Raw genomic sequence first — 45,550 nt, 5'->3', positions numbered from 1 at the left:
CTGAAGCGCCGCATGGTTCTGGCCGCCTGATCCACGCAAGGTGAGCAAGAACCACAGAAACCGGGCAATCCCAATCCCAGTCCGAGACGATCATCAGCGGCTTGCCGCGGCCGGCGATGATCCGGTCGAGTTCACATGCGACGCGATGGCCGGACAGCGACGTGTCGACCACCAGCGCCAGGCATTCCCGCGTGCAGTCGTCGACCATGAAGAGGATGCGGAAGCGCCGCCCGTCGTCGAGCGTGTCGGAGACGAAGTCGAGGCTCCAGCGCTGGTTCGGCTCCTGGGGCACGGCGGCCGGTGCCCGCGTGCCAAGGGCTCGTTTGCGCCCACCGCGCCTGCGAACCGACAGCCGCTCCTCCCGGTAGAGACGGAAGAGCTTCTTGTGGTTCAGGGTGAGGCCATCCCGCCGCAGCAGGATCAGCAGACGTCGGTAGCCGAACCGGCGGCGCTCGTCGGCCAGGCTGCGCAGGCGTACCCGCACGGCCGCATCGTCACCTCGCGTCGAGGCATAGCGGTACGTCTTCGGCTCAAGGCCGATCAGCCCGCAGGCGCGACGCTGCGAATAGCCCTTCTCCTCGATGGCCCAGCTCACTGCCGTTCTCCGTGCATCGGGCATCAGAAGTTTTTTCCCAGCGCCTCACGCAGCGTCGCCACGTCGAGCATCGCCTCGGCCAGGAGCTTCTTGAGCTTGCGGTTCTCCTCGTCGAGCGCCTTTAGGTGACACGCGTCGGAGATCTCTATGCCGCCGAAACGCGAGCGCCACGTGTACAACGTCATGTCGCTGATGCCGTGGCGACGGCAGATCTCAGCGACCGGTAGCCCGGCCTGCTGCTCCTTCATGATGCCGATGATCTGCTCTTCGCTTAACCGGCTCTTCTTCATCGTCCGTCTCCTCTTCGACGGACCCTAGCTTCAGATCGAGGGCAAACCAGGGGGCAAGGTCATCGGGATTGAGATTGGCGAGCTTTCTGCGAGCCTTGAGGCTGTGGCGATCGTGGGGTGCGCGCACGAGGTTGATGGTCATATAGCGCACCGCCGCCATGTTCTGCGGGCCTGATCCAGTCCGCAGCCGCACGAGATCGTCATGGAAGACGACGTCGAGCACCCAGTGCAGGCGGTTTTCGATCTGCCAGTGCGCCCGCACGGCGGCCGCGAAGGTCTTGGCGTCGAGCCTCGTTGAAGAGAGATAGTAGCGGCGCTCCTGTTCGATCCGACCGGCGCGTTCGACCTGCGTCTGGATCATGCCGATCATCGCCAGATGAGGCATGCGCGGCTCATTGGGATAGCGGCGATCCGAGGTCAGCCAACTCACGTCGTGGCACACGCTGGCGCGGCGGCGCTCGAGGCGACCATCATCGTTGTCGAGCGTCTCGTGGGTGTTCACGATCACGTCGCCGGGATCGGCAAAGACGCGCACGACGTCGTGGTGGGTGGCAGGGCGGTTGGCCTTGAGCGCGAGCAGATAGTCGCCGCCTCGGGCCACGATGGTCTCGGCGATGGTAGTCTGGGTGCCCATCGCATCGATGGTGACGAGAGCGCCCCGGAGTTCGAGCCGGTCCAGAAGGCACGGGATGGCGGTGATCTCGTTGCTCTTGTCGGCCACCGCCTCCTGGCCGAGCACGAGGCGCTGATGGGCGGCCCAGGCCGAGACGGTGTGCAGGGCGGCCCGGCCCTTGGTCTTGGCGTGGCAGCGCCGGAAGGTCTTGCCGTCGACGGCGATGAGGTCGGGCTCGGCCTCGCGCAGGCTCTCGACCCAGGTGGTGAAGCAGGTCTTGAAGAGGTCGGCGTCGAGCGCGTTGATGACGTCGTTGAGGGTATCGTGGGCGGGCAGGCCCCGTCCGTAGGGGAGAAAACGACGCAGGAAGCTCAGGCGCTGGTCACCCCACAGCCGGATCTCGACGAAATCGTCCATGCCGTAGAGCGTCGCGCACAACACCAGCAGCAGGATCTCGGGCAGCGGGTAGATCACCCGCCAATGCTGGCGCGGGTCTTCCAAGGCTGAGAAATGATCCAGGATCGACAGCGATGATGGCATGGGGGTCTCTCAGAGCGACAAGCCCCTCCTCAACCACGATCCTCATCCCCGCGCAGCTCAAACCCGCTCAAGGGCTGAAGCGATTGCCCTGGATGCCGACGCCCTGCCCGTTGACGATGGCGGTGCCGCTGAACACCATGTTGCGCCGGTTGCCCAGGCTCGCCTCGCCGGCAAGAAGGGCGGCATCCTTCGGGACCGGAACGCTCTCGCCCGTCAGGGTGGCCTCGCCGGCCCGCAGGGCGCTCGCCTCGATCAGCCGCTCATCGGCGGGGATCGCGTCGCCCTCCTCGATGCGGGTCACGTCTCCCGGCACCAACTCCGTCGCCGGAATCTCCCGGCGGATGCCGTCCCGGACGACCCGCGCCCGCGCGGCCGACATCCGCCGAAGGGCCGCGACGGCCCGCTCGGCCCACGCCTCCTGGATGAAGCCCATTGCGACATTGAGAACCACGATGGCCAGAATGGCGAGGGTTTCGAAGGGCGGGCCGGCCCTCCCGTCCGCCACCGCCTCCCGGAGCTACAACCTGACCGAGATGGCCGCCGCGGCGACGAGCAGCAGGACCAGCGGACCGGCGAACCGCGCCAGCAGCCGGCGCCAGGCCGGGACGGGCGGCCGGACGCGCAGCGTGTTCGGGCCTCAGAGCCCGGCCCAGGCGCGCGCCTCGCCTCGCCTCAAGCCGGAGAACGCATCGACGCCGAGGGCCGCCGCCACCGCATCAGGTGGCAGGCTCGATCTCGCGACAAGGCTCGCGCTCCGCCGCGTCCGCACCGTCGGCGGGCGCCAGCTGGACCGACGGTGTCCGGACCATCATCGTCGGCTCGCCCACCGGCCCCTCCCTCGTCCGGCCGCGATCGGTCTCGCCCGATCAAACCCAACGACCGATCGGCCGGAGCGTCGTTGATCCAGCGCAACGTGCCCGTGCGCACCGCTGCCAGAGTCCGCCCGTGTCGGACATGAGCGGGGCGGCCATGATCGAGAACCTGCGTACCATCCTGATCGCCCTGACCGAGCGCCTGGGCGACGAGACCCCGTCGAGCGCGCTCGCCTACGGCCTGTCACTGGCGGAGCGCGCGCAGGCCCGGGTCACCGTCCAGGCGGCCTCGGTCCGGTTGGTCCTGCCGCATGCCTGGATCAGCCGCTTCGTCGGCATGGTCGTCACCGCCGAGAATCGGCGGCTGCGGGACCTTGCCGAAGCCGCGGCCGAACGGGCGCGGAATGATGCGTCCGCCGCCGGCATCCTGTGCACGGCGCAGGCCGAGCACCTGTCCTACGACCGCCTGCTCGCGTGCTTCTCCGCCCAAGCCCGGCTGCACGACCTCGCGGTGATCGACGCCGAGCCGCGGATGCTGACGGGGGACCGCGGCCTGATCGAGACCCAGCTGTTCGAGAGCGGCCGCCCGCTGATCGTCGTCCCGCCGGGTTGCGGGACGGTCGCGACGCGACGCATCTACGTCGCCTGGGATGGTAGCGCCCAGGCGGCCCGCGCCCTGCGCGACGCCCTGCCGTTCCTGCGCCAAGCTGAGAGCGTCGAGGTCGTCGTGGTAACCGGCGAGAAGGATCTCTCGCACGCGGTCCCGGGGGCCGAGGTGGCGCCGGGCCTCGCGCATCACGGCGTCACCGTCACCGTCACCGACCTGCCGACCCAGGATGGAGACGTCGCCGGTGCCCTGCGCCGCCACGCGGCGGAGATGGAGACCGTCATGATCGTGATGGGCGCCTTCGTCCACTCGCTCCTGCGCGAGACGGTGCTCGGCGGGGTCACGCAGGAGATGCTACGCGCTTGCCTGGTCCCGCTGCTGATGGAGCATTGACCCCGCAGGACCCGTCCCACCTTGAGGCGGATCAAAGCGCGGCGCCGGGACCTCTGTACTCTACCCGCGCCGGCCACGGAGGGCCGGGGGGAGCCGGCGATGTCGGACGATCTGCAATCACCACGACGAGAGCAGAAGACTGCGCCGGTCATATCCGAGTGTCGTTCCCACGCAGCGTACTGCCCCTCTTCTTTACGTGAGCACGGGCCGGTGTTCTGGACCATTGCGCCGGAGGTGCTGCGCGCGCGCCTCGCCTGCGGGCCGGACGGCCTGACCGCCTCGGAGGCGGAGCGTCGCCTAGCGCGCCACGGGCCGAACCGCGACGCGAAGACCCGGGTCGACGGCGCCGCGCGGGCGGTCCTGCGCCGGTCGTGCGAGCCCCTATCCCTCATCCTGATCGCGGCCGGCCTCATCACGATCCTCACCGGGGACTGGGCCGGCGGGGCAGTCATCATCGCGATTCTGACGCTCTCGATCGGCCTCGATACAATTCAGGAAGGCCAGGCCCTGCGCGCGGCGGAAGTCCTGCGGCAGAGCGTGGCGCTCAAGGCGGAGGTCCGGCGCGACGGTGCCTTCCGGGTCGTTCCCGTCGAGGATCTCGTCCCCGGCGACGTGATCCGGGTGCGGGCGGGCGACATCGTGCCGGCGGACGCCCTGATTCTCGCGAGCGTCGGCTTTGCTGCGGCAGAGGCCGCGCTCACTGGAGAGCCCTACCCGGTCGAGAAGCGCCCCGGTCTCGTCGCGTCGGCGAGCCCGGCCGAGGCGACGAACGCCCTGTTTCGCGGTGCCGTGGCGCAGAGCGGCGAGGCGATCGCCCTCGTGGCCGCCACTGGCCGCGACACGGTTTTCGGCGTGGCGGCCGCGTCGCTGGCGGAGGAGGCAAGCCCGTCGCCATTCCAGCGCGATTTGCGCGACCTCGGCCTCCTGATCGCCCGCCTGACCTTCGTCCTGGTCCTTGGTGTCCTCGTCGTGCGGGTGGCGTTCGGGCGCCCGGTCGTCGAGTCCCTGCTCTTCGCGGTGGCGCTGGCGGTCGGTCTCACCCCCGAGTTGCTGCCGATGATCACCACCGTGACCCTCGCCCGGGGGGGGCTCAGGATGGCGCGCCGCAAGGTCATCGTGAAGCGCCTCGCCGCCATCCACGATCTCGGGGAGATGACGGTCTTGTGCACCGACAAGACCGGCACCCTGACCTCGGCGGAGATCACCCTCGCGTGGAGCCTCGACCCGGCGGGCGTCGCTACGCCGCGGCCGGCCCGCCTCGGCGCCGTGGCGGCGGCGCTCGGCGGCGACAGAGGACCGCTCGATGCGGCCTTGGCGGAGGCGAGCCCCGAGGCGGCGACGGGCTGGCGGCTCGTCTGGCAGCGCCCCTTCGACTATGCGCAGCGCACCGGCTCGGTCCTGGCGGACGGGCCGGAGGGGCTAACGTTGATCGTCAAGGGCGCGCCCGAGGCTGTCTTGGCCCACTGTACCGCCTTTCGGAACGGGACGGGGGCCTCCAGCCTGGGTGCCTCGAAGCGCGAGGCGGCCCTGGCGCATGTCCGGTCTCTCGCCGGGGAGGGCTTTCGCTGCATCGCGGTTGCGTCGCGGCCAGCCTTGGGACCGGCCGAGGCCGGCGAGGCGAATCTCGTCTTCGAGGGACTCTGCGCCTTCGCCGACCCACCTAAGCCTGGCGCGGCGGCGGCGCTCGCTGCGCTCACGGATGCAGGCGTACGGGTCAAGATCCTGTCGGGCGACGATCCGGTCGTGGTGCGGCGCCTCGCCGGGCTCGTCGGGCTCGACCTCGGCGAGGTCCTAACGGGGCCGCAGGTCGCCGCCATGGACGACGAAGCGCTGGCCGCGCAGGTTCGGCGGGTCGACGCCTATGGGCGGCTCAGCCCCAACCAGAAGGTCCGCGTCGTGAAGGCGCTCCAGGCGGGCGGCGAGGTGGTCGGGTTCCTGGGCGACGGGATCAACGACGCCCCCGGCCTCCGGCACGCCGACGTGAGCTGGTCGGTGGCCGGCGCGAGCGGCGTCGCGCAGGCGGCCGCCGACTTGATCCTGCTCGCCCCGGACCTCGCGGTCGCGGCAGCCGGCGTGTCCGAGGGGCGGCGGACCTCCGCCAACATTCTCAAGTACATCCGCATGGGGGCGAGCTCAAATTTCGGCAACATGCTTTCAATGGCGCTCGCGGCCGCGGTGCTGCCGTTCCTGACGATGCTGCCGATGCAGATCCTGCTCAACAACCTGCTCTACGATCTCTCGGAACTCGGGATCCCGTTCGACCGCGTGCGGCCGGAGGCGATCGCGCATCCTCAGGCCTGGGACCGGCAGGCCCTCCTGCGCTTCGCGGCCGTGATGGGACCGCTCTCCTCGGTGTTCGATCTCCTCACTTTCGGCGTGCTGCTCCTCGGGTTCGGGGCGGGGCCGGAGGTCTTCCGCACCGCCTGGTTCCTGGAATCGATGGCGACGCAGATCCTGGTGATCGTCGTCATTCGCACGGCGGCGCGGCCGTGGCGCGACTGGCCAGGCCCCGCCCTCGCAATCTCCTCGCTGGCGGCCCTGGCGGTGGCGCTGGCGCTGCCGTTCACGCCCCTCGGTGGCTGGCTCGGCTTCGCGGCGCCGGCGCCCGCGATCCTGATCGCCGTCGCAGGGATCACGGTTCTCTACCTCGCGGCGGCCGAAGCGGTGAAGCCTTGGGCCATGAAGACTGGGGCCATGAAGACTGGGGCCATGAAGACTGGGGCTATGGCGTCCCGAGAAGCGGGCGAACGGGACCGGCCGCTCGCGACGCCGCAGGGCCGCCCATTCCGAGCGGATACGGAGGGATGGCGGCGGTGAGCACGCAGACCTGCAACGCGATCGAGCCTCCCGGCGAGGCCAATTCCGAGACCCGTGCCTTCCTGGCGCACCTCCTGGCCGGGGAGGGGCCTATCGAGCAGATCGATACCCATGTCTCCACGATCCTGATGAGCGGCGACCGGGTGCTGAAGCTCAAGCGGGCGGTGCGACTGCCCTATCTCGACTTCTCGACCCCCGAGGGCCGGCTCGCCGCCTGCGCGGCCGAACTCGCCGTCAACCGCCGCACGGCGCCTGGCCTCTATCGCGGGGTGCACCGGATCACCCGCACGCCGGAGGGCGGCCTCGTCCTCGACGGGAACGGTCCCCTCGTCGATGCCGTGGTGGCGATGCGGCGCTTCCCCGCCGAGAACCTGTTCGACTACATGGTCCGCGACGGGCGCCTCACACCAGCGCAGGTGACTGATCTAGCCCGGCGTCTCGCGGCATTCCACGCCAGGGCGCCGGTGAGCCGCCGGGAGGGCGGAGCGGCGGCGATGGCCGACCTCGTCGCCCTTAACGACCGCAGCCTGCGGGTATGCGGTCTCGTTCGCAACCAGGAGGTGGACGCGCTGACGGCCACGTTCCGGGCGCGGCTCGCACGCCACGCCGAGCGGCTCGACGCGCGGCGCCGGGAAGGCAGGGTCCGGCGCTGCCACGGCGATCTGACGCTTCGCAACATCTGCCTGTTCGGGGGTGTGCCGACGCCGTTCGACGCCCTCGAATTCGACGAGCGCTTGGCGACGATCGACGTTCTCTACGACCTTGCCTTCGTGCTGATGGATTTGTGGCACCGCGGCCGACCCGATCTCGCGAACTTGCTGTTCAACCGCTACCTCGACGAGACCGGCGAGGCGCCCGATGCATGGCTTATGCCGTTCGTGATGGCTCTGCGGGCCGTGATCCGCGCCCATGTGACGGCCAGCCAATCGACGGCGTGCCGGTCCACCGGCAAGGCCGGGCCTGCTTTCCGCACCGAGGCACAGGCCTACCTCGCCCTCGCGGGCGACCTGCTCGTCGAGCGGCCTGCCTGCCTGGTGGCGATCGGCGGCCTGAGCGGGTCCGGCAAGTCGACGCTGGCAGCCGCCCTGGCGCACCGGATCGGCGCGAGCCCGGGCGCCCGGATCGTCGGCAGCGACCGCACCCGCAAGCGCCTGCACGGGGTTTTTCCCCTGACGCGCCTGCCGCCGGGCGCCTACGCGGCCGCAATCTCGGAACAGGTCTATGCGGCGATGCGGGACGAGGCCGCTCAGGTCCTGGCGGGCGGGGCGTCGGTAGTGCTCGACGCGGTGTTCGCCCGCCCGGCCGAGCGGGAGGCCGTCGAGCGCCTCGCGGCCGCGTGCGGCGCGACCTTCGAGGGATTCTGGCTGGAGGCACCGCTCGCCACCCTGACCGAGCGCGTGGTCGCCCGGCGGGGCGACCCGTCCGACGCCACGCCCGCCATCCTAGCCGCCCAGGCGCGGCGGGATTGTGGGGTGATCACGTGGCACCGGCTTGATGCGGGGCTCGTTCCCAAGACTTTGGCCGATGCGGCGTATCGGATCGTGCTCTCAGCCATGGATGGTGAAGGAGCACTCGCCGTGGGCGTCGTCCGCGAGCACGTATCAGCGTAATGCGGCGGCGCCATCGCGATGGCGCCCGGGGTCCCGGGGACGATCGAGGCGGGGCCGGGTGCTCCAGCTACCCCCGGCTGGCGGCTTCGGCGAGGCAACGCACCACGGCTCGGGCGATTGGAAGCTCCTCGTTCGCCGGTACGACGTAGACCGCGACCTGCGATCCGGCCCTGCCGATGCACCGCTCGCCGCCCGCGTTGCGGACCGGATCGAGCGCAACGCCGAACGCCGCGAGACCGGACGCGATCGCCGCCCGCATCCGTGGCGCATGCTCGCCGATGCCCGCCGTGAACACCAGGGCGTCGAGCCCGCCGAGCGCCGCCACGAGGGAGCCGGCCTCCCGGACCGCCCGGTAGGCGAAGAGGTCGAGGGCCTCCGCCGCCCGCGGATCGTCGGAATCCTGCAGCACCCGCACGTCGTCGCTGATGCCCGAGACCCCGAGTAGCCCTGATCGCGTGTTGAGGAGGTCCGCCACGGCGCTGGGCGACAGGTCCCGCTCGCGGATCAGGTGGAGCACGAGGCCGGGATCGACCGAGCCTGAGCGGGTGCCCATCATCAACCCGTCGAGGGCCGTCAGGCCCATCGTCGAGGCGATGCTGCGCCGGTTGCGTAGGGCGCAGAGGCTGGCGCCGTGGCCGAGATGCGCGACGATCACCCGGCCCTCCGCCCTCAGCCCGGCCACCTCCGGCAGGACCGTGGCGATATGCTCGTAGGAGAGGCCGTGGAAGCCGTAGCGCAGAAGCCCCTCATCCGAGAGCGCCCGCGGGATCGGGAAAAGCTGGGCGAGGCGCGGCTGGCTGCGGTGGAAGGCGGTGTCGAAGCAAGCGATCTGTGGCAGGCCGGGCCAGACCTCCGCCACCGCCCGGAGTCCCGCGAGATTGAGGGGCTGGTGCGCGGGGGCGAGCGGCACCAGCCGGTCGAGGCGGGCGAGAACCGCGTCGTCGATCCGCACCGGCGCCGCATAGTCCCGCCCGCCATGCACGACCCGGTGCCCCGCCGCCAGCACGGCGAGGCCCTGCACGCGCCGGAGCGCGTCGAGGAGCCAGGCGACGGCGCCAGCATGGTCGCAGGCCGGCGGCGGTGCGCCTTTGAGATGCAGGGGGCCTGAGATTTCGAGCCGGACGGCGGCGTTGAGACCCGACACCCCGCCGCGGCACAGGAGAGCGAGTGACTCCGCTTCGTAGAGGGCGAATTTCAGGCTTGAGGAGCCGGCGTTGATCGCCAGGATCGCGTCGGTCATGCGAGGGCCCCCGTCTGCTGGGCGCCCGCACACGGTGACGCTGCCGGCGCAACGGAACCGCCCCGGTGCACGAAGAGCTGGGCGAGGGCGCAGGAGGCGGCGCGCATCTCGGCGCTGTCGGCCCGGCTCGTCAGAACGATCGGGACGCGCCCCCCGAGGATGAGCCCGGCGGCTTCCGCGCCGGCGAGATGGATCAGCTGCTTGGCCAGCATGTTGCCGGAGACGAGGTCCGGTGTGACCAGAATGTCGGCGTCCCCCGCCACCGCCCTGCCGAGCCCCTTATCGAGTCCCTTGGCTCGCGCGGCCTCCCGCGAGACCGCGGTGTCGAAGGCGAGCGGGCCGTCGACGCAGCCGCAGGTGATCTGGCCGCGCTCGGCCATCTTGCACAGGGCCGCCGCGTCGAGGGTGGAGCCGAGCTTCGTTGCCACCGTCTCGACCGCCGAGAGGATCGCCGCCCTCGGCTCGGCGATCCCGAGCGTCCGGCAGAGGTCGATGGCGTTCTGGACGATTTCGCGCTTCTCCTCCAGCGTCGGCGCGATGTTCACCGCCGCGTCGGTGAGGAACAGATGCTTGCGGTAATGTGGCACGTCAAAGGCGTAGACGTGGCTCATCCGCCGCTCCGTGCGCAGGCCCGTCGCCTTGACAAGCGCGGGCGACAGGATCTCGTCGGTATGGAGTGCGCCCTTCATCAGGGCCGCCACCGCACCCGCTCGGGCAAGAGCCACGGCCTGCTCGGCCGCGGCGTGACTGTGGGGGGCATCGACGATGGCGACGCCGTCCAGGGACTCGCCTGCAGCCCTCGCCGCCGCGACGATCTTCGCCTGCGGCCCGACCAGCACCGGCACGATCAGGCCAGCGCGGGCGGCGGCGAGCGCGCCGGCGAGGGAGAGCGCGTTGCAGGGGTGGACCACCGCCGTGCGGATCGGCGGCAAGGCCCGGGCCGCCTCGACCAGCTTTCGCCAAACGGCGCCGCGCTCGTGAAGATAGATCTCCGGCAGGAGAACCCGGGGGCGTCGTATCTTCTCGGTCGGGGCCAGCACCTCGGCTTGCCCGGTGATGACTAGCTCCCCGGTGGCGTCGAGACAAGCGCAGTCGAGAACGAGGCGCGCGCGATCCTCGTGCTTCTCGCGTACCGTGACCCGCGCGGTAATCGCGTCGCCGATCCGCACCGGGCTCAGGAAGCGCAGCGACTGAGCGACGTAGACCGTGCCCGGCCCCGGCAGCTCGGTGCCGAGCACCGCCGAGATCAGTGAGCCGCCCCAGAACCCGTGCGCGATCACCCCGTGGAACCGGTCGGTGGCGGCGTAGTCGCGATCGAGATGGGCCGGGTTCACGTCGCCGGAGGCCGCCGCGAACAGGCGGATGTCCTGCGCCCGCAGAGTGCGGGTGAGGCTCGCCGTGTCGCCGACCCGGATCTCGGCGAAGGTGCGGTTCTCGAAGAAGGCGGGGGCCTCGGCCATCCTCACGCCTCCAGGACATAGGTGCCGGGGGCCGGGCCGAGATCGGCCGGGATCAGGGCTGTCGGGCCCGGCAGGGGAGGGGCGGTCGGTTCGCCGGACCGAGCGGCGAGCCAGGTGGTCCATTCCAGCCACCACGAGCCGTCCGTGGCCCGGGCAAGGGCGGTCCAGGTGTCGGGGTCGAGATAACGGTCCCGCGCGGTCCGGGTGTGCACCCGGCAGCGCCGGCCCGACTCTTCTGGCGCTGCGACGATGCCGGCATTGTGCCCGCCGCTCGCCAGCACGAAGGTGACCTCAACCTTGGTCAGCAGCGTGAGCTTGAAAACCGAGCGCCAGGGCGCGATGTGGTCGCGCTCCGTGCCGTCCGCGAAGACCGGCACCCGAATGTCGCCGAGCGCCACCGGCCGCCCGCCCACCCGAAATCGGCCCTTCGCGAGGTCGTTGTCGAGGAAGAGGCGGCGCAGGTACTCCGACTGCATCCGGACCGGCATCCGGGTCGCATCGGCGTTCCAGGCGGCGAGAGCGGGCGTCTCCTCGCGCCGCCCGAGCAGGTAGCTGTTCACCATCCGCGACCAGATCAGGTCGTTCGAGCGCAGGAGCCGGAAGGCCCCGGCCATCTGCTGGGCGTCGAGGGTGCCCGTGCTGCGCATAAGGCTCTCCAGGAAGGTGACCTGGCTCTCGTTGACGAACAGGGTGAGGGAGGACAGCCGTCCGTCGCCATCCCGGGCGATGGCGGCGGCCGCGATGGCGGCGAGCGTGCCGCCGAGGCAGTAGCCGGCGAGATGGACCACACGTCCCGGGAGGACCCCGCCGATGGAATCGAGGGCGTCTATCACGCCAAGCTGACAGTAATCGTCGAACGATAGGTCGCGGTCGTCGAAGCCGGGATTGCGCCAGGAGATCATGAACACCGTGAAGCCCTGGCCGACGAGGTAGCGGACCAGGGAGTTCTCCGGCGAGAGATCGAGGATGTAGTATTTTTCGATCCAGGCCGGCACGATCAGGATCGGCTCGGGCCGGACCGCCTCGGTGGCAGGGTCGTAGCGGATCAGCTCGATCAGGCGCTTGCGATGGATGACCCGTCCGGGCGTGACGGCGACGTCGCGCCCGACCTTGAAGCCCTCGGGGCCGGCGGGCATCGGCTCGTCCGCGAGCAGTTGGAGCGCATCCTCGATCAGGTTGAAGCTGCCCTGGTTCAAGTTCTCACCGCCAGTGCACAGGGTCTCGGCGAGCACGACCGGATTGGTGAGGGGCGTGTTCGACGGGGCGACCGCATCGAGCATCTGGCGCACCATGAACGCCACCATCGCCTCGTGGGCATGGGACACACCGCGCACGCCGGTGGTCGCGGTTTGCCACCACTGCTGGGCGAGCAGGAAACTCTGCATGATCAGGCTGAACGGCCAGACCTGCCAAGCCGGGTCGTCGAAGCGGTGATCCTGAGTCCGTAGCCGGATGCAGGGTTCGGCGCGGCCCCCTTGCAGCAGGCTGCGCAGCACGAATCCGGCGAGGCGTTCGCCCTTGCGGGCTGCCTTAACGACGAGTTCGGCCTGCTTGCCGGGCGAGAAGGCGAGATGGACGGCCCAGTCACCCCAGGCATCGGCGAGCGCGGCCGGGGAGAGGCCGCCGGTCGCGCTCGCCACGGCCGCGTGCACGGCTTCGTCGATGGCCTCGCTGGTCGCGCTCACGTCACGGTCGTCGCCGGGAGGCGAGGATTGTCCGGGGGCGGCGGCCTCCGGGTGCGCGCGCACCAGCCGGGGAGTGGGGGGGCTGTGCGGACGGCGCGGCCGGGATCGGCAGGGCTGACGAGGCGGGCATGTCGGGTCTCCAGCGCCGATCCGTTGTAACCGGGCTCCGGCCCGCGGCCCTTGATCCAGATCACGCCTGTCCCGCGACCGGACCCGACGTTGCCCGCACGATCAGGTCGTACTTCGTGCGCGTCACGCTCACGTCCCGGAACCAGCTGACGAGGTCACCCCAGGGGTCGTTCATGTGGGCGAGCCCGACACGAAGGCGACCACGGTACCGATCTCCGCCTCGCCCGCCGCGACGGCGTAGCCACCGACCGCCAGGATTCCGGCGACGCCGAGGTGGTAGGACAGGTTCATCAGGAAATTCATCCAGAATTTGAAGCCGAATATGCCCATGTTCAGGCGGAAGACGCCGCCCAGGCGGTCAAGCTCCGCCGGCGTCGGCCCTGGCACCGCCGCCGGCGCTCCACCAGCCCGCCGCTGATCCGGCGCAGGAGGCCGACCCGGGCGGCGACCCGACGGTTGATCGCCCGCTGCATCAGCGGCACGAAGACGAATTGGGGCGAGAACACCGCGAGCGTCACCAGCGCCATCGGCGGATGGAGGAACGCCAGGTAGGCGAGGGTGGAGACGAGCACGCCGGCCTGCAGCAGCGGCTCCGACAGGCACACCCCGACGAAGCTGCCGACCGGCTCGGCCTCGTCCAGCACTATCGCGATCTCGATCCCCCGCTCCGGGCCGGAGGCGGCGTGGACATCGGCCATGATGGCGGCGCGCAGGCGCCGGACGGCGCGCTCGCCGACGAAGCTGCGGCCGAGGTTGAGCGCGATCTTGAGCCCGCCGAGGCCGGCGTCCGCCAGCACGTAGAGCAGGGCGAGCTCGAGGAGTGGGTGCGGATCGCCGCCGCGCACGGCCAGGCCCACGGCGCGGCGCTGCAGCTCGATCGGCGCGAGACCGGCCAGAACACCGCGACCGCCAGCAGCGCCAGCCCGACCTGCGCCAGCGCGCTCTCGCGCCAGATGAAGGCGAGCATGCCTGGAGCCGTGCGGCGCGGGGCCGAGCCGGCGGCCTCGGGCGGGTTCTGCCGCCGGGTTCGGGCGAGGTCGGCCGTGTCCGTGCGCAGGCCTGTCGGCATGCCGTCGCCCCTGGAGAGGGGGGGCGAACCCTCGGCGAGAGGCCCCCCACGAGCGCTCGCTAGCCCGCCCGGCCCATCGTCGCCTTGAGGCGGATCAAGTCCCACGGCGCCTGCTTGCGCTGGATCAAGGTGGCACCTCCCCGCCGGGCGGATCCTCCCCGGGTTCCAGCAGCGGGAGACCAGCCGTGATCAAGGATCTGACGATTGTCGTTGACGGGGTGGGCCGGCGCGCAGCGCCTTACGGGGTCAAGCTCGCGGCGATGCTCGACGCGACCGTCTCCGCCGTGAGCGTCCTGCCGCTCGTGCCGTTCCAGACCTTCGCGCAATCCGAGATCCGCTACGATCTGGTCGTGGCCGCCGAGCAGGATGCGCGCGAGCAGGCCGCCGCGGCGGTCGAGACCGTGGCCGCTGCCGCCCGGGAGGCGAGGCTCCCCTGCGAGACGAGCGCGATCTGCACCTCGGCGCCGCTCGCCCCGTTACGCCTCGCCGGCTTCGTGCACTTGAGCGACCTCGCGGTCATCGAGCAGGCCGACGAGACCGCGCCCAAGCCGGCCGATGCCTATCTCGACACCCTGCTGTTCCAGGGCGCGCGACCGGTGCTGATGGTGCCCTACATCCAGGAGACGCCGCCCGGGCTCGCCTGCGCGGTCGTCGCCTGGGACGGCAGCGCGCCCGCGGCGCGGGCCTTGGGCGACGCGCTGCCGCTCCTGCGCCGCATGGCGTGCGTCGAGCTTGTCAGCGTGACCAACGAGCCGGTGCCGGAGGTGACGCGCTGGCGCGCGATCCGTCATCTCGCCCGGCACGGGATCGAGGCGACGGTCCAGGTCATCCCCGGCGGGGTCCCAGTGGGCGAGGCGCTGCTCTCGCATGTCGCCGATCACGGCGCCGATCTCCTGGTGATGGGCGCCTACGGCCATTCGCGCTTGCGCGAGGCGATCCTCGGTGGGACGAGCCGGACTATTCTTGCCTCGATGACCGTCCCGGTGCTTATGTCGCGTTGACGCGATGCCGTTGATGCACCTCAACGCGGGCGCATCAAGGGGGTGGCCTCCTGTCGATCCTGCCGGCTCCTTCGGGCCGGCCTCGAACAGGGAGACCGCCATGAACCTCAAATCCCTCCTCGCCTTCGGCGACCGCAGCGGCGACGGGTCCGAGCGGGCGCTGCCGGTGGCGTTTCCGTTCCAGCGCGAGATCGACCGGATGCTGGGCGAGGTCTGGTCGGGCAATATCCTGTCGGGAATCCCTGGATTCCTCCAGGCCGGACCGTTCCCGCGGATGGACGTGATCGAGCGGGGCGACCACGTCGAGGTGACGGCCGAGCTGCCGGGCCTCGAGCGCAGCGACGTCCACATCGAACTCGCCGACGACCTGCTCCTGATCCGCGGCGAGAAGCGCCAGGAGAAGGAGGAGACCAACGGTGCCCGCAAGGTGACGGAGCGCAGCTACGGCGCCTTCTCGCGCACGATCGAGCTACCGCCCGGCACGAAGCCGGACGAGATCGATGCCCGGATGGACAAGGGCGTCCTGACCCTGAAGCTGCCGAAGCCCAAGACCGCCGCCGTCACCCCGAAGGCGATCGAGATCAAGGCGGCGTGAGGCCGATGCTTCGCGGCGGCGCTCACGGCACGAGCACCGCCGCTCCCTCGATCCCGGACCGGTGCGCGGCGATGGCCGCCTCGGCCTCGGCGAGGCGGAAGACACGGGTCCGGGTGACGATTCCGGCTTGGGGGACCAGGGCGAAGAAGCTCCGCGCATCCTCCCGCGTGAGGTTTGCCACCGACAGGACCCGCCGCTCGCCCCAGAGCAGCGCGTAAGCGAAGGCCGGGATGTCGCTCATGTGGATCCCGCCGCAGACCACGCTGCCGCCCTTGCACACCGCGCGAAGCGCCGCCGGGACGAGGGTGCCGTCAGGCGCGAAGATCAGGGCGGCGTCGAGCAGGGCCGGTGGCGGGGTGCCGGAATCTCCGACCCAGGCGGCACCGAGGTCGCGGGCGAGGTCTTGCGCCTTGAGGTCGCCCGGCCGGGTGAAGGCGTAGACCGCACGCCCCTGGTGGCGGCAGATCTGGGCGACGATATGTGCCGCCGCGCCGAAGCCGTAGAGCCCGATTCCGGCCGCATCTCCGGCCATCCGCAGGGTCCGCCAGCCGATCAGGCCGGCGCAGAGGAGCGGGGCTGTCGCCACAGGGTCGGCCGCCTCGCTCAAGGGGATCGTGAAGGCGGCCTCGGCGAGCACGTGGGTGGCAAAGCCCCCGTCGCGGGTATAGCCGGTGAAGCCTGGGGTGTCGCAGAGGTTCTCGCGGCCTGACGCGCAGTAGACGCAGCGTCCGCAGGTGTGGCCGAGCCAGGGCACGCCGACCCGTGCGCCGATCGCGGGCCCGGCCACGCCGGCGCCCAAGGCCTCGATCCGGCCGACGATCTCGTGGCCGGGTACGATCGGCAGGTGGAGGTCCGGCAACTCGCCGTCGATGACGTGCAGGTCGGTGCGGCACACCGCACAGGCCTCAACCCGGATGCGGATCTCGCCAGAGCCCGGCACCGGGTCGGGTCGGGTCTCCCGGACCAGGGGACCACCAATCCGGTGCAGGACCATCGCGTCCATCGCCTCGGCCTCCGGCGTCTCAGGTCGACCCGGATCGGCTCCTTTTGCCGTTTCCGGGCATCGCGACGTCGACGACATCGCGCGAGAGCGTATCCCCCTCGCGCTGGTAGTCGGTGAAGGTCTTCATCAGGAAGTCCGTCTGGAGGTTGATTGTCTCGGCGGGTGAACCGCAGCGGCCGAGCGCCGCGACGTGCTCGGCCTGGGCCTGCAGGCGACGACTGCCGAAGGTCAGGATCTCGGCGGTGCGCCGCAACGGCAGGTCGACGCCGAAGCTGCGCTAGAGCTTGGATTCGGTGGTCAGCAGCGCGGACATGTCGCCGAAATGGGAGACCCGCGGTGTCTCGGAGCCCGTGGTCCTGGAAGTCATGATCGTCTCCTGTTTGCGTCCGATGTGGCCGTGACGGCCGGGCGATCTCCGAAAATGGCCGTCACGCCGGGCGGGGTGGACGCATCGCCGCCGCACGGGAATCGTCAGGCGCTGACGCCGCCGCCCGGACCTTCATCGGTCGGCGGAAGCGGCGTGGTCCGCAGGAGGGTCGACGCAGGCGAGCCCGTCGCAGACCATCCGCACCCCGGGCACCGCCTCGGCCGCCGCCCGGAGAGCGGCACGCTGGCGCTCGCCGGTCAGGGTGCCGTGCAGGGTGACATCGCCGCCCGCAACCGCGACGGTGACCCGGCCTGCGGGAAAGAGGCCCGTCTCGGCGATGGACACCTCGACGGCGGCGCGGATCTCGGCATCGCTTCGGGACGGCGTTGTGCGGAATCTCGTCAGGGCCGCGTGCAGGGCACGCAGGAGATCCGCCCGGGCGACGATCCCGGCGAGCCGTCCGTGCACGATGACCGGTACGCACCGGATACGGTTCCGCGCCATCAATTCGGCGGCCTCGGCGAGCGTCGCGTCGGGCGAGATGGTTACGAGCCTGCGGGTCATCACGTTGGAGACGCGACGCCCGTGCTCCCTCGCATAGGTCTCCGCCAGGCGGTCCGGATCGACGACGAACTGGATCCAGCCGGGCTTCGGCGGGGCCGTGCCGAGTTCGGGGCGCCTGAGGAGATCGCCCTCGGTAACGATGCCGACGAGGGCGCCCTCCCGGTCGAGGACAGGCAGGCCGCTGATCCGCCGCTCCAGCATCAGGGCGATGCCCGCCTCGATCGAGGCGTCGGCCTGCACGCAAGCGACCTCGCGGGTCATCACGTCGCGCACGATCATCGCGGTCTCCGATGATAGGTATCCAATGACTGGGCCGGCCCTCGCCAGCGGGCTTCAGAGCATGATCGGGTCGGCGCCCCAGTAGGCGACGAAGGTGTGATCGCGCACCGCGACGACGCCCGGGATGCCCTCCGCCGCGGTCACCAGCGCCCTCGCCTCGGCCTCGTTCGTCACGGCACCCCAGAGATGCACCACGCCGTCGAGTACCGTGACGTTGCCCTGGGCCTTGTCGGTCCAGGGCTGGCGGGCGAGCTCGGCCAGCAGCATGTCGCGGATGCGCCGGTCGGTGAGGGCCCGGTCGGTGGTCGGGGCGTGGGAGGCCGGGGCCAGGGTCGCGAGCGCCCGCACGAGGTCGCCGCGGGTCACGATCCCGACAAGTCGCTCGCTCCCGTCGGGCCTCGCCTCGACGATCGGGACCCGGCGGATGCGCCGGCGCTCCATCAGCTCGACGATCTCGCTGAGTGAGGCGTCGGGGCTCGCGGTCACGACGGTGCGGGCCATCACGTCGCGCGCCAGCAGGCCGTGGGCGCTCCGATAGGCGTTCGCCAGCGTCTCGATCGACGCGAAGGCATCGATCCAGCGGTTGCGCCGCCGCTCGGTGCCGAGCTCCTCGCGGTGGAGCAGGTCGGCCTCGCTCACGATCCCCACCAGGGCGCCGGTCTCGTCCGTGACCGGCACGGCGCCGAACCGCCTCTCGACCAGCAGCCGGGCGATCGCACCCAGCGGCGTCTCGGGCGTCACCGTGACGACGTCGCTGTGCATGATGTCGCGTGCGAGCATGGAATCCCCCTCCGTCTGGTGATGCGGGGATCCTCTGTCCGATGTCGTCGCCCGACATTGATCCTGCTCAAAGGTCGACCGCCTCCGCAGGGCCGGCCCGCGCTTGATCCAGCGCAAGGCCCCGCTCCCGTCTTCGGTGCGTGTCTGGTCAGGCAGATCCAGGGAGGCGAGGACGGCCATGACGAGGTCACCCGCGGAGCAAGGTATGGTCGGCAGTGCTGCGACCGGCGACGCTCCTGCCAGCAGGCCCACGCTCGAATGGGCGGCGGCCTTGCGCGCCGGGCTCGTGGCGCTGCCGCTCCTCGGGCTGAGCGCCGGTCTCGTGGCCCAAACCCTCGGCCATGCCAATGCCGCCGCCCTTGCTTGGAGCCTCGCGACTCTGGCGGTCCTCGCCGTCCTGCTAATCCAGGTGGCGACGAGCCTGGCGCGGGGCGATGTCGGGCTCGACCTCGTCGCCGTCCTGTCGATGGGAGGGGCGCTCGCCTTGTCCCAACCCCTGGCCGGTGCCGTCATCGCGCTGATGTTCGCCAGCGGCCAGTCGCTGGAGGCCTACGCCGACGGGCGGGCGAGCCGGGCGATGACGGCCCTGATCGCGCGCCAGCCGCGCACCGCCCTTCGTGAAGAGGGGAACGGTGCGAAAGCGCCTCGGATGCGCGAGGTTCCCCTGGCGGATCTCGCCCCGGGCGACCGCATCCTGGTGCGCGCCGGCGACGTCCTGCCGGTCGACGGACGCGTCGCCGCGGGCCGCGCCGTCCTCGACCTGTCGAGCCTCACCGGCGAGTCGCTGCCCGCCGCCTTCGCGGGGAACGCCGCCGTGCTCAGCGGCAGCCTCAATGTCGGCCAGGCCTTCACGCTCGTGGCCGAGCGGCGGGCGGACGAGAGCACCTATGCGGGCATCGTGCGCCTCGTCGAGGCGGCGCGCGCCGCCAAGGCCCCGATGGCGCGGCTCGCCGACCGCTACGCGCTCGTCTTCCTCCTCGTCACGCTCGTCCTCGCCGGCGGGGCCTGGGCCGCGTCGGGCGATGCCTTGCGGGCGCTGGCCGTGCTGGTGGTGGCGACACCCTGCCCGCTGATCCTGGCGGTGCCGGTCGCCCTGGTCTCCGGCCTGTCGCGGGCGGCGCGATGCGGCGTGCTCGTCAAGGGCGGGGGTGCCCTGGAAGCCCTGGCCAAGGCGGAGATTCTGGTGATCGACAAGACCGGCACCCTGACCCATGGCCGGGCGCACCTGAGGGCGGTCACGGCGCTGCCGCCCTTCGGCGAGGGGGAAGCCCTGCGGTTGGCGGCCTCCCTCGATCAGGCCTCGGCCCACCCGATCGCCCGGGCCCTGGTCGAGGAGGCGAAGTTGCAGGGATTGAGCCTCGCCACGCCGTCGGCGGTGACCGAGGTTCCGGGCGACGGCGTGATCGGGCTGGTGGAGGGCCGGCGCGTCGGCGCGGGCGGCCCGCGCCTGATGCGCTCGCAAGGGATCGCCTTTCCGTCCACGGGTTCCAATGCCGACGGGCCGCTCGCGTCGGCGACGGTCCTGGTGGCGGTCGACGGACGGCCGGCCGCGATCCTGTCCTTCGCCGATCCGCTGCGCCGCGACGGCGCCGCCATCCTGGCCTCCTTACGGGACAGCGGCATCGCCCGGGTGGTGCTCGCGACGGGGGACCGACGCACCATCGCCGAGGCGCTCACGGCGGGGCTCCCGATCGACGCGATCGCGGCAGACCTCGATCCGGCGGACAAGACGAAGGTCGTCCTCGGGGAACGGCTGCGCGGGCCGGTGATGATGGTCGGCGACGGGATCAACGACGCGCCGGCACTCGCGGCGGCGGATCTCGGCGTGGCCTTGGGCGCCCGGGGCGCCGCAGCTGCCGCGGAGGCGGCCGATGTGGTCCTCCTCGTCGATAGCCTGGCGCCGCTGCCGGAGGCCATCCGCATCGCGAAGCACTCCCGTGCCATCGCGCTCCAGAGCGTGCTCGTCGGGCTCGGGCTCTCGCTCGCCGGGATGGTCGCGGCGGCCTTCGGCGCGCTCACGCCGGTGCAGGGCGCGCTGCTGCAGGAGGCGATCGACGTCGCCGTGATCCTGAACGCCATGCGGGCCCTCTCGGGGCCGGATCGTGGATCCCACCCCGGATTGCCGGCGACCTGATGCCGATCCCGGGGCGCGCGACGTCGGCTCTACTGACCGATCCCGGTGACGGCGCTGGAGACCTGATCGTGCGTCACTCGACGAAGTGCCAGCCGGATCTCAGCGCGCGCAGGTCGTTCTCGTCGAACGGCTCGAGGTCGTCCGGCGTGACCGGCGGAATCGGGACCTCGTCCTCGGGGGGCGACCGCGTCGGTACGACGGCAGGCCTGAGCGTGTGCCGGATGGCCTTGCGCCTGCGCGCCGTCCGGACCGATGCCGTATGGGTCGGGTGCTTCCGGATCATGACGAACCTCCTTGTTCAATGCGAGAGGAACAGCGGGACCGGCGCGTCCAAGAGGAGCGAGCGAGTCACGCCACCGAAGACAAATTCCCGCGTGCGGGAATGGCGGTCGGCTCCCATCACCATCAGGTCGGCCCGCACCAGGCCGGCATGGCTGCGGAGCGTATCGGCGATGCTGCCGTCCTGCGGCAGGTCGCTGACCGTGACGGCGACGTCGTGCCGCGCGAGGTGGCGGGCGAACTTGGCCCCCGGCACCGAGGTCAGCAGGTCGTCCGCGTCGCCGACCGAGACGATCTCGACCGCATCCGCGGCGAGCAGGAGCGGCATGGTGTCGTTGGCGGCGCGGGCCGCCTGCAGGCTGCCGTCCCAGGCCCCGAGGATCCGCCGCCCGGCGAAGGCCGGGTGCGAGCGCGGCACGGCAAGGACCGGCCAGCCGCTGCCGATCAGCGCCGCCTCGACCGTCTCGCGCGAGAGGATCTCGCTGTGCGAATCGAGGTCGAGGGCCGTCAGGTCGTGCAGTCGCGCCTCGGCCGCCTGCCGGTGCACCACCTCGGGATAGGGCAGGCGCGGCGCCTCCCAGGTGCAGACGAGACCCGCCTGTGCCGTCGCGCCGGCCGCGTTCTCGGCATAGGCGCGGTCGACGATCCCGATGCCCGGATCAGCACTCCCCTGGACCCAGGCGTCGGTTTTGACGAGGCACCACGAGGACGACTGGATCGTCACGTGAGCGCTCGCCGCCTCCGTTAGCGAGAGCTCGTACCCGATGGCCGGCGAGACCGCGTCGCGCTCGTCCTCCACGATGATGCCGACGAGGATGTCGCGGAAGGCGGCGAGCGGGGAGGGAGCGGGCATCGACATGGATCGTCTCCGGGCTGAGCTCGACGCCATGGTTCGTCCTGCCTGGAACGGGCGGCCTTGATCCAGCTCAAGCGAGCTCACACACTGTCGAGCAGCTGGTCGAGATCGAACGTCGAGCGTTGGCCCAGATCCGCCCCGTGGTTGGTCAGAAAGGCCTCGGTGCAGCGGCGGCACTCGTTCCATAGCATTTCCAGGAGTACTCATTCGGCATCGAGCTTTGAGGAGGCGCCGAACTCCACCACGACGTCTCTCGCAATGCGATGCATCCGCATCGCGGCCCAGCTGCTTCCTTGATCTCGTCGGCCGGCACGATCGCCGCAAGTCATACTCGGCGTTGGTATTTGGCGCCTTAGAAGAACGGACCATTGCCGGCGCAGCGGCTGTCGGCCTACCAAACGGTTATAGGGTGGAAGAGACGTTTCCAAAGCCAGCTCTTTCATCAAATGATGGACTCAAACCGGACACGCGAAGCAACAATGTTCGATGGAATGGGCTTGGCTACCTGCTTCCGGATTGTGCGATGATCGATCAGGTCGCCCCAATGCCTGCGGATCCAGGCGGCGCCGACCTTCTCAGCAGCGACGAGCTCCTCCACACTCTGGACGAAATCGGCGTCTGCATCTGATCGCTGCACCCACTCACACACCGGATCACCGTGTCCTCGGCGTGCTCCCGTCTCTGTGGCGTTCTCCCCGAGCGGCTAACGTCCTTTGCCGCGGCGCAGGACTCGGTGCATTTCGACGATCGCCGCGCCCGGGCGGACGCCATCGGGCGCACGCTGCGGGAGGGCGGCGCTTTTGAGATCGACTATCGCGCCGTCCGTCCCGGCGGTGAGGCGTGCTGGCTACGCTCGCGCGGGCGCGTCCTCTGCTCGATGCGGATCGCCGGTCCTGCCGGCACCGCGGCATCGTCGTCAAAATCGACGGGCAGAAGCGGGTCGAGGAGGATCTGCGCGCCTGCGAGGCGCATCTGCGCTCGATCCTCCACACCGTGCCGGACGCGACGGTGGTCATCGACGAGGCCGGCCTGATCCATTCCTCCAGCGCCGCCGCCGAACGCCTGTTCGGCTGTGCGCCCGACGAGGCGATCAGGAAGAACGTCCGGATTCTGGTGCCGGAGCCGATGAGAGCCGAGCATGACGGCTACCTCGCCCGCTACCACCGTACGGGGGGAGCGGCGCATCATCGGCCCGGCCCGGGTGGCGACGGGGCGCCGGCGCGACGGATCGACCTTCCTGATAGAACTCGCCATCGGGGAAATGCACTCGGGTTGGCAGGTCTTCTTCACCGGCTTCATCAACGACCTCACCGAGCACCGGCGGATCCAGGCCCAGCTACAGGAATTCCAGGCGGAGCTGGTCCACATCTCGCGCCTGAGCGCGATGGGCGAGATGGCCTCGACGCTCGCGTATGAGCTGAACCAGCCGCTCGGCGCCATCGCCAACGACACCAAGGGCTGCCGCCGCCTCCTCGCCCATCCCGATCCCGCCACCGTCGCCACGGCGGCGGACGTCCTCGACAAGGTCGCCGAGCAGGCGCTGCGGGCCGGCCAGATCATTAGCCGGCTGCAGGATTTCCTGGCGAGGGGCGAGACCGTGCGACGCGCCGAGCCGGTCGCGAGGCTGATCAAGGATTCCTGTGCGCTCGCCATGGTCGGCGCCCGCGAGCAGGGCGTCGTCCTGCGCCTCGCGCTCGACCGCCGAGTCGGCTCGGTCCTCGCCGACCGGGTGCAGATCCAGCAGGTTCTGATCAACCTGATCCGCAATGCCCGCGAGGCCATGGCGCAGGGCCCGTGCCGCGAACTCGGCGTCGCTACGCGGCCCCTCACCGCCGACAGGGTCGAGATCGCCGTCTCGGCTACGGGGCCCGGCATCGCCGATGACGTGGCTGCGCGCCTGTTCCAGCCCTTCGTCACAACCAAGCCGGGCGGCATGGGCGTCGGTCTCTCGATCTGCCGCACCATCAGCCAGGCACATGGCGGGCGCCTGGAGGTCGAGCGCAACGGGGCCGGCGGCGCCACCTTCCAGTTGACCTTGCCGCCGGCGCGACAAGACAAGCCGCGCCGAGAGGAGCCGGGCCATTGCGCTTGAACTGGTGCACGTGGTGGACGACGACCCCGCCATGCGGGACTCGCTCGCTTTCCTGCTTGAGACCGCCGGCTTCGCCGTGCGCTCCTATGAGAGCGGGACCGCACTGCTCGAGCGCCTCGCGACCCTGGTCTCGGGTTACGTCCTGACCGACATCCGCATGCCCGGCCTCGACGGACTCAACCTCATCCGCCACCTGCGCGAGACCGGGAACACCCTGCCGGTGGTCGTGATGACCGGCCACGGCGACGTTCCGCTCGCCGTGGAGGCGATGAAGCGTGGGACCTGCGACTTCATTGAGAAGCCGTTCGACGGCGAGGTGCTCCTGCGGGCCCTGCGCAATGCCCTGTCGCCGGGCCGCGCCGCCACGGCGGCCGATCCGACCGTGTAGCACTTCCTGCAGCGCATCGAGACGCTCAGCGAGCGGTAGCGTCAGGTCTTCGACCGCCTGGTTGCCGGTGCGACCAGTAAGGAGATCGGCCGCGCCCTCGATATCAGCCCGCGCACCGTGGAGATCTATCGGGCAAAGCTGATGGCCAAGACGCAGGCCGCCAGCCTCCGGGACCTGGTGCCCCGGGCGGTGCTGGCCGGCCTCGCCTGACCCGCTTGAGGCAAGTCAAGGCGGGCTGCCCCCGGGCTGTCGATGGTCGGAACTCGCATCCGCGCCTCGAGCCACACGGCCGGTCCCATCCATGGTGAGCGCTCTCCCCATCTACGTCGTCGACGACGACCCGGCGGTCCTGCACTCGGCCCGCTTTCTGTTCGAAAGTGAAGGGCACCGCGTGGAGACGTTCGCCAGCGGTTTCGAGCTCCTGTCGGCCTTCCCTGGCCCCTGTCCGCTCTGCGTGCTCTTCGACCACGTGATGCCGGAGATGGACGGGCTTGAGGTCTGCCAGCGCCTGCGCAACATCGATGCCAGTGTTCTGGTCATCCTGATTACTGGTCATCCCAACCCGCGCATTCGCATCCGCGCGCGCGAGGCCGGCGTGCCCCTCATCGCCAAGCCGCTCGCCTTCGAGACGCTCGTCGACTTCCTCGCGGCCGGTCGTACCGCACCTGCCTTCCGAGGATCGCCGTGACGGCGAGTGGCGTGGCATGATCCCGGTTCACGAACGGCCCTCGTTCCCGGCCTGCTCCGGCCAGGCAGCCCGCCGCGGGATTTCGCGGGCGCGGCGGCTTCTCGCGGAGCGGCCCAGGGCGGGCCCGGGAGGGTGAGACCCGCTTTCCCCGCTCCGGCTGGAAGCCGAGCCTGACGGGGCCTGCGCTTGGCGCCTTGATCCAGCGTAAGCGATCGCCGCTGCTGGACCGTCCCGACCGATATCGTCTAGCAGAGATAAGCCAAGGAGCATAAATTGTTTTAGATCACAGCGTGGATACGTTTAGAGCATTTTACGACGAAGTGGAAACCGGTTCGTCTGAGAAAATGCGACAAAACAAAGACTTATAGAGCTTCGCGATTGCAACGCGATCGTGTAGCGCTCTAGTCACAGCGCGCTCGCCGTGACGCACAGCCAGCATCAGCACCTGATGCCGTTCCGACAGCTTCGACTGGTCAAGGATCAACACGATCCCGTCCGGTTCACATGCCGCGCGCTCCAGAACTTCGGCGGCGAAGGGGGCCATCACGGCATCGAGATCGATCAGGGTGTTGCTCAGAACACGCGCGATCCATTGATAGCGCATGTCGGTCCGATCCGCCTCGCGCGGCAGAGAGGCCGCCAAATCCATCAGGCTGGCGCTGCGCACCTTCAGAATCGTGGCGACGAGCAGGGCGAGATTGTCAAGCTGGGTCTTGCGCTGCTGCGGCAGACGGCGTTTCGACTCACCAAATAGCCCGTTCGCGACTGCCCTGATCCCACTCACGACTCCGAAAACCTCCCCGCCAACAGGGAGATCCTGAATCGCACCCCGCTTGCAGCCGTCAACCACAAAGTGTCAAACTGATGGGTGGCAAGGCTGCTGATGTGCCTCGTTCGCGACGTCGTATGGTTCCGCGCCGATTAGGACATTCTCGACGAGGGAGCCACGCTCCGACAATTCGGCGTGGTCTTGGAGGGGTAGGCCTGCTGCTACAAGCAGACGGAGGATGGCCGCCGGCAGAGCATCACATACTTGATTCAGGGTGACATGTGTAATGCGCCGCTCGTCTTTCCGAGTATCAACAATTACTCTGTTTGCGCACTGACGTCAGTCCGTATCGCCCGGATCGATGGGAAGGACATCCTGTCGGTGATGGAAAGGTCTCCGTCCATTGTGCGCGCCTTCTGGCTCGACATGCTCACCACCGCCGCCATCCGGCGGGAGTAAACAGCGAACATTGGCCTGCGCACGACCCGGGAGCGCATTGCCCATCTGCTCTGAGAGATTGTCCTCTGCATGCGTGCGGTCGGTCTATTCCAACATGGCAACTGTGTTTTGCCTTAGACGAAATATAACTTCGACGAAAAAGTTGATATTTTGACTGTGAAAGTGAACCGAAAAAATTTCCAAGATCTGCTGACTTCTGGCCTGATGGCATGGAAACGCCAGAAACTAATAATTCCCGATTTTGCGGCCCTCCGCAACGTCGCACATTCCGACAGCAGCTATCTGTACCGCGCCGGGATGATTGCGGATGCGTACCGGGCACCTGCCGTTCAACACCTGGCTATCGAGATCGCCAACTCTCGCGTTATAGGATGATCAATTTTACCACATATAAATCTTGATTTGCTAATAACTTGCGAGGCTGGGCTGAATTTGCCTTGTGCGTCGGGCATGTCCCAACCAGCCTGGACACTCATTGCTCATATCGAGCAAGAAATTTGTGATATTGAAGGTCGTATCGCGACGCTGTGCCTGCTGATTGAGCTGCTGGAGGATAGCGGCGATGTTCGCCTACCAGCTGTATTGGTTGAGGCGCTGGCCGAAGAACTGAAGCTGCATCACCGGCTACGTAGGGCGATTTTCCGGCACGGCCTGCCCGGTCGCTGAGGCGATCCGCACGCTGTTGCTTCGGCACAAGGTTCGGATGCGACTGCTCCGCCTGTCGCGTCCAGTGGTCTCACGCCGTTCTGCGAACCGTTTGGGCATGGAGGTCAGGCTTACGTACTTGTCCTTAAGCAGACCCGCTTAAGCGCCCGACCGGAATGTCTTCAGGACAATATTCCGGCCACTCTCACCTTCATCAAACGCGATGAGGAGCGGAAGATGTCGCGAGAGACGGTTCTGTCCTCTGCTTCACGTCCGTTCGTGGGCTCCCGCGCGCCGGTGACGGCCGGCGACGGCCCTGGCCTCTTCGCCGCATGCCCCGACCTCATCGGCACTCCTGCCGCCTACGACCGCGAGAAGGAGATCTTTGGCGGGGGCGAGGAGGCGGAGAGCGTCTACCGGGTGATGCAGGGCGCGGTTCGCACCAACAAGGTCCTGAGCGACGGCCGGCGCCAGATCACCGGTTTCCACCTGCCCGGCGACCTGTTTGGATTCGAGCCGGGCGAGGCCCATCGGCACAGCGCCGAGGCTTTGTCCGGGACCAGGGGCCTGATCTTCAAGTGGCGGCAGGTCGAGCGGATCGCTACCCATCGCGCGGAGATCGCCTGCCAGCTCTGGAACCTGGCCACCCGCTCCTTACGCCAAGCCCGGGACCACATGCTGCTGCTCGGGCGGCGCTCGGCGCTGGAGCGCGCCGCCGCCTTCCTGCTCGATGTCGACCTGCGGCTGGGTGGGACCGGCACCTTCGACCTTCCGATGACCCGCCGCGACATCGCCGATTACCTCGGGCTGACCATCGAGACCATGTCGCGCACGATCACCCAACTGGAAGCCGAGGGGGCACTCCTGCGCACCGGTGGGCGCAAGGTCAGCCTGCGCCGTGGCCTGATGCACCGGCTCGTCGAGGATTGAGCGGTCCGGCCCGCATACGCCAGAGCCGAGAGGGAGGTCGTCATGACGACGTTCGACGAACGAGAGCAGGCCTTCGAGCGTCAGTTCGTGCATGAGGAAGACATACGCTTCCAGGAGCGCACCCGGCGCAACCGGCTCCTGGCGCGCTGGGCCTGCGAGCGGATGGCGCTCGGCCCCGACGCAGCCTCGTACTTCACTGATACCTTCGTTGCCCAGACCGTGCCCCTCGACGACGAGGCGCTCCTGGCGCGCCTGGCCATGGAACTCGCGGCGGCGGGGACCGACGAGCCGGTCTCCGTGCTGCGCCGGGAGATGCAGCGTTGCGCTGGGCTCGCTCGGGCGGAGAGCCGCGTCGGCCTTGCGCTGGATCAAGGCTCGTCCCCGTAGCTCGTCCAAGATCTCGAAGAAACTCTTGCGGACACAGCCGCGCCACCAGGAGCCATGCCAACGGAGCTTTGCCATGACCGACAAGGATCTGCGCCACGACGTCCTCGACGAACTCGACTTCGACCCCAGCCTCGACGCAGCCTAGATCGGCGTCGCCGTCTCGGAGGGCGTCGTCACCCTGACCGGCCACGTCGGCAGCGACACCGAGCAGGTCGCGGCCGAGCGCGCGGTACGCTGGGTGAGGGGTGTGCGCGCGATCGCCCAGCAGATCGCGGTCCGCTTCCCGCAGGCTAAGAAGGTGATGGACGACCAGATCGCTGCACGCGCCCTCGCGATCATCGACTGGTCGGTGCACCTGCCGAAGGATGCCATCCAGGCCCGCGTCGCCAAAGGCTGGATCACCCTGACAGGTGCCGTGCCCTGGCAGTATCAGATGGTGGAGGCGGAAGCTGCGGTCCGCAAGCTGTCCGGCGTTGTCGGGGCGTCGAACCTCATCGAGGCTCGGCCGGAGGTACGGCCGAGCGCGGTCCGGAGCAAGATCCTGGAGGCTTTCCGGCGCCACGCCCTGCTCGACGTGGATGCAATCACGATCAGGGTCGAGGGAGACTGCGTCACCCTGGAGGAGGCCGTCTCGTCGCTTGCCGAGCGCGACGCAGCCGGGCGGGCGGCTTGGTCGGTCCCAGGCGTCCGCGCCGTCGACGACCGGACCGTCGCTCCGACCTGAGGAGGCGATCATGGCTCATGGAACGCACGCACCCGGACAGCGGGCGCAGGAACCCGGCGCCAACGCTGCCGTCCAGGCCGCGTCGGCCGAGCTGCACCGCGTGACCCTGACCCTGGCGCGCTGCCCCGAGCATCCAGACGGCAGCGCCGGGCGCGGCTACGACTTCGTCGCCCCGCTTGGGCCGGACGGCCGTCTCGACGCCGCCCTCTGGCGCGAGACCTGCGACCAGTGCCGCGTCCGCCGCTTCTGGACCGGCGAGCCGGACCGCCACGGCCGGCTCGTCCATCGGGCGGGCGGGGAGGGCGGTGCGACCTGGCTCATCGACTATGACGACCGCACGACGGACGACGACGAGCCCGGCTACCGCCTCGGGACGCACGCCTTCGTCGTGGGCGAGTACGTCTCGATCCGCGACACCGGCAGCGGGGATTTTTGCACCTTCATGGTCGCATATGTGAGCGCGCCGATGCCGGACCGGGAACCGTGACCGTCCGGCGTTCCGCGTCGCCGGACCTGCGACCCTTCACGTCTCGTCGTGCCCTGCCGGCATGGTGAGCGGCAGCATCCTATCATTGATGATCGAGATTGCATGCGACGGTCTGGCTGCATTGTCCAGTCATACTGGCGCGTTTTCGATCATTTTGGGCCTCGCGGTCGCGGATCCGGAATGACGCGGTGCGCGCGAGAGCCTTTTTGAATCTTGATATCGGCATGGCAATCGAGTTCTATTTCCCACCTGCGACCTCATCCTGAGGTCGCGGGTGGCATTGCATGCTTGATTCTAACAGACTGGCTTAAATGTCGTCGGAATCACATGCCCGCCTCCGCAACAGGCCGGACAGATCCGGCCTCGACCAGCGAAACCGGGATGCAGTACCTCAGCGTCGCGCCTCAGGCACGATGGTCCACCCGTCGACGGTCTCACACGAGGCGGATCAGCCCGACGCCCCCATTCCGGAATGCCGGTCCCCGATCTCTCCTTCCCCCTGCATGATGTCGCCCTCGACCCGGCGCGGATCGGGCTGCGCCGAACCATGCTGCTCGGCCCAGACCCAGTTGCGGATCTCCGGCAGATCCTCGCCGGTCCGGCAGACATGGGCATGGTGGGCGGCGAGCGCGTCCCGCAGGGCCTGCTCGGCATGGTCGCCCCGGGTCCCGAGGCGGCGCGGGACGGTGCGCAGGGCCGCTTGCGCGAGGTGGTAGCGGTCGAGCCGGTTCAGTACGCACATGTCGAAGGGCGTCGTCGTGGTGCCCTCTTCGATGAAGCCGTGCACGTGGAAACTGTCGTGGTTCCGGCGCCGATAGGTCAGCCGATGGATGAGCCAGGGATAGCCGTGATAGGCGAAGATCACCGGCCGGTCGCGGGTGAACAGGCTGTCGAAGGTGGCGTCGTCCAGCCCGTGCGGATGCATCTCGGGCGAGGCCAGCGTCATCAGGTCGACGACGTTGACGAGGCGCAGGCGCAGGTCCGGCACGTGGCGGCGCAGCCACTCGACCGCCGCCAGGGTCTCCTGGGTCGGCACGTCGCCGGCGCAGGCCATCACCACGTCGGGCTCGACCTCGCCTTCGTTCGAGGCCCAGGCCCAGATCCCGGCGCCCGCCGCGCAGTGGGCGGCTGCCGCGTCGAGGTCGAGCCATTGTAGGGCCGGCTGCTTGCCGGCCACCACCACGTTGATCCGGTCGTGGGTGCGCAGGCAGTGGTCCATGACGCAGAGCAGGGTGTTGGCGTCCGGCGGCAGGTAGATGCGGGCAGTATCGCCGCGCTTGTTGGCGAGGAAGTCGATGAAGCCCGGATCCTGGTGGCTGAAGCCGTTGTGATCCTGGCGCCAGACGTGGGACGACAACAGGATGTTGAGCGAGGGCACCGGCCGGCGCCAGGGCAGGGCGCGGGAACTCTTGAGCCATTTGGCGTGCTGGTTCACCATCGAATCGACGACGTGCACGAAGGCCTCGTAGGTCGCGAACAAGCCGTGGCGGCCGGTCAGCACGTAGCCCTCGAGCCAGCCCTCGCAGAGATGCTCGCTCAACACTTCCATCACGCGGCCGTCCCGGCTCAGGTGATCGTCGTCCGGCAGGATCGGGCCCTGCCAGGCGCGGCCCGTGACGGAAAACACCGCGTCGAGGCGGTTCGAAGCGGTCTCGTCAGGTCCCATGATGCGGAAGTTCCGGGCCTCCCGGTTCAGCACCAGGATGTCGCGCAGGTAGCCGCCGAGCGCGCGCGTCGCCTCCGCCGTCACGCGGCCCGGCGCCGGCACCTCGACCGCGAGGGGTGCCAGTTCCGGCAGGCGCAGGGGCCGCGACCCGTGCCCGTTGGCGTGGGGGTTGGCCGAGAGGCGCCGCGGCCCCGTCGGCGGCAGAACCGCAAGATCCGCAGCAAGCGCTCCGTCAGCCGTGAACAGCTCCTGCGGGCGGTAGGAGCGCATCCAGCTCTCCAGGATCGCGAGGTGCTCCGGGTTCTCACGCACGGACGCGACCGGGACCTGATGCGACCGCCACGTCCCCTCGACCGGCTTGCCGTCGACCGTCCGCGGCCCGGTCCAGCCCTTCGGGCTTCGCAGCACGATCATCGGCCAGCGCGGGCGCCCGGTCGCGCCGCGCCGCGCCCGCTCGCGGATCGCCGCGATGGCGTCGAGGGCCGCGTCGAGGGCGGCCGCCATCGCCTGATGCATCGGCCCGGGCTCGTGACCCTCGACGAAGACCGGGGCATAGCCGTAGCCGATGAACAGGCTCTCCAGTTCGTCCCGCTCCAGGCGGGCGAGGAGCGTCGGGTTGGCGATCTTGTAGCCGTTGAGGTGCAGGATCGGCAGGACCGTGCCGTCGCGCAAGGGATCGAGGAACTTGTTCGAGTGCCAGGAGGCGGCGAGGGGGCCCGTCTCCGCCTCGCCGTCGCCAACCACGCAGGCGACGGTCAGGCCCGGATTGTCGAGGGCGGCGCCAAAGGCGTGGGCCAGCGCGTAGCCGAGCTCCCCGCCCTCGTGGATCGAGCCCGGCAGCTCCGGCGAGGCATGGCTCGGAATCCCGCCCGGGAATGAGAACTGCCGGAACAGCCGCGCCATCCCGTCTGCGTCGCGCGGGACGTCCGGGTAGATCTCGCCGTAGGTTCCTTCGAGCCAGGCATTCGCGACGAGGCCGGGGGCGCCGTGGCCGGGCCCCCAGACCGCCATCATATCGAGGTCGCGCTGGCCGATGACCCGGTTCAGGTGCGCATAGATGAAGTTGAGCCCCGGCGTGGTGCCCCAATGCCCGAGGAGCCTCGGCTTGACGTGCTGAGGCGCCAGTTTCTGGCGCATGAGTGGGTTGTCCATCAGGTAGATCTGCCCGACCGACAGGTAGTTGGCCGCGCGCCAGTAGGCGTCGATCTCGCGCAGGCCCTGCGGTCCGAGAGGACCGGGCACGAAGGCGAGGCCGGGTTCGTGGTTCCGTTTGCTGCCGGGCCGCGCCGCGCCCGCTGTCGTGCTGGTTTCCCACATGTCGGTCTCCCAATGCCGCGGATCTCGGCGTGAGCCTGTCGGCGGGACGGCATGCCGGCCTTGAGGTGTATCAAAGCGCCGGACGATACCGCGCGGGAGACTGATCTCGGCGGGGCGTCGAGCCCCGGCACGGGAGACGGTCATGAAGCTCTGCTCCATCCTGGTGTCCGTCGATCTCGGGCCTGCAGGCGCGGATCGCGTCCAGCTCGCGGCCGGGCTCGCCGCGACTCACGCGGCACGGCTCGTCGGCGTCGCTGCCTGCCCGGTTCCCGCCACCGTGCCGGCGGGCGACGGAATCGTAGTCGAGCGCGTCTACGACGCCGAGGACGAACGGGCTCGCGAGCGGCTGGCGGCCGCCGAGGCGCTGTTCGAGCGCGAAGCCGGGTCCGTGGCCAAGCGCATCTGGCGCGGCAGCCTGAGCCTGCCCGTGGCCACCACCGCCGAACAGGCCCGCACCGCCGATCTCGTGATCGTCGGGCGGCACGGGCCTGCCGATGGGGATCCGGGACCGATGGCCGTCCCGCCCGGTGCCTTGCTGATGGAGGCCGGCCGTCCCGTCCTCGTGGCGCCACCGGGCCTGGAGCGCCTCGCTGCCAAACGGGTGGTGGTCGCCTGGAAGGACACCCGCGAGACCCGCCGCGCCGTCCACGATGCCCTGCCGCTCATTGCCGGCGCCGAGCGGGTCTGCGTCGTCGCCGCAGGGCCGGACGCTCATCATGAGGGCGCGGAGGCGACGGCCCAGTACCTGTCGTGGCACGGCCTCGCCACCACCACTCATCTGCTGAGGAACCCGGCCCTGTCGGTGGCCGACGAGGTGCTGCGCTTCTGTGAGCGCGAAGGCGCGGACCTGCTGGTGATGGGGGCCTACGGCCATTCGCGAATGCGCGAATGGGTGTTCGGCGGCGTCACCCGCGACGTCCTGCGCACGACCCCCCTCTGCTGCCTGATGAGCCACTGATGCGCACCCGCTTCCTCGTCGCGATGGGCACCGTCGTGTTCCTGTCCCCGTCCACGCCCGTCCGTGCCTGGGACCGGCAGGTCGAGCAGGGTCGGACGCTGGCGCGCGCGCATTGCGCCCGCTGCCACGCCGTCGGGCGCTCCGACCTCAGCCCGCTCCCCGCCGCACCGCCGTTCCGCGATCTGCATGCCCGCTATCCCGTCGAGGATCTGGCGGAGTCCCTGGCCGAAGGCATCCGCACCGGCCATCCGAGCATGCCCGAGTTCCGGTTCGACCCGGACCAGGCGCAATCCCTTATCGCCTTCCTCAAGTCCCTCGAACGTTGAGCGGAGCTGCCCGGTGCAGCTCCGCTCAGTCTTTGCCCTTGCATCATTTTATCGCCGAACTGGTGACAACTTCGGCGAATGATGCCGATCCGGAGGATCCTCCGATGTTCCTGCGCTGCCTCCTCGTCCCGACCGCGCCCGGCCTCGACCCGACCCGCCGGCTCGACGCCGCCTTGCGCCTCAGCCGGCGCCTCCACGCCCATATCGGCGTCGGCTTCATCGCGCCGGGACCGGAGAACGTGCTGGCGGCTCTGGCCGGCACGGCGCCGGTGAGCAGCGCCACCATCGCCGCCATCAAGGAGGGCATGCGCGCCGCCGCCGCCGAGGGCAAGGCGGCGCTCCAGGCCTGGTGCGCGCGCGAGGGTGTGCCGTTCAGCCCTGAGGTTGAGCGCCTGGACGCCACCTTCGCCACCTGGACCGAGTGGTCCGGTGAGGTCGAGCGCGTGCTGACGCTGGCCGGCCGGGTCGCCGACCTCATGATCGTCGACCGGCCCGATCCCGCACAACCCTTCACCGGCCGGGCTCTCGACACCGCGCTGTTCTCGGTCGGGCGGCCCGCCCTGATGGTGGGCGAGGTCGTTCCCCACGACCTCCTGGAGCACGTGGTGATCGCCTGGAACGGCAGCCTGGAGGGAACGCGCCTCGTCGGACAGTCGATCGCGCTGCTGCACGCGGCGAGCCGGGTCACGGTGGTGCAGGCGCGCACGGATCGCGCCGAGGAGGCGAGAGCCGCGGACCTGTGCGCCTATCTGCGCTGGCACGGCATCGTGGCTCATGCGAGCAATCTGACGGTTGCGGAAGGGACATCGGTGGGCGCCGCCATCCTCGATGCCGCCGGGAGGATGGACGCCACCCTGCTGGCTCTCGGCGCCTATACCCACAGCCGGGTGCGCGAGTTCCTGCTCGGCGGCGTCACCCGCCAGGTGATCGAGACCGCGCGCATGCCGGTGCTGATGGCCCATTAGCGCTGGCTGCGCTGGTGTCCTGCATCGGCTTGCCGAGATCGATCTTACCAAGATCGAAGGACCGAGGATTATCGACCGCAGAGACGCCGCTGGATCTCGCTCACCGTGGTCTTCGTCAGATCCTGATCGATCTCCGCCACGACGACGCAACGGAGCCGCTCGGGTAGGGCGAGGCGCAGGGCGGCGAGGATGCGCGGCGGGGCAACGACAACAAGGGCCGAGACCGGGCCGGAGACGCGATTGACCCCGGCCGCAACCTCGGCCGCGAAACGCTGCTCGCCCTGCTCATGTCGATCGGCCTGCGCGACGCCGCTGCGGCGCTCGTCGACCCGGACGCGGGGCGGGCGGTCGGTGCCCTGCTCGCGGGCCGGCGGGTTGGGCGGTGCTTCAAAGGCGTGCTGGATCTGGAGGTCCGGGTTAAGCGGATATCCTTCGTTGCGCAGTACCAGCGCCTTTCGGCCGTCGGCGACGAGGACGCATCCGCGATGCGGGATCCGGAGGGGAGGTTTCGCGATCATCCAAGTCGCTCCCGCGCGTCTCGACCGCCGTCGGACTCAATGGCTCATCAGGCAGCAGACCGGGCTCCCGGCCATGAGGTCCCGGGTGACCCCGCCGAAGGCCCATTCCCGCAGGCGCGAATGGCCGTAGGCCCCCGCGACGACGAGGTCAGCGCCGTACTCCGCGGCAGCGTCCGTGAGCGCCCCGGCGACCGTGGTGCCGGTCGCGTCCGGGGTCACGGCCCGCGTCGCGATACCGTGAGCTTGCAGCAGGGCGACGAGGTCCCGGGGGTCGGCCGGCCCGAACCCGTCATCGACCGAGGCGACCACGACCTGGGAGGCCCTCTCGAGGAAGGGTATTGCGTCCCTCACGGCCCTGCGGGCCTCACGGGTGTTCTTCCAGCCGACCAGGACGCGCTTGGCGTCGAGGTGGTCGATGCCCGGTGGCACGACCAGCACCGGTCCTCCGAGCTGCATCGCGAGATCGGCCGGGTCGATCGCGAAGAGAGCTAGCGCTTCCCTCCGGCCGACCACGACGAGATCGGCCGCAGCAGCCTGTGCGATCAGGAAGGGAAGCGAGGGGCTAAGCTTCGACCGCCACGCCCTGCGTCGGTCCCGTCCGATCTCCGCTTCGAAGACCGCATGCGCCCGCGTGAGATCATTCATCACCATCTCGCTCGCCGCCGCCAGGGCGTAGGTGCTGCCGAGAGTCGGGCCGACCGGGGGAACCCCGTAGGGTGGCTCGTCCGCCGCCACGCCGATCAGGCCGGACCCGAACGCGTCGACGAGATGACCGGCGAGGCGCAGGCGTTCGCGCGCCGAGGGCTCGAGGTCGACAGCCACCAGGATGCTGGCGATGGTCATGCGGGCGCTCCGATCGGTCATGCGGGGTTCCCGGGCCGGGGCGCAGCACGAACAGGATGCCCGTCGGGGCAGCCCGATCGTCCACACTGGGACGCCCGCCCTTCGGGCGAGGCGGGTGCGGCGGCAGAAGGGGGGCGATCGCACCCCAGAGATCGTCGGGAAGAAGCGGGCGAGCCATACCGACCCAACGCCCGACCGGACCCGATCGTGCCGTTCTGTTAGACGCTCTTAGTCGCCTTCTGAACGGCCATCCCGCGCCGTTCGTCTAGCTCGATCGGGCGGTGCGTCATCTGAACAACCTTCCCGTTCTGCTTGAGCGCATGATAAGGTTTTTTTGTTGATAATATTTTTCAGGGACACAGGCCTGATTTAAAAAATCGCTGTCACCTCGGGTGCACCGCGTGTAGCGCCTGACTGACGAGTAAAGATTATTTGATCAGAAATTACTGAAAAGTAGGATTCGAGCCACGGGGATGTCTCGTCCCCAAGACGTATGGAACTCATAGCTCGGCGGGGGCTCTAGCTGCCAGCACGGGCAACACAGAGGTCTTATTTTCGGTAATGCGCGTGCCGATACCCCCGACCAAGCGCTCGATGTCTGCTGTGGACGCTCGAATCTGAAGAATGGCACCCTGGAGCGCCTCGATATCGAGATCTCCAGGCTCATCGGCACTCCACCATCGGCCATTGTCGATGGCTTGAAGCAGACGGCCGAGCCGCCCGTGATCCCGCGTAAGCTGCTCGATGATGTCTCTGCCGCGTTCCACCGTCATCTCCCTGAATAATATGAGAATGAAATACGACTCCAAAGGAAAAGCGTTCGGTCATAGGAGATTTTTCCTATCAGGTATGACCGCTCATAATTCCGTCGATTTCCCTGCAAGCGCGCCTTCTTCATGCGGCCAGCAACTCGGTCGATACGTCGCTCCTCGCGCGCGATCTTCAACACGTTATCGCGGACGCGATCACAGAAGATACTTCTATCGCGGCCTGTATTCGGAGGTATTTCTCCGTCCAGTTGTTCTGATGTGCGCTGGTGCAGGTAGGCCCAGGCATTCAAACGCCTCAAGAGCTTGACGTGATCGCGATCTTCGAGGGCGTTTTCGATGCCCCAGCGCAGGAAGCGTAACCTCAGGCCGGCGATTGCCACATGCAGGGTCGAGATCGCATGAGTTCGCGGGGGATTTCGTCGTGAAGGAAGGTCGGTGGGCATCGCGCCCTCCGTTCGATCCCGACCCATCGCCAGGATTCAAATCTGGATGTGGTATCTAGCCAGTAGATAGCAATATGCCGAAGAAAATAAATATCTCAATGCGACGCGTTTCCCGTGTGCAAGATTGCTGATTTTTGTCAGAGTCCGCAAATTTCTGTAAGCGCACGGAATAAATGGGCAAAACTCAGTCGCTGCCACGGGAAAAATACGCATCTGTGTTTGACACAAAACGGCGAGCGACGCAGCGCCAGCTCTCACCTCTGGGGTGGGCGCATGGTAAGCGCTCGGTGACGCTTCCTTTTACCCACATCCATGGTCAAGCTTGGAGCGTTGCGGGATCGGCCTCATTGGTGATTGCTTGAGAGGCACCTGAATCCTTGAAAGACGAGGTGCTCCATGCCCGTTGCCACACGGTGCTGTTGGGAAGAGGAACTCGCCGAAAGCACCTTCGCCGATGTCCGCCTCGAGCAGCGGCTGCACCGGCTCGTCGGACAGATTGATCGCAGCCTCGGCGCCAGCCTGCCGTTTGCCTGCCAGGACTGGGCCAGCACTAAAGCCGCATACCGCTTCTTTTCCAACGAACGGGTCAGCGAGGCGCAGATCCTGTCGGGGCACTTCGCAGCGACACGCGAGCGTGTGCGGGCCAGTGAGGGCCCCGTGCTGGTCCTCCAGGATACGACCGAGTTCACGTTCCAGCGCGAGAGCCATGAGGCCGTCGGGATCACCCATACCGTCACCTCTGGGCGCGATAAGGCGGGTCAGGTCCGCATGCACACGCTGTGTGGCCTGCTCATGCATGCCTCGCTCGCGGTGACCACCGACGGCCTGCCGCTCGGGCTTGCGGCGGTGAAGTTCTGGTCGCGGCAGAAATTCAAGGGCCCGAATGCGCTCAAGCGCAAGATCAATCCAACCCGTGTCCCGATCGAGCAGAAAGAGAGCTTCCGCTGGCTGGAGAACCTTCGCCAGTCCACATCGCTATTTACCGCGCTGGACCGTTGCGTGCATGTCGGTGACCGCGAGAGCGACATCTACGAATTGTTCTCTCTGGCCCGAGACCTCAGCACACAATTCATCGTGCCAGCTGCGTGGATCGGCTGGCCGGTAACGGCCAGCACACGATCGCCGACGAGATGGATGAGGTCGCCGTCCAAGGGCTTCATCGGGTTGAGGTTCGCGACCAGCGAGGGCGGCTCGTCACCGCCTCGGTCGAACTCCACTATCGCCGCATCACGATCTTGCCGCCGATCGGCAAGCAAAAGCGTTATCCCCCGCTGTCGCTCACCGTCCTGCACGCACGTGAGCTGGAAACGCCGAAGGATCGTCCGTCGATCGATTGGCGGCTGATCACCGACTTGCTTGTAGACGGCCCCGAGCAGGCCGTCGAAAAATTGGACTGGTATGCCAGGCGCTGGAAAATCGAGGTGTTTCACCACATCCTGAAGACAGGCTGCCGCGCCAAGCACGCGCGGCTGCGGACGGCGGAGCGCTTGGTCAAGCTCATCGCGGTGTACTGCATCCTGGCGTGGCGGGTGTTCTGGACGACCATGATCAGCCGCTCGGCGCCGCGAGCGGATCCGCACCTGGCCGTGACTGATCATGAGATCGCGCTGCTCGACCGCCTCGTACCCGACTTGCCGGCCGGTGAACGATCCCTCTTTGCCTATGTGGTGAAAGGTCGCGCGCCTCGGCGGTTACCTCGCCCGCTCACGCGATCCGCCGCCCGGCAACCTCGTCATGTGGCGCGGCTTTGCACGCCTCACCGATATTGCGCTCGGAGCCGCCCTCGCCCAGACATCGCCAGGATGTGGGTAAAAGGAAGCTTCACCGAGCGCTTACCCTTTGCCGCCGTCCTGCACCATTGCTGTGGCGTGGCGCACGCTATCGTGGCCCTGCCGCCGCCCTCCACGCTCGCCGGTCTCGGCGCCCTGGCGCTGGCGCTATCCGTCCGTGCGGAAGAAACGATCGGCCGGCCGCAGGACGACGGGATGGACGACCAGCGCTATCCCGAGGAACGGCGCCTTGTGGTTGCGATCCGGGCGATGATGGCGGCTTCGGGCGTCGAACCCTTGCCGGAATGGGCCGGGTTCGAGGTCGGCCCGGACAGCGACGCGAAGTGGGAGGCGCTGAACGCGCGAGCCGGCAAGGGCTCGGCCCCCGCCTGGGCGTTCGAGGGCAAGGCCGGCCCCGACGCCATGAAGGAGGTCTAGCCGATGTCCAATGTCGTGACCTTCCGTCCCCGTCTTCGTCCGACCAAGCCCCGAAACGCCCAAGCCGCCTTCCGGGAGTAGATCGAGGTTGCGGCGCAAGCCGCTCGCGACACCGCCGATAAGCTGATTGCGATCCTCGACCAGATGGACGGCGACCCCGACGCCGAGGACGGCGGGGACGACGAACCCTCGATAGGCGCCCCCGAGGGGCATGCCTCGCAGCTCGTCTGGCTTCGCGGCGGAGACCGCGACCTTGAAACCATGGCCTCGGAGAACCGCCCGTGAAGCTCGCCGCTACCGCCCGCCTGTCCCTCGCGCTCGGACAGCCCCGAGGCGTCGCCTTCGGCCTGATGCGCCTCCGGGCCATACAGCGCCAGGTGCTCGCCCAGGCCGGCCACGAGGCCGGGAAGGGCAACGTGCTCATCGCCGCCGGCCTCCTCGTCCTCTGGCTCGTAGGGCTTTGATGATGATCGCTCTGTCGATCGTCTAGATGCTACCCAGGCCGGTGGTCGGAATGATCGGCAGTCCTGATGATATCGACGGCCGGCCTGGTTTCGTTAAGATGTTCGGCCATGAAGCGATCGAAGGTAGCGCGATCCTCGGCGCGCTTCAGCTTGTCAACGAAGCTCTCAAAATCCTGGAGACGGGTTTCGAGAGCGTGGCGTTGCGCCTCGATATGGCTGATCTCACCATCGCGCCACGCGTCGAAGGCAGTGTTGCCGCTGGTACGCACGGGAGTGAAACGAGCCTGTTCGCGAGGTGCAGCGCCCAGCCCGAAAGGCCGGCGCAGACGTTCGAAACCGGGGAGCCCGGACGGCCTGAGATCGTACCGCCCAAGCGCCTGCCATGCCACGGCGGCAAGGCCGGCAAGACCACCGATATAGAGGGCATCATGGATGAAGGGCATGATGGGCATATGAAAACTCCTTGCGCTCGTACCGGCGCCGTTAACGATGGCTGGAGCATGCCATCGTGTCCCCGATGCGGCCTGAACCGGTCGGTTCAGTTTGAGTTAAGCTTTTCAGCATGAACGCATGGCCTATCCCGTGCTGCGGACGGGATGCCGGGGCGGCCAGGACGGCATGGCTGGCCGATTACGAGCTGCGCGACATGAATTCGACGCCTCAGGGTTGATGGCCGGGTAAACAGTTCCCATCATTGCGTGTCAGGGCCGCGTAGCGTATCGGCCCCGCGCCCCGTCAGGCCATCCGGCCGGCGGGGCTCGCCATGTTGGGGGCGCCTTGGTCATCCTGCCGCGCGAAGTAGGAGAAGACCGACATGGCCCGCCGCCCAGCGAACGTGACCCAATCCGAGATTTCCAGGGCGATCCGCGCGGTACTCGATGCTGGCCTTCCGGTAATCCCTGTCCGCGTCCGGCCAGATGGTGAGGTCATCGTTGAAACGGTCGAAGTGAAAAACCCGAACGCTGATCAGGCAGAGCCGTGGGATGATAAGAAAATTATCTTTATGTAAACCCTAGTTCGATGCATCCATCCGGGCGGCTGTTTGCGTAGAATTACCCCTGACTGTCAGCCTCAAGTTGCTGGATACGTCCCCTGGAACAGGTCGCCCATGGCCTTGCGCCGGACCAGGGTCCGCCAGCGGCGGCGCTGATGCTCGTAGCGGTCGTGCAGCATGTGGCAGCGCTGGCAGAACGCCGCCAGGTTGGCGTCGTCGTTGTTGGCAGTGTCGTTGTCGCGGTGAGCGGCGGTCAGCACTACCTTCGAATCCGGACCCGGGCGAGCAGATCCTCGTTGCGCAACCGCTGCCGGAGCCGACGGCCCTGGCCGTCACGCCAACCGAGATATCGGCATCCCACCACCGGCCGTCGCCAAGGTGGAAGACCCGCTGGAGGTGCGGACGGGCGCATTCCTGGCAGCGACCCTGCGCTCAGCGGAAGCGGATCGCGTCGGAAAGTTGTGGCCAGTCGATGGGGTAGAAGAAGCGGTGCTCCGGCCGGATCGGCATCCCTGCTCCCCCGAGTCGGCGGCGTGCTGTCCGGATGTACGCTAACCGATCTTGTAGTTAAGCCTAGCCTACCGGATCATCAATCCGCTTTGGCGTAGCCGCATAAGACGAAAGCTTAGCTTATAACGGGAGAACTCGGGGGGCTGATGGCGGCGATGGATGCTAGCAACAGCCGGTTCAGACGCGGTGCCGTGGTGCCGGCACGGGTCGGGCTGGTGAAGAAGCGCACCTGGTCGACGAGGTTCGAGATGCGCTCGCCGCGGTTCACGATGCGGTTGAGCGAGGTGCCGAGCGTGTCGGCAGTACAGTAAGCCCCGCATCGGATGAGGCGACTCACTTCACGTTTCCACAGCACATAGCGATGAGATCGGCACTAGCGCCAGAGGAGCATAGCTCAGCGGAACAGCGAGAGGATGTTCTGGCTCGATGAATTAGCTATGGAAAGCGCTTGCATTGCCAGCTGCTGCTGCGTCTGAAGGGCTTTTAGTTTCGTCGACTCTTCTTCGATATCAGCATCAACTAGGATACCGATTATTCGATCATTGGATTTTATCAGCGTCGATATAAATATTTTCTGGCCGTCGATCTGTGTTTTGCTGGCTCCTAGCTTCGTGCCTGCGTCAGACACATAAGCGATTGCCGCTTCAACGTCTTGACTTATGATCTGAAGCTGAGCATCCCCAGATGCGCCATTGAGTGTTGAGATGTCAAGCGTTGCGGTCGCGTAGCCCGAAGATCCTACGGTGTCGAGGAGTCCACGGACGGGGGTAGTTGCGCTTCCGTCTCGGCCAGTACTAGTCTTTGGAGCGCCAGGCCGCACAACCTCACTTCCGACTGCGGATTGGCCTGGGGTAAAACCGAAGGCAGCAGCATCCGGACCATTTACTATTATTGTAGAAGACGGTCCAGCAGCTCTTGCTACGGCAACAAATCTGGGTAAACCACCTAAGCTTCCGATGTTCATGAAAAAATCGGCACTTACCCGTTGCCTCTCACGCAAAAACATATCTGATAGTTCATCAAATGTTACAGATGATAGATTTGCGGGTGGCGGTTGGGTGTTTGAGTCAAACGTATAAGTAAGCGAAGATGTCCCGTCACCAAGTGTTATTGTTTTTGTATTAGTTCCTGACAGATCTATGTTATTATAAGCGCTTGTTGCAAATGCAGCAGGTTCATACAATTCGCGACTTGCAGCTGGGCTGACAGCGAGTTCTACGCTGGTACGCCCAACCGAAGGCGGAACGCTTTGCAAGGTAAGCGAGGCCGTGCTGCCTACCGCCGTGGTAGTGAAACTCAGGCGTCCGTCTGTGGTCAGGGACGCGGTGAGCTTGCCTGCTAGCGCTGATGATCTAGAGATCTCGGCGTTTATGGCTTGCGTCAAATCTTCTGGAGATACTGCAGATATATTGGATGCGTATGATGTCATGACAATACTATTTAGTCTAATCGTATCCGTTGCACCACTCGAAGTAATCTGAAGACTGACTTCCTGACCTGCTGTAAAATCCGCGCTGCTCCGCCCTGCAAATGCCGTCGTAGCCATAATAGGGACATCACTGAACAGAGAAGCGGGCGCTGCGTCTGTACGAACGACCGTGGAGCTGAGATCGTAGAGCTTTATATTGCTAATATCGACAGGGAAGGTCGCAAAAGTGAGCGTACCTGAGGACGCACGGGTGAACCCAGCTACAATGTTTTGCTTGGAGCGGTACGTGGCAGACGACGAGTCGACAGAAAGCCAGTTCTGGCCATTGGAGTTCGAAGATTCGGCGGTAGCCTTCATTTTAGACTGAATCGCCGCAATCTCGATCTGCACCTTCGAGCGGTCGACGCCCGGGGTCATCGCGGTCTGCAGCTTGGCGCGTATATTGTGGAGGTCGGTGATGATCGAGTTCAGGCCGTTATAGGCGGTGTTGACGGCCGACGAGCCGAGGCCGAGCGAGTCCTTGACGGCGCTGAGCGAGGCGTTGTCGGTACGCACGGCGGTGGCGATGGACCAGTAGGCGGCGTTGTCGGAGGCGCCGGAGACGCGCTGGCCGGTCGAGATCCGGTTACTGGTGATATCAAGGTGGTGACTGATGCCCTTGAGGGTCGTCAGGGCTGTCATTGCAGAAATATTTAGAAGAAAGCTAGTCATCGTGTTGACAAGAGCCTCTTTTTCTCACGAATATTTTAAGTCTACAGGATGCAATTTCATTTTGATAGGACACGAATGTTTAAAAATCGATTAACAGAAGCCTAAACATGAAGGCTTTCAAATGCACGACTTTCGATAGAGGCAGAGCTGATCCGCCCCCATGGGGGTGGTCCGTCCTGAGGTATGGCCTTCGGGCCAGGACGAGGACGGACAGATGGGCACGAAGCGGAACAAGCCGGAGGATGTGGTCGCCAAGCTGCGGCAGGCGGACGTGTTGATCGCGCAGGGACAGAGCGTGGCCAACGTGATCCGCGCCCTCGGTGTGACCGAGGTGACATACTACCGCTGGCGCAAGGAGCTCGGCAGCTTGAAGACTGTGGGTCGACTTCGAAGTGGGACCCCGGGCCAGGTGTGTAGCCGCCGATGTGAAACTGGCTCTCCCGCGTTTGTGGTGCAGCCGGGCGGCGAGTCACGGGGCCGCACGGATCGTGAACATCAGGACCGGCCTACACATCTGATCTGGTGCCCAAACGCCTGCTGCCCCTCATCCCCGCCGGTCTCGTCGTCGATCAGGTCGACCTCGAGCCTGACCAAATCATCATCCGTACCCATCCCCGCGCGACGGCTGCCGGCTGCCCAGGATGTGGAGAGACCTCGGCCCGTCCCCACTCGCGCTACACCCGCACCCTGGCCGACCTTCCATGGCAAGGCCGGCGCGTCGTCATCGCGGTCCAAACGCGGCGATGGCGGTGCCCGCAGCCACACTGCCCCCGCCGTGTCTTCGCCGAGCGGCTCGCCGGCGTTGCTCAGGCCGGCGCACGCCGCACTCACCGCCTCGGGGACCTGCAGCATCACCTCAGTCTCGCACTCGGTGGTGAAGCCGGCGCACGCCTGGCGGGGCGCCTCGGCCTGCCGGCCAGCCCCGACACGCTGCTGCGCCTCGTGCGAGGTCGTGCGCCCGCACAGGTCGAGCGCACACCGCGGGTGCTCGGCATCGATGATTGGGCCTGGCGGCGTGGTCAGCGCTACGGCACGATCCTGTGCGATCTGGAACGAGGCCAGGTCATCGACCTGCTGCCCGATCGCGAGGCCGCCACCGTAGCAGACTGGCTGCAGCAGCATCCCGGCGTCGAGGTCGTAGCTCGTGACCGCGCCGGTGCCTACGCCGATGGCGTGCGTCGTGGCGCCCCCGGGGCGGTCCAGGTCGCCGATCGATGGCATCTGCTCTGCAACGGCTCGCAAGCGCTGGTGCAGGTGCTCGGCCGGCACCGCGGCGAGTTCTCCCGGGTCGCGCGAACCATCGTGAGCCGAGCCGAAGCGGAAGCGCCGCCGGTCGAACCCCGTCCGGCCACCAAGGCCCAGCGGCGACAGCAGCAGGGTCGGGCTGACCGGGAGGCCCGCTTCCAGCATGTTGCAGCCCTGGCTCGGGACGGGCAGGGCATCCGCGCCATCGTGCGCGAGACCGGGCTGTCGCGTAACACGGTGCGGCACTGGCTGCGGGCCGGCACGGCGCCGACCTGGCACAAAGGCGAACGAACGCGGATCACTGATCCCTTCGTGCCCTACCTCGTGCGGCGGCTCGATGAAGGCGAGTGCAACGCGACGCGGTTGTGGCGCGAGCTGCAGGCCTCGGGCTTCCGGGGTGGCGTGATGAGCGTCCGGCTCTGCGTTGCAGCTCTCAGGGGCGGCCCGCCGCGGATGCGACCTGCCCCTGGTCCAGTCTGGCGCCGCCCGTCGCCGCGGCGGGCGGCGCGGCTTCTCCTGACCGACGGTGAGCATGGCGAGATGGACGGGCGCTTCCTCGATGCTCTGGTGGCCGCCGTCCCGGAGATCGAGCGTGCGCTCGCGGAGGTGAAAGCCTTCACGGTGATCGTGCGGGAGCAGGATCAGGCCGGGTTCGGTGCGTGGCTGGATCGCTGTCGCGATGGCCCGCTGAGCGGCCTGGCGGAGGGGTTGAGGCGGGATCGAGCCGCCGTGGAAGCAGCGCTTGCGCTGTCCTGGAGCACGAGCCCGGTCGAGGGACAGATCAACCGCGTGAAGACGCTGAAGCGGACGATGTATGGGCGTGCCAAGCTCGACCTGCTGCGCGCCCGGGTGCTGGCGGCGTGACCGCTACGCCTGCACCACAAATGCGGGAGAGCC

At 68.1% G+C, this 45,550-nt stretch carries 40 protein-coding genes and 8 pseudogenes; 24 read left to right on the top strand and 24 right to left on the bottom strand.

The window, feature by feature from the left end; all coding sequences use genetic code 11:
- Positions 1–79: 79 nt before the first annotated feature.
- From BMX97_RS30235 to BMX97_RS30225, 3 genes and pseudogenes are all read right to left on the bottom strand, one after another.
- Positions 80–885: pseudogene (locus tag BMX97_RS30235) on the bottom strand (IS3 family transposase); the annotation flags it as partial.
- A 121-nt stretch (positions 886–1,006) separates the two neighbouring features.
- Positions 1,007–2,038, bottom strand: a pseudogene (locus tag BMX97_RS30230) (ISAs1 family transposase); the annotation flags it as partial.
- 67 nt (positions 2,039–2,105) lie between these two features.
- Positions 2,106–2,543 (bottom strand): P-type ATPase actuator domain-containing protein, encoded by a 438-nt coding sequence (locus BMX97_RS30225; protein ID WP_091754827.1) that lies wholly within the window; start codon positions 2,541–2,543, stop codon positions 2,106–2,108.
- A 464-nt stretch (positions 2,544–3,007) separates the two neighbouring features.
- Between BMX97_RS30225 and BMX97_RS30215 the strand changes: the two genes are divergently transcribed.
- The 3 genes from BMX97_RS30215 to BMX97_RS30205 all read left to right on the top strand — a co-directional run bounded on the left by BMX97_RS30215 (position 3,008) and on the right by BMX97_RS30205 (position 8,277).
- Positions 3,008–3,850, top strand: a complete 843-nt coding sequence (locus BMX97_RS30215) for a universal stress protein (RefSeq protein WP_091754826.1) — start codon at positions 3,008–3,010, stop codon at positions 3,848–3,850.
- 210 nt (positions 3,851–4,060) lie between these two features.
- Positions 4,061–6,667 (top strand): magnesium-translocating P-type ATPase, encoded by a 2,607-nt coding sequence (gene mgtA / locus BMX97_RS30210; protein WP_244538721.1) that lies wholly within the window; start codon positions 4,061–4,063, stop codon positions 6,665–6,667.
- Positions 6,664–8,277 carry a bifunctional aminoglycoside phosphotransferase/ATP-binding protein gene (locus BMX97_RS30205; protein ID WP_348273143.1) on the top strand — a complete coding sequence of 538 codons (1,614 nt, stop codon included), beginning with the start codon at positions 6,664–6,666 and terminating at the stop codon, positions 8,275–8,277. The genes mgtA and BMX97_RS30205 overlap by 4 nt, the downstream gene beginning before the upstream one ends.
- Before the next feature lie 67 nt (positions 8,278–8,344).
- Here the strand turns inward: BMX97_RS30205 and BMX97_RS30200 are convergent, their stop codons facing one another.
- The 5 genes from BMX97_RS30200 to BMX97_RS34035 all read right to left on the bottom strand — a co-directional run bounded on the left by BMX97_RS30200 (position 8,345) and on the right by BMX97_RS34035 (position 13,648).
- Entirely contained in the window at positions 8,345–9,517 is a 1,173-nt protein-coding gene (locus BMX97_RS30200) for an acetate/propionate family kinase (RefSeq protein WP_091754823.1), read from the bottom strand.
- Positions 9,514–10,977, bottom strand: coding sequence for a bifunctional enoyl-CoA hydratase/phosphate acetyltransferase (locus BMX97_RS30195; RefSeq protein ID WP_091754822.1), 1,464 nt, complete (start codon positions 10,975–10,977; stop codon positions 9,514–9,516). The genes BMX97_RS30200 and BMX97_RS30195 overlap by 4 nt, the downstream gene beginning before the upstream one ends.
- 2 nt (positions 10,978–10,979) lie before the next feature.
- Complete coding sequence (locus BMX97_RS30190) at positions 10,980–12,662, bottom strand: PHA/PHB synthase family protein (RefSeq protein WP_244538720.1); 1,683 nt, start codon at positions 12,660–12,662, stop codon at positions 10,980–10,982.
- Positions 12,663–12,962: 300 nt separating this feature from the next.
- Positions 12,963–13,094, bottom strand: a complete 132-nt coding sequence (locus tag BMX97_RS34290) for a hypothetical protein (protein WP_280142828.1) — start codon at positions 13,092–13,094, stop codon at positions 12,963–12,965.
- A 29-nt stretch (positions 13,095–13,123) separates the two neighbouring features.
- Positions 13,124–13,648: a hypothetical protein gene (locus BMX97_RS34035; protein WP_143074750.1), complete on the bottom strand. Its 525-nt coding sequence runs from the start codon at positions 13,646–13,648 to the stop codon at positions 13,124–13,126.
- A 397-nt stretch (positions 13,649–14,045) separates the two neighbouring features.
- On the opposite strand from BMX97_RS34035, the gene BMX97_RS30180 reads away from it, so the two are divergent.
- Both BMX97_RS30180 and BMX97_RS30175 read left to right on the top strand, forming a co-directional pair.
- Entirely contained in the window at positions 14,046–14,861 is an 816-nt protein-coding gene (locus BMX97_RS30180) for a universal stress protein (protein WP_091754820.1), read from the top strand.
- A gap of 100 nt (positions 14,862–14,961) precedes the next feature.
- A complete protein-coding gene (locus BMX97_RS30175; protein ID WP_091754819.1) occupies positions 14,962–15,456 on the top strand; it encodes an Hsp20/alpha crystallin family protein in 495 nt (164 codons plus the stop codon).
- 22 nt (positions 15,457–15,478) lie between these two features.
- On the opposite strand, the gene BMX97_RS30170 is transcribed toward BMX97_RS30175, so the two are convergent.
- From BMX97_RS30170 to BMX97_RS30155, 4 genes are all read right to left on the bottom strand, one after another.
- On the bottom strand, positions 15,479–16,459 hold the full coding sequence (locus BMX97_RS30170) for a zinc-dependent alcohol dehydrogenase family protein (RefSeq protein ID WP_091754818.1): 981 nt from the start codon (positions 16,457–16,459) through the stop codon (positions 15,479–15,481).
- A 19-nt stretch (positions 16,460–16,478) separates the two neighbouring features.
- On the bottom strand, positions 16,479–16,712 hold the full coding sequence (locus BMX97_RS30165) for a phasin family protein (RefSeq protein ID WP_091754817.1): 234 nt from the start codon (positions 16,710–16,712) through the stop codon (positions 16,479–16,481).
- A gap of 246 nt (positions 16,713–16,958) precedes the next feature.
- Positions 16,959–17,669 carry a CBS domain-containing protein gene (locus BMX97_RS30160; RefSeq protein WP_091754816.1) on the bottom strand — a complete coding sequence of 237 codons (711 nt, stop codon included), beginning with the start codon at positions 17,667–17,669 and terminating at the stop codon, positions 16,959–16,961.
- Between the two features lie 54 nt (positions 17,670–17,723).
- Positions 17,724–18,449, bottom strand: coding sequence for a CBS domain-containing protein (locus BMX97_RS30155; protein WP_091754815.1), 726 nt, complete (start codon positions 18,447–18,449; stop codon positions 17,724–17,726).
- 205 nt (positions 18,450–18,654) lie between these two features.
- Here BMX97_RS30155 and BMX97_RS30150 point away from each other — a divergent pair, with 205 nt between their 5' ends.
- Entirely contained in the window at positions 18,655–20,583 is a 1,929-nt protein-coding gene (locus tag BMX97_RS30150; protein ID WP_091754814.1) for a heavy metal translocating P-type ATPase, read from the top strand.
- 73 nt (positions 20,584–20,656) lie between these two features.
- Here BMX97_RS30150 and BMX97_RS30145 read toward each other — a convergent pair whose 3' ends face one another.
- Positions 20,657–20,866, bottom strand: a complete 210-nt coding sequence (locus BMX97_RS30145; protein ID WP_091754813.1) for a hypothetical protein — start codon at positions 20,864–20,866, stop codon at positions 20,657–20,659.
- 15 nt (positions 20,867–20,881) lie between these two features.
- The gene (locus tag BMX97_RS30140) at positions 20,882–21,721 is read right to left on the bottom strand and encodes a universal stress protein (protein ID WP_091754812.1); all 840 of its coding nucleotides are present in this window, start codon (positions 21,719–21,721) and stop codon (positions 20,882–20,884) included.
- A 520-nt stretch (positions 21,722–22,241) separates the two neighbouring features.
- Between BMX97_RS30140 and BMX97_RS30135 the strand changes: the two are divergent.
- The 3 genes and pseudogenes from BMX97_RS30135 to BMX97_RS30125 all read left to right on the top strand — a co-directional run bounded on the left by BMX97_RS30135 (position 22,242) and on the right by BMX97_RS30125 (position 24,886).
- Positions 22,242–23,810 (top strand): annotated as a pseudogene (locus BMX97_RS30135) (PAS domain S-box protein).
- Positions 23,800–24,408: pseudogene (gene fixJ, locus BMX97_RS30130) on the top strand (response regulator FixJ). Before BMX97_RS30135 ends, fixJ begins: the two co-directional pseudogenes overlap by 11 nt.
- A gap of 91 nt (positions 24,409–24,499) precedes the next feature.
- Positions 24,500–24,886 (top strand): response regulator transcription factor, encoded by a 387-nt coding sequence (locus tag BMX97_RS30125; protein ID WP_091754811.1) that lies wholly within the window; start codon positions 24,500–24,502, stop codon positions 24,884–24,886.
- A 310-nt stretch (positions 24,887–25,196) separates the two neighbouring features.
- Here the strand turns inward: BMX97_RS30125 and BMX97_RS30120 are convergent, their stop codons facing one another.
- Entirely contained in the window at positions 25,197–25,670 is a 474-nt protein-coding gene (locus tag BMX97_RS30120; RefSeq protein ID WP_091754810.1) for a hypothetical protein, read from the bottom strand.
- A gap of 894 nt (positions 25,671–26,564) precedes the next feature.
- On the opposite strand from BMX97_RS30120, the gene BMX97_RS32495 reads away from it, so the two are divergent.
- From BMX97_RS32495 to BMX97_RS30095, 5 genes and pseudogenes are all read left to right on the top strand, one after another.
- Positions 26,565–26,780, top strand: a complete 216-nt coding sequence (locus tag BMX97_RS32495) for a hypothetical protein (protein ID WP_143074749.1) — start codon at positions 26,565–26,567, stop codon at positions 26,778–26,780.
- 216 nt (positions 26,781–26,996) lie between these two features.
- The gene (locus BMX97_RS30110) at positions 26,997–27,689 is read left to right on the top strand and encodes a helix-turn-helix domain-containing protein (protein ID WP_091754808.1); all 693 of its coding nucleotides are present in this window, start codon (positions 26,997–26,999) and stop codon (positions 27,687–27,689) included.
- A gap of 42 nt (positions 27,690–27,731) precedes the next feature.
- Positions 27,732–28,076, top strand: coding sequence for a DUF1476 domain-containing protein (locus tag BMX97_RS30105; RefSeq protein ID WP_091754807.1), 345 nt, complete (start codon positions 27,732–27,734; stop codon positions 28,074–28,076).
- A gap of 73 nt (positions 28,077–28,149) precedes the next feature.
- A pseudogene (locus BMX97_RS30100) lies at positions 28,150–28,800 on the top strand (BON domain-containing protein).
- Between the two features lie 10 nt (positions 28,801–28,810).
- Positions 28,811–29,287 (top strand): hypothetical protein, encoded by a 477-nt coding sequence (locus BMX97_RS30095; RefSeq protein ID WP_177202404.1) that lies wholly within the window; start codon positions 28,811–28,813, stop codon positions 29,285–29,287.
- Positions 29,288–29,735: 448 nt separating this feature from the next.
- Here BMX97_RS30095 and BMX97_RS30090 read toward each other — a convergent pair whose 3' ends face one another.
- Positions 29,736–32,270 (bottom strand): phosphoketolase family protein, encoded by a 2,535-nt coding sequence (locus BMX97_RS30090; protein WP_091754806.1) that lies wholly within the window; start codon positions 32,268–32,270, stop codon positions 29,736–29,738.
- A 142-nt stretch (positions 32,271–32,412) separates the two neighbouring features.
- Here BMX97_RS30090 and BMX97_RS30085 point away from each other — a divergent pair, with 142 nt between their 5' ends.
- The 3 genes from BMX97_RS30085 to BMX97_RS30075 all read left to right on the top strand — a co-directional run bounded on the left by BMX97_RS30085 (position 32,413) and on the right by BMX97_RS30075 (position 34,519).
- Positions 32,413–33,228: a universal stress protein gene (locus BMX97_RS30085; protein ID WP_091754805.1), complete on the top strand. Its 816-nt coding sequence runs from the start codon at positions 32,413–32,415 to the stop codon at positions 33,226–33,228.
- 23 nt (positions 33,229–33,251) lie between these two features.
- Positions 33,252–33,554: a c-type cytochrome gene (locus tag BMX97_RS30080; RefSeq protein WP_244538723.1), complete on the top strand. Its 303-nt coding sequence runs from the start codon at positions 33,252–33,254 to the stop codon at positions 33,552–33,554.
- A 104-nt stretch (positions 33,555–33,658) separates the two neighbouring features.
- On the top strand, positions 33,659–34,519 hold the full coding sequence (locus BMX97_RS30075; protein ID WP_091754803.1) for a universal stress protein: 861 nt from the start codon (positions 33,659–33,661) through the stop codon (positions 34,517–34,519).
- Between the two features lie 68 nt (positions 34,520–34,587).
- Here BMX97_RS30075 and BMX97_RS30070 read toward each other — a convergent pair whose 3' ends face one another.
- The 5 genes and pseudogenes from BMX97_RS30070 to BMX97_RS32490 form a co-directional block, all read right to left on the bottom strand.
- Positions 34,588–35,037: a host attachment protein gene (locus BMX97_RS30070; RefSeq protein WP_091754802.1), complete on the bottom strand. Its 450-nt coding sequence runs from the start codon at positions 35,035–35,037 to the stop codon at positions 34,588–34,590.
- Between the two features lie 36 nt (positions 35,038–35,073).
- Positions 35,074–35,880, bottom strand: coding sequence for a universal stress protein (locus BMX97_RS30065; RefSeq protein ID WP_091754829.1), 807 nt, complete (start codon positions 35,878–35,880; stop codon positions 35,074–35,076).
- Between the two features lie 34 nt (positions 35,881–35,914).
- Positions 35,915–36,058: pseudogene (locus BMX97_RS30060) on the bottom strand (transposase); the annotation flags it as partial.
- 322 nt (positions 36,059–36,380) lie between these two features.
- A complete protein-coding gene (locus tag BMX97_RS30055; RefSeq protein ID WP_177202403.1) occupies positions 36,381–36,647 on the bottom strand; it encodes a hypothetical protein in 267 nt (88 codons plus the stop codon).
- A gap of 2 nt (positions 36,648–36,649) precedes the next feature.
- Complete coding sequence (locus BMX97_RS32490; protein ID WP_143074748.1) at positions 36,650–37,093, bottom strand: hypothetical protein; 444 nt, start codon at positions 37,091–37,093, stop codon at positions 36,650–36,652.
- 396 nt (positions 37,094–37,489) lie between these two features.
- On the opposite strand from BMX97_RS32490, the gene BMX97_RS30050 reads away from it, so the two are divergent.
- The 3 genes from BMX97_RS30050 to BMX97_RS30035 all read left to right on the top strand — a co-directional run bounded on the left by BMX97_RS30050 (position 37,490) and on the right by BMX97_RS30035 (position 39,764).
- On the top strand, positions 37,490–38,437 hold the full coding sequence (locus BMX97_RS30050) for an IS4/Tn5 family transposase DNA-binding protein (protein ID WP_244538718.1): 948 nt from the start codon (positions 37,490–37,492) through the stop codon (positions 38,435–38,437).
- Between the two features lie 1,007 nt (positions 38,438–39,444).
- Positions 39,445–39,585 (top strand): hypothetical protein, encoded by a 141-nt coding sequence (locus BMX97_RS34030; protein WP_244538717.1) that lies wholly within the window; start codon positions 39,445–39,447, stop codon positions 39,583–39,585.
- Entirely contained in the window at positions 39,582–39,764 is a 183-nt protein-coding gene (locus BMX97_RS30035; protein WP_091754800.1) for a hypothetical protein, read from the top strand. The genes BMX97_RS34030 and BMX97_RS30035 overlap by 4 nt, the downstream gene beginning before the upstream one ends.
- 29 nt (positions 39,765–39,793) lie before the next feature.
- Here the strand turns inward: BMX97_RS30035 and BMX97_RS30030 are convergent, their stop codons facing one another.
- Positions 39,794–40,216 carry a DUF2852 domain-containing protein gene (locus BMX97_RS30030; protein WP_091754799.1) on the bottom strand — a complete coding sequence of 141 codons (423 nt, stop codon included), beginning with the start codon at positions 40,214–40,216 and terminating at the stop codon, positions 39,794–39,796.
- A gap of 362 nt (positions 40,217–40,578) precedes the next feature.
- On the opposite strand from BMX97_RS30030, the gene BMX97_RS32480 reads away from it, so the two are divergent.
- Positions 40,579–40,773: a hypothetical protein gene (locus BMX97_RS32480; RefSeq protein WP_143074746.1), complete on the top strand. Its 195-nt coding sequence runs from the start codon at positions 40,579–40,581 to the stop codon at positions 40,771–40,773.
- Positions 40,774–40,835: 62 nt separating this feature from the next.
- On the opposite strand, the pseudogene BMX97_RS30025 reads toward BMX97_RS32480, so the two are convergent.
- Positions 40,836–41,268 (bottom strand): annotated as a pseudogene (locus BMX97_RS30025) (hypothetical protein).
- A gap of 146 nt (positions 41,269–41,414) precedes the next feature.
- Here BMX97_RS30025 and BMX97_RS30020 point away from each other — a divergent pair.
- Positions 41,415–41,579, top strand: coding sequence for a DUF4113 domain-containing protein (locus BMX97_RS30020; RefSeq protein WP_091754798.1), 165 nt, complete (start codon positions 41,415–41,417; stop codon positions 41,577–41,579).
- An 83-nt stretch (positions 41,580–41,662) separates the two neighbouring features.
- Here BMX97_RS30020 and BMX97_RS34285 read toward each other — a convergent pair whose 3' ends face one another.
- Positions 41,663–43,408 (bottom strand): flagellin N-terminal helical domain-containing protein, encoded by a 1,746-nt coding sequence (locus BMX97_RS34285; RefSeq protein ID WP_091754828.1) that lies wholly within the window; start codon positions 43,406–43,408, stop codon positions 41,663–41,665.
- 214 nt (positions 43,409–43,622) lie between these two features.
- Here BMX97_RS34285 and BMX97_RS32475 point away from each other — a divergent pair.
- Positions 43,623–43,784: pseudogene (locus BMX97_RS32475) on the top strand (IS3 family transposase); the annotation flags it as partial.
- A gap of 146 nt (positions 43,785–43,930) precedes the next feature.
- Complete coding sequence (locus tag BMX97_RS30010) at positions 43,931–45,517, top strand: ISL3 family transposase (protein ID WP_244538676.1); 1,587 nt, start codon at positions 43,931–43,933, stop codon at positions 45,515–45,517.
- Positions 45,518–45,550 lie beyond the last annotated feature (33 nt).

Origin of the sequence: Methylobacterium sp. ap11, from assembly GCF_900110515.1 — a bacterium.
Classification (GTDB): Bacteria; Pseudomonadota; Alphaproteobacteria; order Rhizobiales; family Beijerinckiaceae; genus Methylobacterium; species Methylobacterium ajmalii.
This window is presented reverse-complemented; position numbering and strand designations above follow the sequence as displayed.

Bases quoted from the DNA above. Each gene is read 5' to 3' on its own strand.
- BMX97_RS30080 (WP_244538723.1), top strand. From the start codon at position 33,252: ATGGGCACCGTCGTGTTCCTGTCCCCGTCCACGCCCGTCCGTGCCTGG.
- BMX97_RS30195 (WP_091754822.1), bottom strand. From the start codon at position 10,977: ATGGCCGAGGCCCCCGCCTTCTTCGAGAACCGCACCTTCGCCGAGATC.
- BMX97_RS30020 (WP_091754798.1), top strand. From the start codon at position 41,415: ATGGCGGCGATGGATGCTAGCAACAGCCGGTTCAGACGCGGTGCCGTG.
- BMX97_RS30200 (WP_091754823.1), bottom strand. From the start codon at position 9,517: ATGACCGACGCGATCCTGGCGATCAACGCCGGCTCCTCAAGCCTGAAA.
- BMX97_RS30155 (WP_091754815.1), bottom strand. From the start codon at position 18,449: ATGCTCGCACGCGACATCATGCACAGCGACGTCGTCACGGTGACGCCC.
- BMX97_RS30125 (WP_091754811.1), top strand. From the start codon at position 24,500: ATGGTGAGCGCTCTCCCCATCTACGTCGTCGACGACGACCCGGCGGTC.
- BMX97_RS34285 (WP_091754828.1), bottom strand. From the start codon at position 43,408: ATGACTAGCTTTCTTCTAAATATTTCTGCAATGACAGCCCTGACGACC.
- BMX97_RS30140 (WP_091754812.1), bottom strand. From the start codon at position 21,721: ATGTCGATGCCCGCTCCCTCCCCGCTCGCCGCCTTCCGCGACATCCTC.
- BMX97_RS30175 (WP_091754819.1), top strand. From the start codon at position 14,962: ATGAACCTCAAATCCCTCCTCGCCTTCGGCGACCGCAGCGGCGACGGG.
- BMX97_RS30150 (WP_091754814.1), top strand. From the start codon at position 18,655: ATGGTCGGCAGTGCTGCGACCGGCGACGCTCCTGCCAGCAGGCCCACG.
- BMX97_RS32490 (WP_143074748.1), bottom strand. From the start codon at position 37,093: ATGCCCACCGACCTTCCTTCACGACGAAATCCCCCGCGAACTCATGCG.
- BMX97_RS30090 (WP_091754806.1), bottom strand. From the start codon at position 32,270: ATGTGGGAAACCAGCACGACAGCGGGCGCGGCGCGGCCCGGCAGCAAA.
- BMX97_RS30030 (WP_091754799.1), bottom strand. From the start codon at position 40,216: ATGCCCATCATGCCCTTCATCCATGATGCCCTCTATATCGGTGGTCTT.
- BMX97_RS30110 (WP_091754808.1), top strand. From the start codon at position 26,997: ATGTCGCGAGAGACGGTTCTGTCCTCTGCTTCACGTCCGTTCGTGGGC.
- BMX97_RS34030 (WP_244538717.1), top strand. From the start codon at position 39,445: ATGGACGGCGACCCCGACGCCGAGGACGGCGGGGACGACGAACCCTCG.
- BMX97_RS30160 (WP_091754816.1), bottom strand. From the start codon at position 17,669: ATGATCGTGCGCGACGTGATGACCCGCGAGGTCGCTTGCGTGCAGGCC.
- BMX97_RS32480 (WP_143074746.1), top strand. From the start codon at position 40,579: ATGGCCCGCCGCCCAGCGAACGTGACCCAATCCGAGATTTCCAGGGCG.
- BMX97_RS30145 (WP_091754813.1), bottom strand. From the start codon at position 20,866: ATGATCCGGAAGCACCCGACCCATACGGCATCGGTCCGGACGGCGCGC.
- BMX97_RS30170 (WP_091754818.1), bottom strand. From the start codon at position 16,459: ATGGACGCGATGGTCCTGCACCGGATTGGTGGTCCCCTGGTCCGGGAG.
- BMX97_RS34290 (WP_280142828.1), bottom strand. From the start codon at position 13,094: ATGAATTTCCTGATGAACCTGTCCTACCACCTCGGCGTCGCCGGAATC.
- BMX97_RS30075 (WP_091754803.1), top strand. From the start codon at position 33,659: ATGTTCCTGCGCTGCCTCCTCGTCCCGACCGCGCCCGGCCTCGACCCG.
- BMX97_RS32495 (WP_143074749.1), top strand. From the start codon at position 26,565: ATGTCCCAACCAGCCTGGACACTCATTGCTCATATCGAGCAAGAAATT.
- BMX97_RS30070 (WP_091754802.1), bottom strand. From the start codon at position 35,037: ATGATCGCGAAACCTCCCCTCCGGATCCCGCATCGCGGATGCGTCCTC.
- BMX97_RS30085 (WP_091754805.1), top strand. From the start codon at position 32,413: ATGAAGCTCTGCTCCATCCTGGTGTCCGTCGATCTCGGGCCTGCAGGC.
- BMX97_RS30105 (WP_091754807.1), top strand. From the start codon at position 27,732: ATGACGACGTTCGACGAACGAGAGCAGGCCTTCGAGCGTCAGTTCGTG.
- BMX97_RS30215 (WP_091754826.1), top strand. From the start codon at position 3,008: ATGATCGAGAACCTGCGTACCATCCTGATCGCCCTGACCGAGCGCCTG.
- BMX97_RS30065 (WP_091754829.1), bottom strand. From the start codon at position 35,880: ATGACCATCGCCAGCATCCTGGTGGCTGTCGACCTCGAGCCCTCGGCG.
- BMX97_RS30050 (WP_244538718.1), top strand. From the start codon at position 37,490: ATGCCCGTTGCCACACGGTGCTGTTGGGAAGAGGAACTCGCCGAAAGC.
- BMX97_RS30095 (WP_177202404.1), top strand. From the start codon at position 28,811: ATGGCTCATGGAACGCACGCACCCGGACAGCGGGCGCAGGAACCCGGC.